This window comes from Aliihoeflea sp. 40Bstr573 (assembly GCF_024105655.1).
GTDB lineage: Bacteria > Pseudomonadota > Alphaproteobacteria > Rhizobiales > Rhizobiaceae > Aliihoeflea.
Map to the genome: position 1 here is coordinate 57,672 of NZ_JAAAMH010000007.1, position 57,671 is coordinate 115,342.

Annotated in this window: 50 protein-coding genes (2 of these 50 cut by a window edge); 28 read left to right on the forward strand and 22 right to left on the reverse strand. The window is 62.5% G+C overall.

The window, feature by feature from the left end; all coding sequences use genetic code 11:
- On the reverse strand, positions 1-458 hold the 5' portion of the coding sequence (locus GTK01_RS10700) for an acetolactate synthase large subunit (RefSeq protein ID WP_252925875.1). Its footprint begins 1,120 nt before the window's first position; 458 of the gene's 1,578 nt are visible here — the first part of the coding sequence; it begins with the start codon at positions 456-458; the stop codon falls past the left edge of the window.
- Positions 459-476: 18 nt separating this feature from the next.
- Entirely contained in the window at positions 477-1,283 is an 807-nt protein-coding gene (locus GTK01_RS10705) for an IclR family transcriptional regulator (RefSeq protein WP_252925876.1), read from the reverse strand.
- Positions 1,284-1,448: 165 nt separating this feature from the next.
- Between GTK01_RS10705 and GTK01_RS10710 the strand changes: the two genes are divergently transcribed.
- The 5 genes from GTK01_RS10710 to GTK01_RS10730 all read left to right on the forward strand — a co-directional run bounded on the left by GTK01_RS10710 (position 1,449) and on the right by GTK01_RS10730 (position 7,797).
- A complete protein-coding gene (locus GTK01_RS10710) occupies positions 1,449-2,999 on the forward strand; it encodes an ABC transporter substrate-binding protein (RefSeq protein WP_371924328.1) in 1,551 nt (516 codons plus the stop codon).
- An 83-nt stretch (positions 3,000-3,082) separates the two neighbouring features.
- A complete protein-coding gene (locus tag GTK01_RS10715; protein WP_252926010.1) occupies positions 3,083-4,054 on the forward strand; it encodes an ABC transporter permease in 972 nt (323 codons plus the stop codon).
- On the forward strand, positions 4,051-4,887 hold the full coding sequence (locus GTK01_RS10720; RefSeq protein ID WP_252925878.1) for an ABC transporter permease: 837 nt from the start codon (positions 4,051-4,053) through the stop codon (positions 4,885-4,887). The genes GTK01_RS10715 and GTK01_RS10720 overlap by 4 nt, the downstream gene beginning before the upstream one ends.
- Positions 4,884-6,497, forward strand: a complete 1,614-nt coding sequence (locus GTK01_RS10725; protein WP_252925879.1) for an ABC transporter ATP-binding protein — start codon at positions 4,884-4,886, stop codon at positions 6,495-6,497. Before GTK01_RS10720 ends, GTK01_RS10725 begins: the two co-directional genes overlap by 4 nt.
- A gap of 13 nt (positions 6,498-6,510) precedes the next feature.
- On the forward strand, positions 6,511-7,797 hold the full coding sequence (locus GTK01_RS10730) for an ArgE/DapE family deacylase (RefSeq protein ID WP_252925880.1): 1,287 nt from the start codon (positions 6,511-6,513) through the stop codon (positions 7,795-7,797).
- A 983-nt stretch (positions 7,798-8,780) separates the two neighbouring features.
- On the opposite strand, the gene GTK01_RS10735 is transcribed toward GTK01_RS10730, so the two are convergent.
- From GTK01_RS10735 to GTK01_RS10745, 3 genes are all read right to left on the reverse strand, one after another.
- Complete coding sequence (locus GTK01_RS10735; protein WP_252925881.1) at positions 8,781-9,254, reverse strand: hypothetical protein; 474 nt, start codon at positions 9,252-9,254, stop codon at positions 8,781-8,783.
- Between the two features lie 154 nt (positions 9,255-9,408).
- Positions 9,409-9,786, reverse strand: coding sequence for a hypothetical protein (locus GTK01_RS10740; protein WP_252925882.1), 378 nt, complete (start codon positions 9,784-9,786; stop codon positions 9,409-9,411).
- Between the two features lie 306 nt (positions 9,787-10,092).
- Complete coding sequence (locus GTK01_RS10745; protein ID WP_252925883.1) at positions 10,093-10,338, reverse strand: hypothetical protein; 246 nt, start codon at positions 10,336-10,338, stop codon at positions 10,093-10,095.
- Between the two features lie 680 nt (positions 10,339-11,018).
- Between GTK01_RS10745 and GTK01_RS10750 the strand changes: the two genes are divergently transcribed.
- From GTK01_RS10750 to GTK01_RS10765, 4 genes are all read left to right on the forward strand, one after another.
- A complete protein-coding gene (locus tag GTK01_RS10750; protein ID WP_252925884.1) occupies positions 11,019-11,234 on the forward strand; it encodes a hypothetical protein in 216 nt (71 codons plus the stop codon).
- Positions 11,234-11,989, forward strand: a complete 756-nt coding sequence (locus tag GTK01_RS10755; protein ID WP_252925885.1) for a hypothetical protein — start codon at positions 11,234-11,236, stop codon at positions 11,987-11,989. The genes GTK01_RS10750 and GTK01_RS10755 overlap by 1 nt, the downstream gene beginning before the upstream one ends.
- A gap of 415 nt (positions 11,990-12,404) precedes the next feature.
- A complete protein-coding gene (locus GTK01_RS10760) occupies positions 12,405-14,519 on the forward strand; it encodes a DNA cytosine methyltransferase (RefSeq protein ID WP_252925886.1) in 2,115 nt (704 codons plus the stop codon).
- A gap of 487 nt (positions 14,520-15,006) precedes the next feature.
- The gene (locus GTK01_RS10765) at positions 15,007-15,360 is read left to right on the forward strand and encodes a hypothetical protein (RefSeq protein ID WP_252925887.1); all 354 of its coding nucleotides are present in this window, start codon (positions 15,007-15,009) and stop codon (positions 15,358-15,360) included.
- Between the two features lie 1,315 nt (positions 15,361-16,675).
- Here the strand turns inward: GTK01_RS10765 and GTK01_RS10770 are convergent.
- The 3 genes from GTK01_RS10770 to GTK01_RS10780 all read right to left on the reverse strand — a co-directional run bounded on the left by GTK01_RS10770 (position 16,676) and on the right by GTK01_RS10780 (position 20,249).
- Positions 16,676-17,413 carry a hypothetical protein gene (locus tag GTK01_RS10770; protein ID WP_252925888.1) on the reverse strand — a complete coding sequence of 246 codons (738 nt, stop codon included), beginning with the start codon at positions 17,411-17,413 and terminating at the stop codon, positions 16,676-16,678.
- A gap of 136 nt (positions 17,414-17,549) precedes the next feature.
- Entirely contained in the window at positions 17,550-17,930 is a 381-nt protein-coding gene (locus GTK01_RS10775; protein ID WP_252925889.1) for a hypothetical protein, read from the reverse strand.
- 252 nt (positions 17,931-18,182) lie between these two features.
- Positions 18,183-20,249: a hypothetical protein gene (locus GTK01_RS10780; protein ID WP_252925890.1), complete on the reverse strand. Its 2,067-nt coding sequence runs from the start codon at positions 20,247-20,249 to the stop codon at positions 18,183-18,185.
- Positions 20,250-21,081: 832 nt separating this feature from the next.
- Here GTK01_RS10780 and GTK01_RS10785 point away from each other — a divergent pair.
- The 5 genes from GTK01_RS10785 to GTK01_RS10805 all read left to right on the forward strand — a co-directional run bounded on the left by GTK01_RS10785 (position 21,082) and on the right by GTK01_RS10805 (position 24,525).
- Positions 21,082-21,912, forward strand: coding sequence for a metallophosphoesterase (locus tag GTK01_RS10785; protein WP_252925891.1), 831 nt, complete (start codon positions 21,082-21,084; stop codon positions 21,910-21,912).
- Positions 21,905-22,507, forward strand: coding sequence for a hypothetical protein (locus GTK01_RS10790; RefSeq protein WP_252925892.1), 603 nt, complete (start codon positions 21,905-21,907; stop codon positions 22,505-22,507). Before GTK01_RS10785 ends, GTK01_RS10790 begins: the two co-directional genes overlap by 8 nt.
- On the forward strand, positions 22,497-22,934 hold the full coding sequence (locus GTK01_RS10795) for a hypothetical protein (protein ID WP_252925893.1): 438 nt from the start codon (positions 22,497-22,499) through the stop codon (positions 22,932-22,934). The genes GTK01_RS10790 and GTK01_RS10795 overlap by 11 nt, the downstream gene beginning before the upstream one ends.
- Positions 22,935-23,004: 70 nt before the next feature.
- Positions 23,005-23,832, forward strand: coding sequence for a hypothetical protein (locus tag GTK01_RS10800; RefSeq protein WP_252925894.1), 828 nt, complete (start codon positions 23,005-23,007; stop codon positions 23,830-23,832).
- 447 nt (positions 23,833-24,279) lie between these two features.
- Complete coding sequence (locus GTK01_RS10805) at positions 24,280-24,525, forward strand: hypothetical protein (RefSeq protein ID WP_252925895.1); 246 nt, start codon at positions 24,280-24,282, stop codon at positions 24,523-24,525.
- Here GTK01_RS10805 and GTK01_RS10810 read toward each other — a convergent pair.
- Positions 24,502-25,647, reverse strand: a complete 1,146-nt coding sequence (locus GTK01_RS10810; protein ID WP_252925896.1) for a DNA cytosine methyltransferase — start codon at positions 25,645-25,647, stop codon at positions 24,502-24,504. The genes GTK01_RS10805 and GTK01_RS10810 overlap by 24 nt on opposite strands.
- Positions 25,648-26,157: 510 nt before the next feature.
- On the opposite strand from GTK01_RS10810, the gene GTK01_RS10815 reads away from it, so the two are divergent.
- A complete protein-coding gene (locus GTK01_RS10815; protein ID WP_252925897.1) occupies positions 26,158-26,493 on the forward strand; it encodes a hypothetical protein in 336 nt (111 codons plus the stop codon).
- Between the two features lie 300 nt (positions 26,494-26,793).
- Here GTK01_RS10815 and GTK01_RS10820 read toward each other — a convergent pair whose 3' ends face one another.
- Entirely contained in the window at positions 26,794-27,405 is a 612-nt protein-coding gene (locus GTK01_RS10820) for a hypothetical protein (RefSeq protein WP_252925898.1), read from the reverse strand.
- Between the two features lie 617 nt (positions 27,406-28,022).
- Here GTK01_RS10820 and GTK01_RS10825 point away from each other — a divergent pair.
- Positions 28,023-28,343 (forward strand): hypothetical protein, encoded by a 321-nt coding sequence (locus GTK01_RS10825; protein WP_252925899.1) that lies wholly within the window; start codon positions 28,023-28,025, stop codon positions 28,341-28,343.
- A 170-nt stretch (positions 28,344-28,513) separates the two neighbouring features.
- On the opposite strand, the gene GTK01_RS10830 is transcribed toward GTK01_RS10825, so the two are convergent.
- Positions 28,514-28,720 carry a hypothetical protein gene (locus tag GTK01_RS10830; protein WP_252925900.1) on the reverse strand — a complete coding sequence of 69 codons (207 nt, stop codon included), beginning with the start codon at positions 28,718-28,720 and terminating at the stop codon, positions 28,514-28,516.
- Between the two features lie 796 nt (positions 28,721-29,516).
- Here GTK01_RS10830 and GTK01_RS10835 point away from each other — a divergent pair.
- The gene (locus GTK01_RS10835; RefSeq protein WP_252925901.1) at positions 29,517-29,672 is read left to right on the forward strand and encodes a hypothetical protein; all 156 of its coding nucleotides are present in this window, start codon (positions 29,517-29,519) and stop codon (positions 29,670-29,672) included.
- Between the two features lie 238 nt (positions 29,673-29,910).
- Here the strand turns inward: GTK01_RS10835 and GTK01_RS10840 are convergent, their stop codons facing one another.
- On the reverse strand, positions 29,911-30,465 hold the full coding sequence (locus GTK01_RS10840; RefSeq protein WP_252925902.1) for a sugar transferase: 555 nt from the start codon (positions 30,463-30,465) through the stop codon (positions 29,911-29,913).
- Positions 30,466-30,637: 172 nt separating this feature from the next.
- Between GTK01_RS10840 and GTK01_RS10845 the strand changes: the two genes are divergently transcribed.
- From GTK01_RS10845 to GTK01_RS10890, 10 genes are all read left to right on the forward strand, one after another.
- On the forward strand, positions 30,638-31,780 hold the full coding sequence (locus tag GTK01_RS10845) for a glycosyltransferase family 1 protein (protein ID WP_252925903.1): 1,143 nt from the start codon (positions 30,638-30,640) through the stop codon (positions 31,778-31,780).
- Positions 31,780-32,910 carry a glycosyltransferase gene (locus GTK01_RS10850; protein WP_252925904.1) on the forward strand — a complete coding sequence of 377 codons (1,131 nt, stop codon included), beginning with the start codon at positions 31,780-31,782 and terminating at the stop codon, positions 32,908-32,910. Before GTK01_RS10845 ends, GTK01_RS10850 begins: the two co-directional genes overlap by 1 nt.
- A 77-nt stretch (positions 32,911-32,987) precedes the next feature.
- Positions 32,988-34,067, forward strand: a complete 1,080-nt coding sequence (rfbG, locus tag GTK01_RS10855; protein ID WP_252925905.1) for a CDP-glucose 4,6-dehydratase — start codon at positions 32,988-32,990, stop codon at positions 34,065-34,067.
- Positions 34,031-34,993 carry an NAD(P)-dependent oxidoreductase gene (locus GTK01_RS10860; RefSeq protein ID WP_252925906.1) on the forward strand — a complete coding sequence of 321 codons (963 nt, stop codon included), beginning with the start codon at positions 34,031-34,033 and terminating at the stop codon, positions 34,991-34,993. The genes rfbG and GTK01_RS10860 overlap by 37 nt, the downstream gene beginning before the upstream one ends.
- Positions 34,990-35,976 (forward strand): glycosyltransferase family 2 protein, encoded by a 987-nt coding sequence (locus GTK01_RS10865; protein WP_252925907.1) that lies wholly within the window; start codon positions 34,990-34,992, stop codon positions 35,974-35,976. Before GTK01_RS10860 ends, GTK01_RS10865 begins: the two co-directional genes overlap by 4 nt.
- Positions 35,977-35,987: 11 nt before the next feature.
- Positions 35,988-36,758, forward strand: coding sequence for a glucose-1-phosphate cytidylyltransferase (gene rfbF, locus GTK01_RS10870; protein WP_252925908.1), 771 nt, complete (start codon positions 35,988-35,990; stop codon positions 36,756-36,758).
- A gap of 12 nt (positions 36,759-36,770) precedes the next feature.
- Entirely contained in the window at positions 36,771-37,829 is a 1,059-nt protein-coding gene (locus GTK01_RS10875; protein WP_252925909.1) for a lysylphosphatidylglycerol synthase transmembrane domain-containing protein, read from the forward strand.
- Positions 37,810-39,147: an NAD(P)/FAD-dependent oxidoreductase gene (locus GTK01_RS10880; protein WP_252925910.1), complete on the forward strand. Its 1,338-nt coding sequence runs from the start codon at positions 37,810-37,812 to the stop codon at positions 39,145-39,147. The genes GTK01_RS10875 and GTK01_RS10880 overlap by 20 nt, the downstream gene beginning before the upstream one ends.
- The gene (locus GTK01_RS10885) at positions 39,140-41,101 is read left to right on the forward strand and encodes a hypothetical protein (RefSeq protein ID WP_252925911.1); all 1,962 of its coding nucleotides are present in this window, start codon (positions 39,140-39,142) and stop codon (positions 41,099-41,101) included. Before GTK01_RS10880 ends, GTK01_RS10885 begins: the two co-directional genes overlap by 8 nt.
- A 71-nt stretch (positions 41,102-41,172) precedes the next feature.
- Complete coding sequence (locus GTK01_RS10890; protein ID WP_252925912.1) at positions 41,173-42,198, forward strand: DUF2793 domain-containing protein; 1,026 nt, start codon at positions 41,173-41,175, stop codon at positions 42,196-42,198.
- Positions 42,199-42,263: 65 nt separating this feature from the next.
- Here GTK01_RS10890 and GTK01_RS10895 read toward each other — a convergent pair whose 3' ends face one another.
- The 9 genes from GTK01_RS10895 to GTK01_RS10935 form a co-directional block, all read right to left on the reverse strand.
- Positions 42,264-46,376, reverse strand: coding sequence for a glycosyltransferase (locus GTK01_RS10895; RefSeq protein WP_252925913.1), 4,113 nt, complete (start codon positions 46,374-46,376; stop codon positions 42,264-42,266).
- 73 nt (positions 46,377-46,449) lie between these two features.
- Complete coding sequence (locus GTK01_RS10900; RefSeq protein WP_252925914.1) at positions 46,450-47,286, reverse strand: hypothetical protein; 837 nt, start codon at positions 47,284-47,286, stop codon at positions 46,450-46,452.
- A gap of 20 nt (positions 47,287-47,306) precedes the next feature.
- Positions 47,307-48,542, reverse strand: a complete 1,236-nt coding sequence (locus tag GTK01_RS10905; RefSeq protein WP_252925915.1) for an ABC transporter ATP-binding protein — start codon at positions 48,540-48,542, stop codon at positions 47,307-47,309.
- A complete protein-coding gene (locus tag GTK01_RS10910) occupies positions 48,542-49,330 on the reverse strand; it encodes an ABC transporter permease (protein WP_252925916.1) in 789 nt (262 codons plus the stop codon). Before GTK01_RS10910 ends, GTK01_RS10905 begins: the two co-directional genes overlap by 1 nt.
- Positions 49,331-49,332: 2 nt before the next feature.
- Complete coding sequence (locus GTK01_RS10915; protein ID WP_252925917.1) at positions 49,333-50,271, reverse strand: GDP-mannose 4,6-dehydratase; 939 nt, start codon at positions 50,269-50,271, stop codon at positions 49,333-49,335.
- 43 nt (positions 50,272-50,314) lie between these two features.
- Entirely contained in the window at positions 50,315-51,286 is a 972-nt protein-coding gene (gene gmd / locus GTK01_RS10920) for a GDP-mannose 4,6-dehydratase (RefSeq protein WP_252925918.1), read from the reverse strand.
- A 61-nt stretch (positions 51,287-51,347) separates the two neighbouring features.
- Positions 51,348-52,763 (reverse strand): mannose-1-phosphate guanylyltransferase/mannose-6-phosphate isomerase, encoded by a 1,416-nt coding sequence (locus GTK01_RS10925; RefSeq protein ID WP_252925919.1) that lies wholly within the window; start codon positions 52,761-52,763, stop codon positions 51,348-51,350.
- Between the two features lie 11 nt (positions 52,764-52,774).
- Positions 52,775-54,190 carry a phosphomannomutase gene (locus tag GTK01_RS10930; RefSeq protein WP_252925920.1) on the reverse strand — a complete coding sequence of 472 codons (1,416 nt, stop codon included), beginning with the start codon at positions 54,188-54,190 and terminating at the stop codon, positions 52,775-52,777.
- A gap of 202 nt (positions 54,191-54,392) precedes the next feature.
- A complete protein-coding gene (locus tag GTK01_RS10935; protein ID WP_252925921.1) occupies positions 54,393-56,339 on the reverse strand; it encodes a nucleoside-diphosphate sugar epimerase/dehydratase in 1,947 nt (648 codons plus the stop codon).
- Between the two features lie 134 nt (positions 56,340-56,473).
- Between GTK01_RS10935 and GTK01_RS10940 the strand changes: the two genes are divergently transcribed.
- On the forward strand, positions 56,474-57,376 hold the full coding sequence (locus tag GTK01_RS10940; RefSeq protein WP_252925922.1) for an NAD-dependent epimerase/dehydratase family protein: 903 nt from the start codon (positions 56,474-56,476) through the stop codon (positions 57,374-57,376).
- Positions 57,377-57,386: 10 nt separating this feature from the next.
- Here the strand turns inward: GTK01_RS10940 and glmS are convergent, their stop codons facing one another.
- Positions 57,387-57,671, reverse strand: the end of a protein-coding gene (gene glmS, locus GTK01_RS10945; RefSeq protein ID WP_252925923.1) for a glutamine--fructose-6-phosphate transaminase (isomerizing). The gene runs 1,539 nt beyond the window's last position; 285 of the gene's 1,824 nt are visible here — the last part of the coding sequence; its start codon lies off the right edge, out of view; its stop codon occupies positions 57,387-57,389.

A 57,671-nucleotide genomic window follows, 5' to 3' on the forward strand; every position in this document is an offset into this window, starting at 1 on the left:
GATGCCTCGATGGCTGCGGCGACGTCGCTGCCAAGCTCGGACGCCGTCATGCTCGTGTGCACCCAGTGCGAGACGGGCCGCGCCAAGCCTTCAATGTCGCTTGACAGGGGTGCGTCGTACTGGCGATGGTAGGTGGCATGGTCGCCGACGATGGAGAGCATCGGCGTGCCAGCTTTGCGGGCATTGTGAAGGTTCGCGATGCCATTGGCGAGGCCCGGCCCGAGATGGAGGAGCGACGCCGCCGGACGTTCGGCCATGCGCGCATAACCGTCGGCCGCGCCCGTCACGACGCCTTCGAAGAGCCCGAGCACGCAACGCATCCGGCTGTAGCGGTCGAGCGCGCCGACGAGGTGCATTTCCGACGTGCCGGGATTGGCGAAGCAGGTGTCGACGCCCGCATCGAGCAGGGTTTCGACGAGGCTTTCGGCGCCGTTGAGCTGGTTCGTCCTGGTGTCCATGGGCGGAGCCTCCCTCATTCAGATGATCTTGCGGCCAATGGTCCGTGCCGCTTCGCGCAGGAGCGCGACGTTGCGGTCGAGTTGCGCCCTGATCGGCTCGGTCAGGCCGGAAATGGAGAGCGAGCCGACAAACCGGCCGTCATGGCCGAAGATCGGTACGCCGAGCCCGGCGAGGCCGAGCACAAAATCGTCGACGGCGAATTCATAGCCCTGTTCGCGCACGCGCTGCGCGACCACGCGCAATTCCTCGGGATCGGTAACGCTCACCGGCGTCCGCTTGGGCAGCGGCTGGGCGAGCGCGTGTTCCCGGTCTTCCGGCGACATGTAGGCGAGGAGCACGCGCGGACCGCCGCCGCAGTTCAGCGCGGTGCGCGTGCCGACCGTAAACCAGGGCGCATCGACATTGGGGATCGCCGCGCGCACCCGCTCGACGCAGAGCCCCATGCCCTCATGGGGTATCCACAGGAAGGATGTCGCACCGATCCGGTCGGCGAGATCCCCCAGATAGGGCGCCGCGACCTCGCGCAGCTCGCGGCCGGTATCGACTGCCGACGCGATCTCGAGCAGGCCGACCGTCAGCGCGTAAAGCCCGCTGCGGGTATCGTGCTCGACAATACCGGTGACCTGGAGCGTGTGCAGGAGACGACGCGTCGTGCCCTTGTCGAGCTCGGCGGCACGGGCAAGTTCGGTCAGGGTCTGCCTCGGCTGCGCGGCGGAGAACGCCCGCATTAGCGCGATGCCGCGCTCCAGCGCGCGCACGACCGGAACTCCCGGCTTTGCGGCCGGTCCTGTCACCATGATTTCGTTGCCGGCGCGGTCAGTCATGGGCGTTCGCGAAGTCGAAATGTCACTAGATGACACTAGATATCATCTATTGACACCCCTGTCCAGCGTTGGTCTACTCCCCAACGTCAGGCTGACAAGACCGGAAAACGGCGACCGGCCGACTGGGAACAATCGCGATCAAGTCCGATGGAGAGTCCGATGAGAATGCGTACTTACCTTGCAGCCGGCGTAGCCGCGCTCGTCTTTGCCGTGACCTCGGCAGTACATGCGCAGGTCGAGGGCGGCAGCGTCAGCGTCGTCGTCACGCCAGAGCCGCCGATGCTGATGCAGGCGCTCAACCAGAACGGCCCGACGAACATGATCGCGGGCAACATCTACGAATCCCTGCTGCGCTTCAACGAAGCGCTGGAGCCGCAGCCGTCCCTCGCCCAGAGCTGGGAAATCTCGGAAGACGGCAAGGTCTACACCTTCAAGCTGCAGGAAGGCGTGACCTGGCACGACGGCGAGCCTTTCTCGGCCGACGACGTCGTCTTCTCGCTCGACGTCTTCCTGCGCGAGGTTCATCCGCGCTGGCGGCCGATCGTCAACAACCAGGTCGAGACCATCGAGAAGGTCGATGACAACACCGTGCGCCTAACGCTGAAGCAGCCGTTCGGTCCGCTGCTGCTGGCGATGGAGACGGCGTCCGCGCCGATCGTACCCGAGCACATCTACGAGGGTACGGACTACGCCTCCAACCCAATGAACAACACGCCGATCGGCACTGGTCCGTTCAAGTTCGAGGAGTGGAACCGGGGGTCCTACGTCCATCTCGTCAAGAACGAGGACTACTGGATGGATGGCCGGCCCTATCTCGACGAGATCTACTGGCGCTTCATTCCTGATGCCGCCGCGCGCGCGGTGGCCTATGAGACCGGCGAGGTCGACGTGCTGACCGGCGGTGCCGTCGACATCTTCGACGTGCCCCGGCTTTCGGAGCTCGACAACTCCTGCGTGACCAGCAAGGGCTGGGAGATGTTCGCCCCGCATGCGTGGATCACGATCAACCACCGCAACGGCATCCTGGGCAACCAGCAGTTCCGGCAGGGACTGATGCATGCGATCGACCGCGAGTTCGGCCGCGACGTGGTCTGGAACGGCTTCGGCGAACTGCCGACCGGCCCGATCTCGTCGAAGACGCGCTTCTACGACGCCGACGTGCCGACCTATGAATACGACCCGGAAAAGGCGCGCGAGCTGATCGAGGCTTCGGGCTATGACGGCGAGCCGATCGAGTTCCTCGCCTTGCCCTATGGCGAGACCTGGACGCGCTGGGCCGAGGCGATCCGCCAGAACTTCGCCGATGTCGGCGTCGACCTGCAGATCGTCACCACCGACGTTCCCGGCTGGACCCAGCGCACCAGCGAGTGGAACTTCGACATGACGTTCAACTTCCTCTACCAGCTCGGCGACCCCGCCATCGGCGTCGCCCGCAGCTACATCTCGTCGAACATCATCAAGGGCAGCCCCTTCGCCAATGTCGGCGGCTATTCGAACGAGGAGGCGGACAAGCTGTTCGCGGCGGCGGCCAGCACGCCGAGCGACGAAGAACGACAGGAACTCTACTCGCAGCTCCAGGCGCTTCTCGCCGAAGACCTGCCGGTGCTGTGGCTGCTCGAACTCGACTACCCGACGATCCACCGCTGCAACATCAAGAACCTCGTGACGACCGCGATCGGCGTCAATGACGGGTTCCGCGACGCCTGGAAGGAATAGGCGTCCTTCCGATCATCGCCACCCGGCTCCGACAAGGGTCGGATGGCAATCGCGGCGGATGAGAGGAATGGCTTGAAATGGATTTGATGCGCTTCGTCGCGATGCGGCTCGGCAAGGGCGTGATCGTGCTCTTTGCGATCGCAGTCCTGAACTTCTTCCTTGTGCGCGCTGCCCCTGGGGATCCGGCCCAGGTGATGGCCGGAGAAGCTGGTGCGGGCGATGAAGTGTTCCTCGAACAGCTCCGCCAGCAATTCGGTCTCGACCGCCCGCTCTACGAACAGTTGTGGACCTATCTCTCCAACTACGCCACGCTCGATCTCGGCTTCAGCTATCGACAGCAGCAGCCGGTGCTCGACCTGATCCTCGACCGCCTGCCTGCCACGCTTCTCCTGACTGGGGCAGCCTTCTTCATCTCGCTCGCGCTCGGCGTCGTTCTCGGCGCGCTTGCGGCAAGGCGCGTCGGCAATTGGTCCGACAGCGCGATCACAACGCTGGCGCTCGTCTTCTATGCGACGCCGCTGTTCTGGATCGCGCTAATGAGCCAGATCGTCTTCTCGCTGAAGCTGGGCTGGCTGCCCAATGTCGGCTTCGAAACCATCGGAGGCGGCTATACCGGACTTGAACGCGCACTCGACATCGGCCGCCACCTCGTCATGCCTGCGCTGACGCTCGGCCTCTTCTTCACCGCCATCTACGCCCGCATGATGCGCGCCTCCATGCTGGAGGTGGCCGGCGCCGACTTCGTCAAGACCGCTTATGCCAAGGGCCTGTCGCCTTCGGTCATCACGCGCCGCCACGTCGCGCGCAACGCCATCCTGCCGGTCGTCACGCTCGCCGGGCTGCAGGCGGGGCAACTCGTCGGCGGGGCGATCCTGACGGAGACGGTCTTCGCCTGGCCGGGCATCGGCCGACTGATGTTCGAGGCACTCGCCCAACGCGACTATTCGGTCCTGCTCGGCGTCTTCTTCGTCTCGTCGGCAATGGTGGTCGTCTTCAATCTCATCACCGACATCATCTATCGCCTGGTCGACCCCCGCATCGAGGCTTCGACATGAACGCGTTCTCCCGCTTTGCCGCCAATCGGGGCGCCCTGATCGGTTTGGCGCTCCTCGTCGTGCTCGTCGCCATCGTGGTACTCGCGCCGATGCTCTACCCGCAATCGCCATGGCGCATGGTCGGCCGGCCGATGGGTGCGCCGCTCGACGGCGACTTCCTGCTCGGCACGGACACACTCGGCCGAGACGTCGCGGCTGGCATCGTTCACGGCGCGCGGGTGTCGCTCCTGATCGGCATCGTCTCGACCGTCGCCGCGCTTTTGATCGGCGTGCCGCTCGGCGCGGTCGCCGGCTATTTCGGCGGGATGATCGACGATGCGGTCATGCGTTTCACCGAATTCTTCCAGACCATCCCGAGCTTCGCGCTCGCGATCGTGCTGGTGGCGATCCTGCAGCCGTCCCTGCCCTCGATCGTGCTCGCCATCGCCATCGTTTCCTGGCCGCCCGTCACGCGGCTCATTCGCGGCGAGGTGTTGTCGCTGAGAACCCGCGAATACGTCCAGGCGGCGATCACCGTCGGCCAGTCGACGCCGCGCATCATCTTCACGCAGATCCTGCCGAACACGCTCGCGCCCATCATCGTCATGGCGTCGCTGATGATCGCGACCGCGATCCTGCTCGAATCCTCCCTCTCCTTCCTTGGGCTCGGCGATCCGAACCTTATGACCTGGGGCTATATGGTCGGTGCCGGCCGCTCGCGCATCATCGACGCGTGGTGGATCAGCTTCTTTCCGGGCCTTGCGATCTTCCTCACCGTGCTGGCGCTCAACCTCGTCGGCGAAGGGATCAACGACGCCCTCAATCCGCGCCTGCGCAAGGAGCTCCGCAAATGAGCGAACCGATCCTCAAGGTCGAACGGCTTTCGCTCTCCCTGCCGAGCGTCGCCGACCGCCCCTTCGCATTGAAGAACGCCTCGTTCGATATCGCCGCCGGCGAAACGCTGTGCGTCGTCGGCGAATCGGGCTCGGGCAAATCGATGATGGCCCATGCGGTGATGGGCCTCTTGCCACCCGCGGTGAACGTGGCGGGCGGCAGCATCAAGCTCGCTGGACGCGAGCTTTTGACGCTCGGCGACCGCGAGATGCGTCGGGTGCGCGGGCGCGAGATCGGCATGATCTTCCAGGAGCCGATGACCTCGCTCAACCCGCTGATGCGTATCGGCGACCAAATCCGCGAGATGTTCGAGGCGCATGGCGCGCTCGATGCGGCGGCGCGCCAGAAGCGCGCGCTCGACCTCATCGAAGAGGTCGGGCTGCCCGATCCGGCGCGCATCGTGCGCGTCTATCCGCACCAGCTTTCCGGCGGCCAGCGCCAGCGCGTGATGATCGCCATGGCGCTCGCGCTCGAGCCCAAGCTCCTCATCGCCGACGAGCCGACGACCGCGCTCGACGTCACCACGCAGGCCCAGATCCTCAACCTGGTCGACCGCCTGCGCAGCGACCACGGCACGGCCGTGCTCTTCATCACCCATGATTTCGGCGTCGTTGCCGAGATCGCCGACCGCATCGTCGTCCTCCAGAACGGCGAAATCTGCGAGACGGGAAAGACGGCCGAAGTTCTGCGCGCACCCTCCGACGACTATACGCGCAAGCTGATCGAAGCGGTGCCGTCGATCACGCCGCCGCCGCCGCGCGTCGTCGAGACCGCACCTGCCGCCCTGACGGTCGCGGGACTGGCGAAGACGTACAGGAGCGGCGGCTTTTTCACCAAAGGGCGCGAGGTCAAGGCGGTCGATGATGTCGCCTTTGAAATCAGGCCGGGAGAAACGCTCGGGCTCGTCGGCGAATCCGGGTCCGGCAAGTCGACCGTCGGCCGCTGCTGCCTGCGACTGATCGAGCCAGACAACGGCACGATCCTGCTGGAGACAATCGAAATTCAGGGCATGACGCAGCGCGCGCTGCGACCCCACCGCTCGCGCATTCAGATGATCTTCCAGGACCCCTACGCCTCCCTGAACCCACGCCGGTCGGTCGGGCGGATCATCGCCGAAGGCCCGGTCGCACAGGGCGTCGACAAGAAGGCGGCGATGGCGCGCGCGCGCGAACTGCTCGATCTCGTCGGCCTGACGCCCGGCGCCGTCGATCGCTACCCGCATGAATTTTCCGGCGGGCAGCGCCAGCGCATCGGCATCGCACGCGCACTCGCGCTCGACCCAAAGGTGCTGATCGCCGACGAGGCGGTGTCGGCCCTCGACGTCTCGGTGCAGGCGCAGATCCTCGACCTGATCCGCGACATCCAGAACCGCCTCGGCGTGGCCATCCTCTTCGTCACACACGATCTGCGTGTCGCAGCCCAGATCTGCGACCGGATCGCGGTCATGCAGCGCGGTCGCATCGTCGAACTTGCGGCCACGGCCAAACTCTTTGCCAACCCGTCCCACGACTATACACGCAAGCTGCTCGCAGCCGTGCCCGGCCGCGACGCCTTCGCCCACGCCAACTGAACGGAGACCATCCATGCCCCTCGCATCCGACCTGCGCGACAGGATCATTGCCGCCGTGGAGGCCGGGTTCGACGACCAGATCGGCTTGACGCAGGAGATGATCCGCTTCCCCTCGCTACGCGGCGAGGAACACGCGATCCAGGACCATGTGTTCCGGCTGTTGCGCGACCGCGGTTACGCGATGGAGCGCTTCGAGATGGACGAAGACGCGATTTCGCGCCATCCGGGCGGCGCGCCGTTCACGCCCGAGCATTCCAAAGCGCCGATCGTCGTCGGCATTCACCGGCCGCGCGAGGAAAAGGGCCGCTCGCTGATCCTGCAGGCGCATGTCGACGTGGTGCCGCCCGGCCCCGCGAAGATGTGGACGCGCCCGGCCTTCGAGCCGGTGATCGAGGGCGACTGGCTCTACGGCCGCGGCGGCGCGGACATGAAGGCCGGCCACATCGCCAACATCGCGGCGCTCGACGCGCTGCGCAACATCGGTCTCCAGCCGGCGGCAACCGTCTACGTCCAGTCAGTGGTCGAAGAGGAATCGACCGGCAATGGCGCGTTGATGACGCACCTGCGCGGCTATAGGGCCGACGCCGTACTGATCCCCGAGCCAGAAGAAGAGATGCTGGTGCGCGCCAATACCGGCGTCTTGTGGTTCCAGGTCGAACTGCGCGGGCTTCCCGTCCACGTGCGCGAGATGGCATCCGGCTCGAACGCCATCGACGCGGCCTACCGGGTGATCGCGTCGCTGCGCGAACTCGAAGCGAAGTTGAACGCGCGCAAGGGTGACCACGAGCATTTCAAGGACGAGGCACATCCGATCAACCTCAACATCGGGAAGATCGAGGGCGGCGACTGGGCGTCGTCCGTCCCGGCCTGGTGCCGCATCGACTGCCGCATCTCGCTCTATCCCGGCACCACCGCCGAGGAGGCGGCGAAGGAAATCGAGGATCATCTACAGGCAGCCGCGCGCGCCGACAGCTTCCTCGCCAACAACCCGCCGCAGGTCACCTTCAATGGCTTTTACTCGGAAGGCTACGTGCTCGAGCCGGGCTCGGAGGCAGAGGCGGTTCTCGGCCGCGCACACGAGGCCGCGACCGGCGCGCCGTTGAAGACCTTCATGACGCCCGGCTATCTCGATACCCGCGTCTATGCGCTCTACGACCGCATTCCGGCCCTCTGCTACGGTCCGATTTCGGAAAACATCCACGGCTTTGACGAGCGCGTTAGCCTGGCTTCGCTAAAGCGCATCACCACGGCCATGGCCCTTTTCGTCGCCGAATGGTGCGGCGTTGAGAAGTTGAATTAGCTTTGGTATCGATGAGCGCCATGGCAAAACCGCTCGCCACGTCGGTCGAGGTGACCCGCAGATGTCAGGGCCGCCGCTGCCTTCAGAGAAGGAAAACAATGCGGTACCGGCCGACTTCCCGGTTGAGCAGCACGCCGGTCCGCGATCCACCCGACTTGCGATGCTGTGTAAAGCCCTTGCCGGCCAGACAACAGTGCCGCGCGTGGCATCGGAGCCATCGCGAGACCGCATCTTCGAGAAATGCATCGAGATGCTCGACGCGATCGTATCGAAAAGCAAGCTCGGCGCAGGCAACGTTGATCAACGCGGCCCATCAAGGCTTCGCGCCTCCGAGCGGCCTCGGTACAGCGGAAATGGCTCCCACGCCCAAGAACCGACCAATGAACCCCGCCAAATTGCTATTCGCACGTTGTCGACTGATGCAACGAGGAAACGGACTATACGCGGCCGTTGCTACATCATCGGCAGGGAGTACGGACCGTCCAGCAGCGCCACCGCGAGGCGATTGCTTCCTCTCAAGGAGGCGTCAAGGTCATGTCTCTGCGTGCTCTCGGCAGGGCTCTTGTGGATCTCGGCTGATGCGAATCCGGTCGCGCGAGCTCAGGCAGGAACGCTGCGACGCTTACGTCATACTCCGGGGGTATTCGCCTTCAGCGCCGCCATCAGCATCGGCCCGACTGAAAATTCCCCTTGCCTCGCCTACCCGGGCACGGGTACTGGGCCGCCAAGTGGCGACCGGTCCGCCCGCCTCGATCTATGCCGAACGTACAAGAAACGCGACCCATCGAAGATTTTCTATCGATCAGCTTTGACTGAGGTACGTCAGACGCTGGCAATCCTCGCGGCAACACGTTTCACGCCCTCCGGAATGCTAGACGCAGCAATGGATGAACAGGCCATGCGGAAATAGCGGCACCAAGTGACAGTTGACGCTGCTGACGGCGCTTCGGGTCGAGAACGCGATGCAGATGCACGCGCGAATGTCACCACTGCGAATTCACCAAGCGCTCGGTCTCTGCCTGCGCTTCGTACTTCTCTTCGAGTACCGTCATCGAGGTCAGGTCCCATTCGTGCCGCGCATCCTTGATGTCAGCTATCAATGCCTGACTTCGATTGAGCGCGTAGCCGATGTCGGAAAGAAGGGTCCGATCCGCCAATCCGGCGCGCTCATACTCGTTTTGCGCACGAACGAGATCGCCGACCGTGTCATTGACCCTTGTGACCATTGCAGCAAACGCCGCTTCGCCATCGACGACATAACACTCGCACGGTAGTCTGTCCGCACGATGCGTGTATCCCCCCTCAAGCACCACGTTCGGCTGATCTATGAGTTCGTCGATCGTACCGAGTACTCCCGCTAGACGAAGGTACACTTCTCTACGCAGAGCAGATAGATCCTGTTGGTCGCTCATTTTACTGCCTTTATATCGATCGATATGCGAGATAAAAACGCTCACGCACATATTTAATTACTGAAACACTTTATATATTATTGATTTTTTACAATATTATATCTACTATCATTGTATAATCAAGCTGTTATTACCTACTTTATTTAATTTATATTTAGTAGTATCTCCATAATATGTGAAAAAGTTCGTTTTCCTCCATTCAATTGCATTGCCGAGCATTTTCACCAACACAGTCGCTCGCCGTTCGTAATTCCCGGTACGGAAAGCTGCCGAGCGCATCTAAAGCGCGTACAGCAGTGATCGTTTCTGGCTGTCGCGCCGCCTCTTCGAACGCCTTCGTTAACGGGACACCGAAGAAATCTCTCTGATTTTGATCGAGAAACAATTGCTTATTTTGGTCTTGGTTTTGCCTACGTACGGGCAGGTTGTCCCAGACTTGGAGACCATCGACCTCCGCGAGCATGATCTTGGCACCCGCGCCGGTATCTTCGACCGCTGTCAGCACGAACTGCGCGACATCGCCAAAGGGGTTTACAATCGCCTTTCGAAATCCATTGCTTATGCGGATCATCGTCATGTTTCGCTTCCTGATGGGCCCTTGAGGACTTGAAGGCGTCACTCAATGTCGAGCGACCTGATAGGGTCGCTCATGTCGACGAACACGATCCGAGCGCATAGGACAAGCTGAGGTATCACCAACCTTGGCGACGGCATCGGCATCTTGATGTGCTCTGTCCAAGAGCACACTTGCCTGAAGGTTCGACACGTTCGGACTCCGGGGGGAGCCAATTCGAGCAGCTCCCCCGTGATGAGGCCTTAAGTCGATCGCTGCGTCACCTTTCGATGAAGACGCCGGATCGTTTCAAGTTTTGTGCAACTGATCCTAGTTGCAGCTACCGTATTGCTGAAGCGTGCGGGTCTGCTCGCGCATTCCCTTGAAAATTTTCAGCATGTCGTCGAGGTACAGGTACTGGCCCCGAAACATCACTTTCTCGGGGAATGCGTGATCCGTAAATACATCCTCTAGCATGCTCACATCGAGCCATAGTGTGTCGAGCCGGCGAAGAACTTCGTCGATGAGTTCATCGCTTGGATTCGGCTTGGTCTTCTCTATTGCTTCGTCTCTCATTGGGATATCTGCCCACCTCTGCATGATGCTCTGACGAATGCTCCGTGCATCCGTCTTCCTTTATGAGGCCGCGCAAATTTCGCATCGGTCAACGGGGTTCTAGGGTTTTCTCCCATGTTGCCCGATGACGAAAGGTCAACTGCGTCGTCGTCGGGCGACCTCCTCGTCAGACCGTGCTCGCGTGCCGATAGCAGCTGCCGGGCAGCTGAACCGCCGGCGGACGGCGTCCCTTTCAGGCACGATCTGAGAATCCGTGCTCCCGTTACTCCCTGAGTGCGAATCGGCGAAATCGAAGCTGGAATCGGAAGATTGGCGGCCGCACCCCTAGAAGCGAATTTTGAACCGAGGGCCTATCCCATGCCCGGAACATGCCGTGATCGAAAGGTCCTCCTCCCGATGCTGGGCCTTCTCGCCGCTCACAAACGGCGTGAGCAGCTGAATCGGAAAAATGAAATCCGGAATCGCATGACCGCAAATTGTCCTGATGCATTTCGCATTTATGCAACGTGCCGGCACCGGGTTTCGCTGTGCGGCGCATCGCGCGTTCCGGCACACTACGCGATGGCCACCAGTCGCAGCGTAAACCTCGCGAGGCTTCGAAGCGCGTTGACGGACGGCCGGATCGGCAACAGCATTTTTCCAAGGGCCCGGTGTGACGAGCCATGAGTTGGAGAAATCAAATGTCGATACCGCTTTATCCGGACATTCATGTTTGCATGGAGGAACGGGATGCCACCGCAATCAAGATGATCAACAAGGTTTCAGCGAGCATGCACGAACACGGGCTTGGGCGAACCGAGATCACACAGTTTATGTCCGAAGCCCTGTCCGGATCTTATGCAAACGTGAAGACGGTTTGTCATCGCTTTGTGAATTTTCAGGAAGGCCCGCGCTGATGCTGATGACGCCCTGCCCCGACCAGAATCTCAAGGCCAATTCCTCGCTCTCCGGCGTCGTCCAACGTGGTTCCTACGGAGAGATTTTGCGTGGAACTTTGGCCGACGGTGCATCCATCGACGTCACCGGCATCCTTGCTTGCTTCGCGTCGGTCTTGCCGGAGAAATTTGTCGAGTTCGACAACAAGCAACGCGGTGATGCCCTGAACCTGGAACTCTATGGCTACGACTACTCCCAAGGTGTCGCCATCGTCCAAATCCGCCATGCATTTCGCCGCTACCGCAACGGCTATCTGAACGTGCACAAAGACTATGTGCTTGTCGGGCAAAATGAGGAGACACGCGAATTCTTCCGGCATCCCGTATCGGCCCACGCCGTGCACGCTGCGATCCGCAAGGACGATCTCGACCCGATTGCGCCGGTGCGCGGCGCGCAGCGATGGATGTGGAGTGTAACTGACAAGCAGCTTTCGCAGGGCATCCGGCAAGGCGATATCCTGATTGTCCCTGCCAAGAGCCGCCCTCCCCTGGCGGAACCCATCGACGCCACGTCGGTGATGGTTGGTCGGACCCATGAGATCCATGCCTCCGCGTTCTGTCGCGACAAGAAAGGGATCGTGTGGGCTTTCGCCCCGACTGTCCGGCACACGAAGGGCCAACACATGAAGGCGTATGGCGATCGCGACTGCTGGCATTCGGTTCGCGTCGGCCGGGAAGCGCCGACATGGGAATGGGGCGCGCGACTCGGCGACTGAGGGAGACGGCCATTGGACCTTCGCCGCCGTGATCCCGGCGCAACCAATGATCGACGCGCCGGCAGTCGGGGCGTCGCGAGCGATGGTGAAGTACGTGGTTGAAGCCGTGTGCGGGTTTTTGCTGTGCTAGCCAACGGCTTGTTGCGCCGCGTTGTAGGTCATGCTGCCAGCAAACGTCCGCAATTCGCAAATCCCCTGAAGAGGTGGCGGCGAAATGTGCGGCCCTCAACGTGATCCAGATTTGACTGAAGTTGATGAGGTGGCTGGCCGGACCGGCGCGGTCGATGCGCGAAACCGAATAGTCGATCAAATACCGTTCAATTTGCTCACCTGATTACAGGAACCGCGCCTCTAAACCGGCTTTAGCTAAAGCCGGAGGGGCGTCGTGAGACTACAAGACTACACAGACGGGGAAATGCCGATTGAAGACGGTGACGCAACTGCTCCTGAAAAGGGGCTCGGTCACCGCTTGCAGGAGATCAGCAAGGTCGTTGCGAACGATCGACGGCGGGCGCTGAGAAGCCTGTTCCAGGTGGCGCAACGGTGCGAAGCCATCAGGCAGGAGGTTTCGGCTCGCGAATACAAGGTGTTCATGACCGACATTTGCGGCATCACCAAGAGCGACGTCGCTTCGTACCTCGCTTTGATGGAAACGCTCGGAGAACACCAAGAACTCCTGATCGCGAACGCGGTTTCACCGGCGCTTGCCCTCAAACTTGTCCGCGCGCGCCCCGATGTACGTGACGAGGCTCTGCGCATGATCCGCAGCGGTCGGAACGTGCAGCCAAGCGAACTTCCCGCTCTCAAGCGCGACATCGATCATGTCAAACTGCTCGTCGAGGATAGCGTCGACTTGAAGCGGCCGGCCCTCTTGCGCCAGGCCGCCGCCCGCAAGGGACGACGTCTTGCCGACGGCCTGCTCAATGATTTCGAGCAGTTCGCAAGCCAGTTGCTGATCTGGATCGAAAAGCCGGCCTTCAACCCGTTCATCGGTCCGGAAGCAGGCGAGCTGGCCGAGCTCGGCCGCAACGCGGCAGCGCTTGCCGCTCGGGTCCGGCAGGTTGTCGACCAGAGCGATCTGGCTGTGGCAAAAGGTGGGTTCGTTTGGTCAGATGCGTTGCACGCTCTCGACCAGATCGCGGCCGGTGAAGTTTCGGAAGAACCCTGGGACAGGGCCGAAGAGGAAATGTTCGAGGTTGAGGCACGGCGCGAGATTATCTTCAATATCCGACTACTCGAAGATGTCGCCGGGGCATTTGGACATCGATTTGAAGCAGGCGGGCCACGTCAACGACGCATCATGAACGATATGGGGCGGATCGTTCTGTCCGACGATCGACAGCACGCCCAATTGCAGCAGCTCACCGTTCTGGAGATCTGCGCCGGAGGCGGCGGCCAGGCAATCGGCCTGCATGCGGCCGGTTTTCACCATGTCGGTCTCATTGAACGGCTGGAACCCGCATGCGCAACGCTTAAGCTCAACCGGCCTGACTGGCCGATCATTAAAGCTGACGTCGCCGATATCGACTTTGAGCAGTATCGCGGTGTCGACCTCCTTGCCGGCGGCGTACCCTGCCAGCCGTTCTCATTTGCCGGAGAGGGTCTTGGGAAGGATGACCCGCGCGACCTGTTCAGACGTGCCGTCGAGATCACCGGCATCGTCCAGCCCAAGGCCATCATGTTTGAGAACGTGATGGGCCTGCTGGGTCCCAAGCACCTCGATTATCGACTGTTCATCCTGAGCGAGCTGGACCGCCTCGGCTATGAAGCCGAATGGCGCGCAATTGAGGCCCCGAGTTTTGGAATGGCGCAAAAACGAGAGCGGGCAATTCTTGTTGGCTTCAAGAAGGGGCTGATGCACCGCTTTCGGTGGCCCGAGCCCTTGGAGATCGCACCGAAAACGATCGGCGAAACTCTTCTCGACCTCATGGCATCGAATGGCTGGCCGCATGCCGAGGATTGGGCCGCCAAGGCTACCGGGCACTGCATGACGATCATCGGCGGGAGTGAGAGAAAGACCAGCTTCGACCTGGCGATGGAAAAAGGCCGCGAGCACTGGTTTGCGCAAGGCATCAATCCATCCCGCCGCGCCGATAATGCACCAGACGCCAGTGCCGGTCCCGTCGGAGAATTGGGATCAAAGGATCAAATTGACACTTATCCGAAGTTGACCATCCGAATGGTCGCGCGACTTCAGGGGTTCCCCGACGAATGGCGTTTCGCGCCGCACGCGAAATGGACACCCGAAACGGGGTACGACCTACGCGGCGATATTCCGCTCGGAAGCCCGATGCCCAAACTGCGTCAGATCGCCAACGCGTTTCCACCGCCTCTCGCCCGCGTTCTTGGCATCCGGATCAAGCGGGCGCTGACCGGATATGGTGAAAGCATTCCCGATGCTGTCGATCAGCCTTTCCGCAGCACGCTCGGCCCGATGGCGCGCCTGAATCTTTCGGATCAGTCATGGACAGCACGCATGGAGCAGGAGGACCAGGAGTACGACCACTTCTTTCACAAGCGGTACGGCTGACCTTGCCACCCTCCCCCGGGATCATTCCGGGGGAGGCAGGCTCTGCCAAAACTTTATTCCGCGACACTGCGTGATCTTGCCACGCGCAAGTGGGCTGTGGAAACACCTGGGGCGAGTTGATGCGATGCTGGGGCGATGATCGGTCGTTGCGCTGCACGTGGTGACGTCATCGTTCGTGAAGACGGCGTGTCGAGAGAACGTCGGCATTCGTGGACCTGTTTCCATGCCGATCGGCGAGTAGGTTGACCCGCCGGCCAAAGACGAATTGCCACGCAATCCATAGTCGCTGGATCTTGCATCCAAGACGTGGCCGCTCGGGAACTTCGTGTAAGCTGTGGGCGTCTCAGCAAGGACAGGCAAAATAGGCCAGCCTGTCTCCCGATTGCGCGCCCAGCCAGTTGCGACAGGTGGAGACTTGACCAGACAAGCGCAGACGTCATGTCTACAATGAAAGCAGGAACACGCGGGACGGAAAAATAGGTGCTGCATGCAGATCACGAACTACGCTTCCGGCTTCGTGTCGGAATTGATCCGCGCCGGCAATGAGACGGAACAGCTCAGGACGGCCGAATGTGCGCGCCTCCTGCAGCGGGCGGCCTGCACCATCCGAGACTACCGCGACGAAATCGATGTCCCGGATGCGATGGCTTTCGACGGCACGCCGGACGACATCGTCTATTGCCTCGAAAACATGGCAGAACGCGTCGAGGAATTCGCCGTTCATGAAATCGCAGAGGCTTTGCTCGAGGCTGCCGAGGCCGTCAAGGTTGGGCACATCCTCGCCGACGCAAAGCAGGAAATGGAAGCGCGCGGCATCGTTACTTTACGCTCGGCACCGTAACGGCTGTCCGATTCAACTGCGTCCACCTCGACGATTCTAGGCACGTCGGCGGTGCGCAGCGGCGGCTTCTCACTACAGCCAGCGCCGGTGGCCGCCCCCAGTTCCATCGCCGTCAGCCGCAACGTCGATCTTGCCAATCGCGCGGGCACCCACAAAAAAGAAAAGTGGCATTGGCTATCTCATCTGCGGTTGGTCGGCCGGCGTCGCCGTCCATCAGTTTCGGTCGACGGCTATAGCAATCACTCTGACGGATACCAAAAGAAAAGGCGGCATTGCTGCCGCCCTTTCATCCGCCTGTTCGGCGGCCAACTTGACCAAGAACTTGTCCAGAGCCACCTGCGCGGCGGCGAACAGCCTTTTACGGTCACATATTTCAGAGCCGCTTGTGCTTTCAGAGCCGCTTGTGCAGCGGAGAACTGAACGTGCATGGGAGTATTCCCACATCCGGTATAGGCGAAGGTCAAATCGCTTCCACCTCTTGAGGATTGCCCGGACAGACCGCTCCGTCAACACGAATTTTCCGCCTCTGCGCATTTTATTGGGCCGTTGTCGAAGGTCTTTCCCAGACCCATGCGCGTGGTCGGTCGACGTTAGTGAGCGCGCCGGCGGACGGTTCGTGTCCGAGAAAGGACGTTCTGTTGCAGCACCGCGCCGAGCAGCGGGAATAAAAGAAAGGCGGCATCGCTGCCGCCCTTCCGTCCGCCTGTTCGGCGGCAAAACCGACCTAAAGTCGACTCTATTCCGTCCGCCTGTGCGGCGGCACCCTCAGTCACCTGAGAAATCGTAGGCCCTGCGATTTGGGAAGTCGGCAGGGAAACCACGGCTTCAGCGACCTTGATCGCGTCTACCCTTTGAGGATTATCCGGAGCGACCACTCCGTCAACATCGATCGTCCCCGCGATACCTACTTTTTTTTTGGTCTCCTGTCGCAAGTCTTTGCCCAGCCCCATGCGCGTGGTCGGTCGGCATGACCAAACGCGCCGGAGTGGACAATGCTTGTCCAGGGAAGGACGTCCTGTTGCAGCACCGCACCGGCCAGCGGGCAAAAAGAAAGGCGGCATCGCTGCCGCCCTTCTGTCCGCCTGTTCGGCGGCAATCTCAGTCACCTGAGAAAAGCGCGGTCCTGCGATTTCGGGAAGTCGGCAGGGGAACCACGGCATCAGCGAGATCATTCGCTTTTACCCTTTGACGATGTGCCGGATCCGGCGCTCGGTCAGCAACGTTATCTGAACTGGATACAAGCCAGCCGAGGACGGCGCACAGCACCTCGAACGGCGGGACATCCAATGTGGGCGTTCAGCGTCAGTCCGCGAGGCTAGTGCCGCAGCCGTGGCGCGGGCACCGTGTATTCCTCATCATCGTGCGGAACTTCGCCTAGAATTTCCCGCAGCTCATCCGCTGTCACGCCGAGCGCCGTCGCGCACTCGTCGGCATCCATATCCGGGTCCGACAAATGCAGATACGGCAGCGCAAAAGCCGCTTGCTCAAGTCGATGTCGACGGGTCGCAGAACTGCGGTTCTCTATGTGCTGTTTGGCTGCCTGCATTCGTTGCCGGCGGCTTTGGTGACGCACTTCGCGTTCACGCGCCTCGACGTCAAAATCCGGCTCGTCCTCGTCAGGTAAGGCTCCTGGCTCGGGCATCGAATGACCGTTCATCCGGCCGGCAACATAAACGAAAGCCTGTTCCGCATGCTCGGCCGACAGACCGGCAGGCACACTGCCGGATTTCATGGCTTCATAGGCATCCACCGAAATCCCGAGCATGCGCGCGACGTCCGTGTCGGCAAGGCCCGCGAACCGAGCCAGACCAGCGATCTTGCGGGCGTAGATTTCGGTCTTGAGCCGTTGGCTTGCGGCTCTTTCTGCGGCCGTGCGCTCTCGTAGAAGGGGTGCGTTTGCAAGGGCCTTCGCGACGTCCTCGGGAGCAACGCGATGGACTTCGCGGCCGCGGGGCAGTCTCCACACCGTATGAAAGGCGCGTAGCGCGCTAATCGGAGCTTCCTCTCCCACAAGGGTGTACTCGCGTCCGGACACCGTGACTGCGACGCCCAAGCTGGGCTCGTACGAAACGACAGGGGTCGATACCCAGGACGTTCCGAATTCGTCGTCTCCAGCAATCAAGGGTGCCTGGTCGGAGTCTTCGGGCCGCACAAACCCCCATGTTACCAGCGTTCTGGTTCTCGTCATTTCAGTGTCTCCAGGCGGCAGTGGGCACTTCCGGGGCCGGAACTGCGGCCGCCAGTTCGTCCAGCGAAGCTAGGTCGACGAGTTCGTGCGGAATTCCGTGATTGCGGCAATACTGGCGAACCATGGGCCAGGTGTCCGGATGGGGATCCGAAAGCCGCTCGTCGCCGACGAGACGGTAGACGCGACCCGAAAGCGTGACAGCGGTGCGCTCAGCTCGGTCATAGGATTGCACGTCCGTCGACATCCGCATTCGACCCGATTCAACCGGGATCCCGACAAGAGCGAAGAATTTTTGTCCGATACAGTCTGGGCCAACGCGAGCCACGACCCAGTGCTCGATGTGGACTTCGGGCTGTGCTTCAACCGGCGGCGCTTTCGACATTAGATGTTCTCCTCTGCGACCTTTAGATTGCTGCCGCCGGCGGCAATCGACAACGACGATCGAGGTGTAGCCGGTGGGTAGCGGTCTGGGAGCCCCAAAATCAAAACCGCTCGTAAGTGGCCGAAAAGGCCACTTACGAGCGTTATTGAGAGCGAAAAACCCAACGAATTCAGTAAAACCGGGTGTGGCCAGCAACCGGGACGCGCGCATGGTACGCAGCCGAATGGCACGACGGATCCACCGTTGAGCAGATCAGAACGGCCGCGGCGGGGCGTTCTTTTTCTTCGGTCTGGGATCAATCACGGTGCCGTCAGCCAGGAACGTGCCGAAATTCCAGGTCGCCCACGGGGCGGGAACGAGGGGATGCGGTGCCCGCGCAGGTTTGACGTAATGCGGATTGATCCGGTTCGTCACTGGCGGGCGTTTTGGGGTCGCGATGGGGGCGAGGTCGACTTTTCCATTTTCGCCTGCCAGCGGGCCGTTTTCGCGGCTACGTTCACGCGTGGTGGCTTCAGGCCCGCGGAGACCGCTGCCGGCCTCTGACGGACTCGATCGGTTTGGCTTGATCATCGGGATCCATGCTTTATCGGACTTCGGCGTCGGTCGTGTCGACGTCGGAGGGAATGGAGGCCCTATCTTTCTGACGGCCGTTGGTTTCTCGGATGCGGTCATGTCGTGATCCGGTATGTCTGAGGACTTGAACGAGGTCGTGCGATCAATGGGTTTCCCGTGGCCCTGGCAGGCTTCGGATAGACCAGGCGTGTTCGGGACCCCATATTCGGATTCCACCTCCCTATGGGGCGTCTTCGGCACGCTGTGAGAGATCACCGGAAAGAACGTGTCTTCCAGGTTCATTCCTCTATTTCCGGATACTATCGCTACCGCCCCTTTGAGGTCGCCTGGAAAGGAGTCACGGTTCCTATTCTGGAATCCGGATTCGAAGACCGAATCTCCGAGGTCTGAATCGAGAGGGGCGGAGGGGGATAGGCCAGGTCCTGAGAGGGTATGTAGGGAAAAACTGCCGGGAAACGGGACGACCGTACCATCGTCACCCGACACGTCGGCAGGACGGTTGTCCCGGCACCAACGGTCGAACGCGACGTCCATCGTCTCCTTCAGAACGTTCCGGTACTCGGCTCGCACTATGAAGCTGTCGTGGATCGGCAAGCACACGACATTCTTGCTGATCATCGTGTCCATAACCATGGTGGCCACATCGCTGTCATGACGCTGAAGACGGACCCCGATCCCGGTGTGGAAGTAGGCAGAGATGTCTGGATGCGCCGCTTTGACCGCCATAATGATCTTTCGGGCCTCGGCCTTGTGCGTTTTGGTCTCCACCACCTCGCGTGAGGCCGCCAGCTTGACCGAGAGGGCTGCCGTAGCCGATGACAATGTGTCCGCGTTGATGACGATCTGCCAGCCGAGCTTGGCGTCCTCACGCGCGATGCCGGGAATCGTATAGGCGTCGCCGTCTAGCTTCTTGCCCGCCAGGACGTAAAGCATTCGCGGATGGATCTGAGAATAGTCGAGTTCGACCGTTGCGCCGCCGTCGATAGTGACCGACGTCCCGCGTAACTCGGACGGTAGCGATTGCCACCAGCCTCCGTAGTACCGGCCGCCCTTGTCGAAGTTGCCGTCGGTGAAGATGCGCGTCAGACAGACCGCCTGCGTGTTGATAGACTGCCCCTTCGGCGAACGCGCCAGAGACCCGTCGCGGGTCCAGTCGTCCGGAAGCGCGACCTCGATACGCGACGACATTATGATCGCGTTCCACACATCGACGTTGGCTTCCATACGCTCGGCCTTGGCCGCTTCGCCCTCCGGGACGAGCGCGAAGCCGCCAATGCCACCGCGCACGACGAGGGCACGGCCCGGCTGGTGAACGCTGGTTAAACTGGCGTGCGCCGACAAGGCGGGATTCGGCGTCATCGTCGACTGCCAGCCCGTGCCGCCCGGAGCCGAAGGCGCGATCCAGTGATCTTCGATCGCGTCCGTGCAGACGAGGATGACGTCGACCGCAGCGCGCACGAGATGATAGGAGCAGTCAGGGCCAAGATAAGCGCGCGAGACCGCGTACCAGTCCTTGGAGCGCGAATAGGAGACTTTACGACCCGGGTGCATCCATGCCGCGTAAGCGAGGAAGGACAGGATCGCGTCGATGACACGGGCCTGCTTCGCCGACGGAAGGTCCTTCTCGGCCGGAAGCGACGGGAAGATGGCGCGCCACTCGACGTAGCCGAGCGAATGCAGGAAGCCGAGCGCCAAATCACGCTCGGCGACGTCCATCCTTGGCTGCGGGATTTTGGCAAAATCCATTGGGTCCGGGTCCATCTTGTTCGACGGCCCGTCCTGAGTTCATGCGCCGCTCACCAATGATCCGTCGACACCATGCGACCGGCAAAGAGATTCTGCGGAAAGATGGGCGTCACCCTGCACGCCATGGATTCCAAGGGATCCGGTTTGTGGCGCGCAGTTTGCCGGACGCGTGATCCGCCGGCGGCCGTTGGGCCCGAGCGGCTGCAAGCGACGATCATCACGTCCCCATCGGAGATTGCATCCCAGCAGGGACCGTCACGTTGAATGGATTTTGCAGGGTCAGCAAAGCCGACGGACCGGTCGGTCAGAAGGCTTTCGGGCTCGAAACGACGAAGCAACCGGCGGGCCTGATTACTGGCCATCGCACTTGCAGACGCAGTGATATGAAAGCTGTTCGAAATCCATTTAAGACCATGACCGCTTCCGGCCCCCCTCCCAGGCTAACATCGAAGACGGAAATCCACGCGACTGCGTCCGCCCGGCCGAACGTCATGCGCGCGACCGGACGCACATGATGTCGGGCTCTTTCGGCACCGCTGCTCTCGAGGTGGGCCACACCTTAAGGCATCAGTCCGGCGGCGACCCCTGCCCCGTCAATTATCGGCCGGATGAATGCGCTCCCGACGTCGGGAGCCAGTGAGAGAAAGTGCCACCAGAACTGATGCGCGGCAGAACTGAAGCTCCGGTCTGCCATTAGACGGCTGCCGATCGCACTCCCTTAACCCTGCCGGCGCACAACCAAAATTTGGGGGCTCACAACTTTACCGCGTGCGCCTATATCGGGTTCAAGCGTCGATCCTGTTTGACGCGTCAAACACGGAAGGGCGGCGGTATGCGGTTATGGATCTGGTCGGACCTGCACCTCGAGATGCAGAATGTACGGATTCCAAACGATGCCCCCGCCGGCGTCGACGTCATCGTCATCGCCGGCGACCTAGCACATGCGGACGAGCTGAGAAGCGAACTCGAATACATTTCCGACCGCTACGAGTTGCCCATCGTGTTCGTTCCCGGCAATCACGAGTTCTATGTCGGCCTGGGTCAGAGCGGACTTCGCCGCGGCGTTGAAGCAGACCGCCGGCGCATGGGCTTGATCACTGTCAAGAGTCACCTGATGTCGAACCGCGTTTACGTCCTCGACGACAGCTCGGTGATCATCGACGGCGTTCGGTTCCTCGGTTCGACACTATGGACGGATTTCGCCTTCGATCGAGCCGGCGAAGCCGAAGGGCATTCTCCGGACGAGATCGCCGCGGAGAACATGCGTTTCGCACATATGTCGATGATGGACTACCGCCGCATCCCCGGTCTCGACGCCGCCGCTGTCCTGGCCATGCATCGGACGTCGCGTGACTATTTGTGCCGGGAACTGGCACAGGAGTTCGCGGGACCGACTGTCGTGGTGTCGCACCACGTTCCGCATCCGGCGGGCGAGCCGCCGATCTATCGAAACGAGCCTGGAAACTGCTATTTCACGAACTCGGCCGGGGCGTTCGGTAAGATCCTCGAAAGCGTCACGGGGCCGGATCTATGGATTTACGGCCATACCCATTACCCCGTCGATGTCGAGATCGGCCGCACGCGGCTGCTTTGCAATCCGCATGGGTATCGAGGGCGCGAGGACGGAAACGGGTTCAACTGGGGGGTGACCGTCGATGTCTGACGAGACACCCGTTTGGGACCCGGACGGCGTCCTGCCGGAGCACGAGCGTATCGGCCTCCTGCTCCATATTGAAGACAACTACGGGCGAAGGCGAGACGACTTCCGCGTGATCGCATACACGCAAGTGCTTTGGTCCGGCTGGGAATGCGATCACGGCATCGTACTGATCGAGATCGACGGCCGGCGGGAGGTTCAGATGATCGCGGGCGTTTTCCATCCCAATGATAGGGGCGCGGCTACAATGCTTCGCGAGCGGCTGCACGCCTATCGCGATGCGATCGCCGATACCGAGTTCTTCCTCTCCAGGCTCGAAGGCGACGTCGCAGACGCAAGGGTCGGAAGCGGCGATTTCCTCCACGATCGCAAGTACCCGGACCCTGGCGAGACCAGGCGGAGGTTCGCGCTCGCAAATAAGATCGCGCTGCATATCGAGAAGCAGGGCCTGACGGCGGAAGGTGCTGCCGGCATCGCCGGGATTTCCGCAAGCGAGATGGCGCAGATTACGATGAGTGGTGCGGCGTTCACGACTGATGCCCTGGCAGAGATTCTCCGCAGACTCGGCGGGGCTTTCGACGAGAGCGATGATGGTGCGTAGAGAACCGGATCTCGGAGAGAACCTGACGGCGAAGTTTGCGTGGCTCGCGGAACAGAAATTCGCATGGGGCTGGGATTGCGGGATCGGCTGGGAGAAGATCCTCACGGATTTCCTGACGACGGTTGAGCAGGAATGCCCGGGCGGCAAGGGGTTCGAGATTCGTCAGGTCAAGGAGAAGCTCGGCACAGTCCGGTTTTACTTCGCGCTCAAAAATGTTGACGAAGCGGCCGCACGGCGCATCTACGACGCTGAAACCCTTCTCGATGCGCGCTCGCTCCACACATGCGAGATTTGCGGCGAGCGCGGTCGGCTGCGCAGCGCGGAAGGCTATCGCTTTGTCGCGTGCGACGAACATGCGGCGTTCGAAGGCAGGATCGTCACGACCTTCGGGCCGGAGACCCGATACCGGTTTCTCGGCGCAACGTAGCGTTGGTACGACCCTGACAAGGACGCCTTCGTCCAAGACGTGCCGCCGCAATCAGATGAGGAGAACTGCGATGGCTGAGATCGACGACTTCTTCGAAGCGCAAGATGAGATTCAGGCTCATTTGGAAGGACGCTTCCCGTGGCTCGCAACGCAACGCCTCGACTGGGGGTTCGAGATCGGCCGCGGATGGCTCAAGATCCTCGAGGACTTTTTTGCCGAGGTCGATACCGCCCTTCACGGCGGTGAAGGCTTCACATTGCGGCAGGCGAAGGAAAAAATGGGCGGGTTGCGGCTGGCTTTTCTGGTCTCCGATGACGTCTCAGCGGCAGCTGCCGCCCGCATCTCCATCGCGCATCAACTCGCTTACGCGCGAGCTTATTACACGTGCGAAGTCTGCGGTGCGCCCGGGTCGCTTTATTCCATCGGCGGCTGGTGGACCACTGCGTGTGCTGAACACGCCGGAGCGAAGGCGACGGGCAGGAAAGCAAAGCCGTTCCAGCGCATCACCGATCATGTCGGCACCATCGCCGCAGGCCTGCTCGTCCGTTACCTGCCCAGGGAGGACCGGCTGACAATCGAGCGCGAGCACGGCGATCGAACGCGTACGCCTGTTACGGCGGAAGAGGACGCGCGCGCGATACTCACGGAAGCCACACGCCTCGTCGAGATGTCCCGCGCGGCCGAGCGGCTGGCGGCGGCTCAGTCCGCGATCGCGGCCGAAGGCAAAATGTCCGACCTCGGAGCCGACGCGACGGAAATCGACGTCGCGGAGGAAGCGACGCGGCTGCAAAAGGAAGCGCGCGAAGAACTGCGCAAGGAAAGGTCCGAAGACACCTCCAAGCCCGAAAATGTACGCCCGCTCGATGGAACGACGCCGCCGCGAAAGAGGCCGCGATGACGGCCCGGGCATACTGGTGCCTGGGCTGCGGCTCGCGAGGACCTATCGCAGACTTAAAGGACAACTCCTGTCCGTCGTGCGGGAAAATCGACCGCTCGCGCTGGCTGTGCTGCCAGTGCGACACCGAAGGAACCGGACCTCGTCCGGACGCATGCCCGACCTGCGGCTGCCAAGATTCGTGGTTTCAGACCGGATCGGGCGACCCCGAACCGATGCGCGAAATCTTCGAGCGCGTGATGCGCGCGGCACTGGGGAGGCTGCATTGACCAAAACCCGTTGGCTGTGCGGAGCGTGCAGAAATGAGGGCGACGGCGCGACGCCCGATGAGTGTTCGGCGTGCGGCGAGACCCATTTCTGGTGTTTTGCGGTCGAGCCCCATATGTCGCTGTCCGCGCTATATGATCAATTCAGGCGTCGGATGGCTGACCGCTTGCGGAGAACACTGCATTGAGCGATCTCGAGAAAATCCGACCTCGCCCGATTGGCGGCGAACCCAGCCGTTCACACAGGATTATCGACCGAATTCCGGAAAGGAAGCCGGATCTCGATGGTGGGCTTTTCGACCTACCCGCCTGCGAAATTGATATCGCACAAGCACGCGGGGACCCTTGGTGGGTCATCCCCGCAGCTTTGATAATGTGGGCGCTCGTCGCGGCAGGTGTCGTGATGTTAATGATGGCGCTGGTCGTCTGACGCCTGGCCACGCCGATGTCGGGCTTGCCGGATGCCATTCGTCAAGCCCTCTTCATGGCGAGCACGGCGACGCGAAACGGAATTGCGTCTCGCCATATCCGGGACCTCAAGACCGGCGACCTTCCACAATGCTATGGCTTGAGCTTCGGATATCTCGATTGTGGCAACAACCAGCTGGTAAATCGCCTGGCGAGCCGGCGCACGGTCCAGCGAAACCACCCATGCATCGAGAAATTCCCGCAAAGCCGCGCCGACGGTGGCGGCCAGTTCGACCGGCACCGCATTGCCCAGCATTTGGTCGAGCGCCACCTTTGGCGCTCCCGACGGCCATTGGTAGTCCGGAGGAAACGTTTGAATGCGCGCCCGCTCGGCATGCCCGAGAACGGTGACGCCGCTGGATGGGCAGGCGGCGTCCCGGGGATGTCGCCGGTACGTCGAAGGCATCGGACGGCTGGTGCCGCGCACCGTTGGCGACGGGTCGTCCACGGAAAAAATTGCGCGCCGCGAATAGGAGCGCGGATGGCGGTAATAATGTTCGAAGTCGAGCGCTTCCCCGAAATACTCGCGCACTGACATCCGCGTCGTCGATGCGCGCTGCTGAAGCGGAGCTTCCAGAAAACCGTCATCCGCGCCCAGGACGCCGACCGTGAACAGTCGCTTGCGCTTCTGGGGCACACCGAACAGCGAGGCATCGAGCACGATCTGGGTAATCCCGTAACCGGCCTGGCGGAACCTGCGGATCGCTTCGGCCTGGGCGGCGCTTCGCGCGGCGCGATCCACATTTTCCATAATGAATGCCAACGGCCGTACTTCCACGACGGTGTCGGCGAACGTCACAGTGAGATCTGCTTGGACCCCTTCATGCCGCCGGCCAGCTGTCGAAAAATCCTGGCATGGCGGACCGCCAGCGACGATATCGGGTCCATAGGCCCGGATGGCATCAGCGGCCGCCCGGGCATCCGAAAGATCGAGCAAATGCGCCTGGTGAGCATGATTAAGTTGGTATGTCTTCAGCGCGATCCCCCAACCATCAAAGCCGGCGACGACTTGGAGGCCGCCCTTCGCCAAGCCCGCCGAGAGCCCCCCACATCCGCAAAACAGGTCAACCGCTGTGTATTTCATATCGTCCCCGCTCATTTCACTTCACTCAGTGTTTGGCGAAGACGACCGCGCCACAAGTCGCCGGCGGCTTACCATGCGGCATCAACCGCCTACCGACGGCGAGGGCAGGGACAGTACCCGCATCTTCGAACGGTGGAGAATCTGATCGTTCGCGAGGGATCGGTGTCCAGCGACATCCTTGAGCGCTGGGGACCATTCTCAGGCATCCATTAGCGATCGACTGGGATTCGACTTTTCGTGTTGGGATCTCGTGCTACAAGATTGAACGGTGGGACCTTTGGCTCGCAGCGGCCGGTGCGAGCCGTCCGGATCCCCCAAGGCTTCACGCCGGCCGCTACGGCCAGCGGCACCGGGCCTCTATCTGCCCCGGCAGTCTAGCATCCGGAAATGGGCTTCCCCGCAAAGTATGCCGATCGCGCTTTGTTAACTTCGTCCGCGTCCTCGGCGGGCCGAGGGGCTCTCAAGCCGCCCCGTGCCCCCTATCTGTTGTTCCCAGCAATGGAGGTCGCAATGTCTTCTCTATATAACAGCCGCAATCCCGCCGGCGTCGCAGTCGGCCAGCTCGGTCTGCTTACCACGGTACTCGCATCCGGCGTGATGGATTGCCACACACGCGGCATCGCCGCGATGCAGGCTGCGCGCCAGGCACGAGAGGAGCACGATACTCATGCCGCGCTCCATCACCTCCACCGGGCCAACGAGGAACTCGGAATTCTGGCGCAGCGCGCCTTGGAGGAAGTCGCGCGGCTGACCCGCGCGAACGCCGATCTTCAAGCCGAGGTGCGTGTCCGGCAGGAGCACATCAACACGCTGCGGGTGCAACGCACCGCGGCAAATGCCGCCTGAACCCATCTCCGACGCCGATTGGAGGTGGCTAAGGACAATTATGGCGACTTCGTCTTGGAAGAGCCGGCCTACGCGGCAAAGCTTCTGGCTCTACGTGATAGGTGGTCGGAGACGAACAAACCATCCGGAACGCTCTCGTCGATCTCGGTATCATTCATGAACCAGGCGCAGGCGGGGGGGTATCATCAAAATCGGGCAATTTACTCCGGGAAAGGGGTAGCCGCCGACATAGCGCACACAAAAATCCCGGAAACGCTGGGTTCCTGGGAGCAAGATGGCGAAATCGTTACGTAACGGATCTCATACAGGCTTCATCGATCTGGAGTTGAGGTTTTCTCGCACGCGCTCGAGCATGTCCGATGTCGATGCCCCGCCGGCGAATTCAACTGCACGGCAGCTCGATAGCCCAGGCTTGCCCGCCGCCAACGCCGCAAACGTCGGCGGCAGGGCAATGCCCACGACGCCACACTTCTTACCTTCGCTCGCCCTTGCGCAGGCACCCGGACCGGCGACCGCCAGGCGGCGGAGGTCGCTTTCAGGCAAGTCCAGGAGCCATTTTCGGACATGGGCCGGCACACCAGCGAGCGGAATCTGGGCCCGGTCCCCGGGCTTCGCCGAAGCATACGCATAAACGGTATCGCCGACGGACGTCGAGCGCGGTCCACGCTTTCCTTCGGCTTGCGGGGCTGAGATCGCTAGGCTCCGCTTCTGCACTGCCTCAAGCGCGGCGGAGGCCACGCTGTGGGCATCAGCGGCCGGATGGCGCGAATTTGCGGGGTTGACGTGGTCTGCGCCATTCCCGAAAATCATACTCAATCCGTAGTCGAGTATGTGGAACGGAATCTTCAGGCAGTCGATCCCGAATTTGCTTATGATCCTAATGATCCGACCAATGATACCCAGAACTCTCAACGCACTTTCCTCCGGCAGCACCGACGTCGCTGTAGGAGAATTTGCCGCCGGCTTGCATGCCGCAACGCGCGCGGGAAAAGTTTCGGCCAGAGCCCACCGGTCGGTATCTCCTATGGAGAACGACAATGGCGAAATAGCGAATGCAAACTGATCACGGAAGGGGAAGACGACGAGCGGCTCTTCTAGCCGTCAAGAAGCATGCGGGCATTAGGCCGGAAGCAGGCAAGATGCTGGGCAAGCGCGAAGGGACTATGTATGGTTACGGAGCTTTCCTGCGGGTTGATTTGAGATCGAGTGGGTGCAACGGTGGCGCTGAACATCCTCAACGGCGCAGTCTTCGCCGCGCACCGCAATGCCAGGATGTCGTCCTGTCTGAATGTCAGAAAATCAACCTCGTCGGTTTCGGACGAAGGCCTAACGCGGTCGCGTGTGTAGCGCGCATTATCAATACTGCCATTCCGAGGGAGCGTTGCCCAAGCAAGAGCCCCCGCCTTCGGATTTTGACCTTCTCAGATACTGATCATGAAGTTGTATGGGTTCCCGCGATCTAGTGTCCGTGATTGAAGATTTGAAAAGTTGCAGGCTGTGCCGCGCGTGTTGGCGGCGATGAGGATCTTATGCGGGCGATTATGGGTCTAGTCTTTGTGGCCATCCTTACCGGGTGCGCCACGCCGTCGAAGGAGATGAGCACTGCTGTTGGCGTGAAAGGCGACTACAAGCAGCTGGCCTCCTGCCTACAAGAAAAAACGAAGGACACTGCTCCTTGGAACGTCTCCGAGATCGATGAGCGACGCGTCGACGTCCGCCTTGGTAATGCGCCGGGCGACGTGTCGCGGATCGAGTTTCATCGGATTGATGATGCCGATACCGACGTTCGGTTCTTCATTCCTCATCCGGAGAGCTACATCGCTGTCGTGCTTACATGTGGCGGTTCATGATCTCCACGCGCCGTTTCTGCCGCGGAGATACGCCGAGAAAAGCCACACCGAAGCGGGGCTGTTATCGAGGCCGAAGCTACCATTAAGAGCTCTTTAGCCATGTTCGAACAAGTCTTCGGGGGGGGGTGACTCGCGCCGCAATACGCGGTGACTATCGGTGCCGGAAGATACTAGGCAGTGTGGACGAATTTGATCAAGCATAGGCCGGCCGCGAAACTGACGAGGGATCGGTAGTTCCGTGGGTCTTTTCGCAGCAGGGCGACGCGCTTGAAGCGCTTGAGCCGCCCGAAGCCCTGTTCGATGCGGGCGCGGGCCTTGTAGAGCGCCCTGGCGAAGAAGGCTGGCGTGTTCTTCTCGTTGGCCTTGTGAGGGATCACCGGGGCAATGCCACGAGCCCGCGCGGGCGGCGCGATTGGCCTTGCTGGAATAGCCTTTGTCGCCCAGCGCAACGCGTGGGGTGATGTCCGGCCCTATGTCGAGCAGTGTCTCGAAGCGGGTCAAAGCACGCCAGCGCACATTCTCCACCGCAAAGCAGTGCATCGCTTCCAAAAATAGCCGGTCGTCCGCGGCCTTGCGGCCCCGCGGGAGCAGGCAGGCGCGGAAAACCTCCAGCGCGTTCACCCGACCCGTATCCGTTATCTTCGTGGACATCGCCGACCTCTCAAATCAGTCGACAACCTCTGAATCAAGCCGGATTCATCCGCGGAACCCCAAAAACTGTACCTGAGTCAATTCGTCCACACATCCTAGTCTAGGATGTCGGGGGCAGCGGTATCGCTCCGATAGTCTCGGCGAGCCAATCACGGGCAAGTCCAGCAGGACCTTCGGGATGCGGCGGGCGGACGACTACCGCAACATCCGCGTGGTGGAGTGCAATTTCGCAGGCCCCGACAAGTCGGCCATCGACGCCAATCTCGACGGTTAAGACGGCCGTCTCGGCTTCGTGAATCCGGGCAATGTCGAGCACAAGCTCGTAGGCCAGAAGCCGTTCGAAAAGCTCGCGCTGCGACTGGTGCTGACCAAACGCCCAGGTGGGCCAAGACTGAAATGCGATATCAATAACGTCTTCGTGATCAACGGCCGGTGGGACCGGTACGAGTAAGTGAGAAATGCCTGCGGGTGAAAGATGAAGCGCAATGTCCGACATGCAGCGACGCTGCATGTTGGAGATGCATGGAACAACAGCACGATGTCCAAAGGATAGCGATCACCAGGGATTGGTCGACGGCGATGACAGAGCAGATCGTTTGGAAGACGCTGGCGGCGCAGATCACGTTGACGGAGGGCCGCGTCTCCACCATTTTGCGTAAGACGTTCTTGCGCGGCTAATGATCACATGCCCGCGCGCCGAAGCTACTCGTCGGTATTTGCTCTTGTTATGGTGACCCGTCCAACAGCAAGGATAGCATCTCAGCTACACGGCCAGCTGTGAGTTCTCTCGCCTGTGGCGACGGCTTTTCGGTTCACTGCGCCGCGACCGAAGAATGGCAGCGTCGGACGTCCTTTTCCACTAAGGAAAGACCGTCAGAACCGTATCTCCATCTCACAGCGAAGCGATCAGGTCATCTCATCCTCTTTTTTCCTGCCCAAACCGCTCAATTATAGTGCGCATTAATATGATGCAGTCCAACTTAACCGACTGATTCAGAACATAGTCCTTATCTTTGGTTGCCAGACGCTCTGGCTCGGACATATCGATCCCCTCGATCTGCGCCAAGCCAGTAATTCCAGGCCGAACTGCGAAAACACCGCGCCTTCGCCGTTCCTGGATCAGTCTGGTCTGGTTCGGGAGACAAGGTCGCGGTCCAACCAGGCTCATGTCGCCTCTGGTAACATTCCAGAGTTGCGGCAACTCGTCGAGCTTGGTGCGCCTCAGCATCGCGCCGATGCGGGTGGTGTGGGCTGGGAGGGCAAGATGCGTGGCGACGTTGGGCGCATCGAGCCGCATAGTGCGAATCTTGTAGCAAACGAACGGCCTTTCATCGCGCCCGACCCGGAGCTGGCGGAAAAGCCCGGGACCGGGTGAATCGAATCGCGCCAGGACGATGAGGACGGCGATGACCGGCAGGGCAACGACAAGCCCCAGGCCGGCGATCGTGATATCGAGGAAGCGCTTCGCCAAGACTTTCCATTCCTTGTCATGCCGGTCCTTGTCATGCCGGCGAAATCGACCGCCAGCCGTTTCTCCCTAACCAGCCGGTTTCGAAACTGCAAACGATCGCGCGGGACTTTGCTCAGGTGGATTGTGCTGAGCCGGCCGATCAGTTAACCGGAGCCGCCACCCCTCACATGTCATGAAGGCCAAGATCTTGCACAAGCGGCTACGCATAGGTGTGGATGCACGTAACCTGACCTCGCACATGACGGGGATCGGGCGCTATGTGCACGAACTGAGCCGGGAACTGATCGCCGGCGGCCACGACCTCATCCTCTACCTGCCCGAAAAACCCAACGCGCAGGTCGCCGCGCTCAACGGCGCCAGGCTGCGCCTCGCGCGAATGCCGGGACCGATCCTGCGCCAGATCTGGGGGCATGCCATCCTGCCGGTCCAGTTGAGGCGCGACGCGCTCGACGTGTTCTGGGGGCCTGCCCATCGGCTGCCGCCGTTCCTCCCCGCTGATCTTGCACGGGTGGTGACGATCCACGATCTCGTCTGGCTCCACGCGCCAGAGACGATGCGCACCCGCACGCGCCTCGGCGAGCAGGTGTTCATGCGCCAATCGCTTGCGCGGGCCGACATCGTCGTCGCCGATTCCGAGGCGACCGGGCGCGACATTTCGGCGGCCTTTCCCGATCTCGGCCGCGAAATCGTCACCATTCATGCCGGCGTCAGCGGACGTCCGCCCGTCGGCGTGCCGCCGCCCCTGCCTTGCGGCATCGATCGTCCCTATGTCCTGTTTGTCGGAACACTCGAGCCGCGCAAGAACCTCAAGCGATTGCTCGATGCCTGGCGGCTGCTTCCCGAGGAACGACGCCGGGACTGGCTGCTCGTCATCGCAGGCGGCAAAGGCTGGGGCATCGACGACATGGCCGGCGAGATCGCCGCACGCAGCCTCGACGGCTCCGTCAGGCTGACCGGGTTCGTGAGCGAGGATGAGCTCGACGCGCTCTATGTCAACGCTATGCTTCTGGCCATGCCGTCGCTGTATGAAGGTTTTGGCCTGCCCATTGTGGAGGCGAACGCGCGGGGCGTTCCCGCGCTGACATCGAACCTGTCCTGCCTGCCGGAAATCGCCGGTCCCGGTGCGATCCTGGTCGACCCGACGTCTCCAGCGTCGATCGCAGCCGGGCTCGACAGCGTCTTGTCGGGGCAACGCGACTGGAAGACGCTGTCGCGCGCGGCGAGGGCCAACGCTGCGCGATTCGATTGGTCCACCGCGGCAAGGCAGTTGCTCAACGTGTTCGAAACCGCGATCGCGACGAGAAGAGCCGCCTGATGCGCGTCCTTCATGTGTTCAAGACCTATTGGCCCGAGACCTATGGCGGCATCGAGCGGGCGATCAACTCGATCGCGGAAGGCACGGCCGATCTCGGCGCCTCTAGCACGGTCTTCACCCTCGCATCACACACGGCCGACCTGCCGGAGACGTTGGGAAGACAGCGCATCGTGCGCGCCAAGCGCACGTTCGAGGTCGCATCGACGGGCCTGTCGCTCAACGCCATCGGCGGTTTCCGTCAGTCGGTCGCCGAGGCCGATCTCGTCCATTACCATTTCCCCTGGCCGTTCATGGACGTGCTCCATTTCGCCGGCCGGGTGCGCAAGCCCGCGGTGCTTTCCTACCACTCCGACATCGTCAAGCAGCGCAGAATGCTGCAGGTCTATCGACCGCTGATGAACCGCTTCCTGTCGCGGATGGACGCGATCGTGGCGACCTCTCCCGACTATGCCGCCACGAGCCCGACGCTGAGCGCGTTCATCAACCAGCTGCACATTATCCCGCTCGGTCTCGAACGTCGGGACCACCCCCCCGCCGCACCGGAGCTCCTCGCCAGCTGGCGGCAGCGCTTCCCGCGCCCGTTTTTCCTGTTCACCGGCGTCTTCCGTTACTACAAGGGGCTGCACATCCTGATCGAAGCCGCAAAGGCCGTCGACGCTGACATCGTTTTGGTCGGCGCGGGACCCGAAGAAGGCGCTCTGCGCGCGCAGGCGCTTGGCCTTGGCGCCGCCAATGTCCATTTCGTCGGTGCGGTCGAAGACGCGGACAAGAATGCGTTGCTCGAACTGTGCCGCGGATTCGTGTTCCCCTCCCATCTTCGCTCCGAAGCTTATGGCCTGTCGCTCGTCGAGGCCGCGATGATGGGAAAACCGATGATCTCCTGCGAGATCGGCTCGGGGATGAGCTTCATCAATCGCGACGGCGAGACGGGCATCGTGGTCCCGCCGCGCGATCCGCGCGCGCTCGGCGCAGCCATGCGGGTTCTCGTCGAAGACCCCGCCGAGTCCCGGCGCATGGGCGAGGCGGCGCAAGAACGTTATCGCGAGCAATTCACGGCCAAGCGCATGGCGGCGTCGTATTTCGCGCTTTATCAAGACGTGCTCTCGCGAGGCAAATCGCGCCGTCCCTAGCGTCTGCGCTCTACTTGTAACTTCACGGATCGTGTCCTAGAAGCGCCCAGTATTCTACAAATATCAGAAAATGGTCCATGCTCGATTTTGAAAAGGCCCTGGCTGGCAAATCCGTTTTCGTCACCGGTCATTCCGGCTTCACGGGGAGCTGGCTTTGCGCCTGGTTTGCCAAGGCCGGGATCAATGTCAGCGGCTTTTCGCTCGCGCCGGAACCGCACGAGGCGCTGTTTTCGCTACTTGGCCTGGACGATGACGTATCGAGCGTCACCGGCGACATCCTGGACCTGGGACGGCTGCAGCGCGCGATGAAAGACGCGCAGCCTGAGATCGTCATTCATCTCGCCGCCCAGCCGCTGGTGCGCAAGTCCTACCGCGAGCCCTTGCGGACCTTCGCGGTCAACGCGCAGGGCACGGCGAACGTGCTCGAGGCGGCACGCCTGACGCCGTCTGTACGCGGCATCGTCGCCATCACCACCGATAAGGTCTATGACAATCGCGAATGGGCCTGGGCCTACCGCGAAAACGATCCGATCGGCGGCAAGGATCCCTACAGCGCGTCCAAGGCGGCCGCGGAAATGGTCATCAAGGGCTATCGAAGCCTGCCCGGCGGCGAAGGCGGGATGCCGCTTATCGCCACCGCGCGCGGTGGCAACATCATCGGCGGCGGCGATTTCTCGGAGGACAGGCTGATCCCCGATTTCGTGCGCGCGGTCGGGACCGGCAATCCGCTGACCCTGCGCTTTCCCGACGCGACGCGCCCTTGGCAGCACGTGCTTGCGCTGGTGCAGGGCTATGGAACGCTGGCAGCGGGACTTCTATCGGATGCACCAGAGAAGGTCGCCCGGGCCTGGAACCTCGGCCCGAACGATCCCGGCCAGTACACCGTCCGCTCCGTGCTCGAGACGATGTCGGGCGTGTGGACCCGACCCGACCTTCGCTACCTCGACGAACCTCTGCCGGAGGCCGGGGCCCTCCAGCTCGACAGCCGCCTCGCCTATAACGAGATCAACTGGCGCCAGCCCTGGAGCGTGCCGCGCATGGTAGAGGAGACGGCGCTTTGGTATCGTGAACACGCACGCAGCGGCGACATGCGCGCCTTCACCGGCGCCCAGATCGACGCATGGCGCCGCGGTCTTGCGGCCCTGGCCGCGAGCTGATGCGCATCCTCGTCACAGGCGCGGGAGGCTTCCTCGGGCAACGCCTGACGCGACACCTGCGCGCGGCGGGCCATGAGCCGGTCGCGACCACGCGCAACCGCGAAATGGCGGCCTCGGGGGACGTGCATCATCTCGCCGACGCGCTCGACGCCGGCGCCTATGGCCGCCTGATCGCCGCGCAGGACATCGAGGCCGTCGTCAACCTCGTGGCAGCCGGCGTCGATCCGTCCGATCGCGACATCCCGCGATTGGTTCGGGCAAATTCAAGCTTTCCCGCCGAACTGGCCGTGGCCGCGAAGGCGGCAGGGGTTCGCAGCTTCGTCCATGCCGGATCGAGCGCCGAATATGCGCCGGCGGTCCGGGCGAGCGGGATGCGCGAGGACGATGCGCCGACGCGTGACAAGATCTACGGCGCGACCAAGGCGGCCGGCTCGCTTCTCCTGGAAGCGACGGCGCGCGAGATCGGCCTTCGCTGTGCCATCGTGCGACTGTTCAACATTTTCGGCCCTGGCGAAAAATCCTACCGACTCTTTCCGTCCCTCGTCGACCGATTGTCGCGCGGCGAGGAGGTCGCGCTTTCGGCCGGAACGCAGATGCGCGACTTCCTGTTTGTCGACGACGCTTGCCGCGCAATTCTCGAAGTGCTAGTCGCGCTGGACGCGCAACCGGGCGTCGGCGGCACCTACAATCTGGCAAGCGGCAAAGGGCTGGCGGTCCGCGACTTCGCCTTGGCGATCGCCGCGGAAATGGCAGCCGATCCGCATCTGCTGAAGTTCGGACAATTGCCGATGCGGCCCGACGATTTGCCTTATGTGGTTGCCGATACCAGCCGTCTCGACGATCTGATCGGCCCGGCGGCCACCACCCGCCTGGCAGATGCGATCGCAGCGACACTGGCGGAAACGAAACGATGCGAGGCCCCATGAACGGACCCGAGCGCAGGCCGCGCGAGAGCCAGATGCCACTGATCTCCATCGCCATCCCGGTCTACAACGAAGCGCTCAACATGGACGCGCTTTACAGGCGGCTGACCGGCGTCGCCGAGCGCATGTCGGACCGCTGCCGCATGGAATTCGTTTTCTCCGACAACAATTCCACCGACGACACCTGGAGCCGGATCGAGGCGTTCGCCGCGAGCGATGCACGCGTCCGCGCGATCCGCTTTTCCAAGAATGTCGGCTTCCAGCGGTCGATTATGGCGAACTACCTGCACACGCGCGGCGACGCGGTGATGCAGATCGACGCCGATCTGCAGGACCCGCCGGAGATGCTCGAGCAGTTCTTCGAGGTTTGGCAAAAGGGTTTCGACGTCGTATACGGTGTCCGGCGCAAGCGCCGCGAGGCCGCATGGATGAACCAGTTCCGCCGCTTCGGCTACTGGATGATCAACGCGATCAGCGAACACGACATCCCGCGCGACGTCGGCGATTTCCGGCTCGTCGACCGCAAGGTCATCCGCGCCCTGTCGCAGATGCGCACGCCCAATCCCTATCTGCGGGGCATGATCGCCGGCCTCGGCTTCCGGCAGACGGGCCTGGAATACGAGCGCGATGCGCGTGTAGCGGGCGAAAGCAAGTTCGGGCTGTCGCGCCTCCTGCGCCTCGGGCTGACGGCGGTGTTCAACCATTCGTCGGTGCCGCTGCGCATGGCCTCGATCCTCGGCATCATGATGATCGCGGTGTCGGCCATGGGAACGATCTACTTCGTGTTGCTGAAAATACTGCAGCCGGAACTGCCTCAGGGCCTTGCCAGCATGCATGTTCTCGTGCTTTTCGGCATCGGCCTCCAGTCATTACTTCTGGGAATCATCGGCGAGTACATCTTGCGCATCTATCTCATGCTGCGCGCCGAACCGCTCGCCATCGTCGACAGCTCGATCAACATCGAGCCTGCGGAACTCGTACTCTAGGAACTCAACCCATGAAACTGGTCATTCTCGCAGGCGGCCTGGGCACGCGCATCGCCGAGGAATCCGAGACCAAGCCGAAGCCAATGGTCGAAGTCGGCGGGCGGCCCCTCCTGTGGCACATCATGAAGACCTATGCCCACCATGGGGTCAGCGAGTTCGTCATCTGCCTCGGCTACAAGGGCTACGTGATCAAGGAGTTCTTCATGAACTACCAGCGTCACCTGTCCAATCTCGAGATCAACCTCAAGGACGGCAGCACCACCGTCCTCGAAAGCTCCGCCGAAGACTGGAAGGTCACGCTGATCGAGACCGGCGAGAGCACGATGACCGGTGGGCGCCTGAAGCGCGTCGCCCCCTATCTCGGCAACGAAACCTTCTGCATGACCTATGGCGACGGCCTGTCGAATATCGACATCACGGCGGAACTCGCCTTCCACAGGAAGCACGGCAAGCTCGCGACGGTCGCCGCCGTCCAGCCGCCCGGCCGTTTCGGCGTCCTTGCGGTCGAGGACGACGGCACGGTCTCTTCCTTCCAGGAAAAGCCGAGCGACGAGATCGGCTGGATCAATGGCGGGTTCTTCGTCCTCGAGCCGAAGGCCATCGACTACACCGCCGGCGACGAGACGTCGTTCGAGCAGGAGCCGCTGAAGACCCTTGCGCGCGACGGCCAGTTGGCCGCCTTCGAGCATCACGGCTTCTGGCAGCCTTGCGACACGCTTCGCGACAAGCGCGAGTTGGAAAAGCACTGGGCCGAAGGCCGTGCACCCTGGCGTGTCTGGTAAGCGCCGCGGTCCATGAGCCAAACCCCGTCCGTGCAACTTGGCAAGACCCGCATCCACGTCCGCTCGATCGTCGGGTGGGCAGTGTCGATCCTGTGCCTGGGGCTGATCGCCTGGAACGTCGATCTGGCCGGCGCTGCGGCGGCCATGCGCGATTTCGCCTGGCCGTTCGTCCTGCTCGCGCTCGTCGGGTTGTCGTTCGGCTATGCCATGCGCATCATCCGGTGGGCCGTGATGCTGCGCGCGACGGAGACGGCTGTGCGGACCGGCGATTGCGCGGCGCCGTTCCTCGGTTCGATCGCGCTCAACAACGTGCTGCCGCTGCGCGCGGGCGACATCGTGCGCGGTACGGTCTTTCCGGCCGCGATCGGCGTGCCGCGCACGACCGCGATCAGTTCGATCGTCATGGAGCGGCTGCTCGATCTGTTGACGCTTGTTCTTTTCCTGACCGTCGGCACCTCGGTGCTGCGCGGTGCGCGCCTGCCGGACTGGCTGGTCGAAGGCACGATCGTGCTCGCGATCATCGGCGCGATCTCGCTGCTCGCGATCTTCCTTTTCAGCGGAGCGATCGCGCGGATGCTGCTCGGCCAAGCGGGACGACGCCCCGAGGGCGACATCGTCGGCAAGGGGCTGCGGGTGGCCGCCGAATTCCTCGACGGCTTTCGACACATGTCGGCCCCGCGCGCGCTCGGCGCGGTCTTCGCATTGTCGATACTGGTCTGGCTCGGCGAGTCGGCCGCCTTCTACTTCGTGATGGCCGGCTTCGGCATCGAACAGCCGCCCATCGCCGCACTGCTCGTCATGGCTTTCGTCACGCTTTCCACCCTCGTCCCGTCCTCACCCGGCTATGTGGGCCCGTTCCACCTGGCCGCGTTCTCGGTGATGATTCTATTGGGGGTGAGCGAGGAAGTCGCGACCAGCTTCGCGGTTTTGTCACATTTGATGGTATGGGTGCCCACGACCGTGGCCGGGGGCATCGCCATGCTTGCACGCCCGGAGATTTTCCGCACCGCCCGATCGGTGCAGGCCCGCGCTGCCCAGGAGAGAGATACGCATGACATCCCAACCGTATGACGTCGCCATCGTCGGCGCTGGCTTCACAGGGCTGGCCGCCGCCTACGACATGGCAAAGAAGGGCCTCAAGGTGCGCGTCGTCGAAGCCGATGTCGACGCCGGCGGCCTTGCCGGGACATTCGAATTTTCCGACGGGATGCGGATCGAAAAGTTCTACCATCACTGGTTCAACAACGACCTCTACGTGCCCAAGCTGGTGCGCGAGCTCGGCCACGAGGACGACATCGTCGTCCATCCCTCGCGCAACGGCATGTATTTCAACGGCCGCCACTGGCGCCTGACCACGCCGCTCGATCTCCTGCGCTTCACCGCCCTGCCCTTCTGGGACCGCATCCGTCTCGGGCTGATGGTGTTCCGCGTGCGCGGCGTGAAGGACTGGAAGCAGATCGAGAACCTGTCGGTTCGCGAGTGGCTCGAGCCGATCGTCGGGCCGAACGTCTACCGGGTGGTTTGGGAGCCGCTGATCAAGTCGAAGTTCTCGGTCCATGCCGAGGACATCAACGCCGTCTGGTTCTGGAAGAAGCTCGTCCTGCGCGGCAGCACACGGGACAAGACGGGCGGCGAGGAACTTGCCTATTTCCGCGGCGGCTTCGGACGGCTCGCCGAAATCATGGTGGACGCCATTCGCGCCAAGGGCGGCGAAGTGTCGTTTAGCACGCCCGTCACCGGAATTCGTACCGAGGGCCGCCGCATCATCGCTCTGGAAACGGCCGAAGGGCCGGTCGAGGCACGCCAGTTCCTGTTCACGCCGGCTTTTCCGATCATCGCCGACATCTTCGAAGGCAAGGTCGAGGCCGACTATCTCGCTAGCCTGCGGCGCGTCCGATATCTCGGCAACATGTGCCTCGTGCTGCGTCTCAACCGCAGCCTCTCCGATACGTACTGGCTGAACGTGAACGATCCCGGCTTTCCCTTCGTCGGCGTCATCGAACACACGAATTTCGACCCGCCGGAAAACTACAAGGGATCGCACATCGCGTTTCTGTCGAAGTATCTGTCCGTCGACGATCCGGTCTGGAACTACTCCGAGGACGAGTATGCGGATTTCGCGCTCGAGCACCTGAAGCGCATGTTCCCCGACCTCGACAGGTCGTGGATCAAGGAATACCGCATGTGGCGTTCGCCCTATGCGCAGCCCGTCACCGAGCGCGGCTATTCGCAATACGTGCCCGGCCGCGCGACGCCGTTCGACAACGCCTTCATCTCCACGATGGCGCAGGTCTATCCCGAGGATCGCGGCACGAACTACGCCATCCGCGAAGCGCTCGAGGTTTCCGAAGAGATGCAGGCAAAGATGGCCGCCCGGGCCGATGGCTGACGCGGACGCATCGCAGCGCTGGGTTCATCATCCGGCACGAGGCGGCTTTGCGTTCGGCGCCTGGGGGCTGGCCGTTGCCGGGCTTATGGTGCTGGGCATGGTCGCGGCGCTTCTGCTTCCCGTCGCGCGCGTGGGCGACGGGATGGAGTATTACGGCCTCTTCTACGCGTGGTCGCAAACGCTGCGGCCATGGATGAACGAGACGAGCTTCGCGCTCTACCAGCAGCTTCACGAAAGCGGCCTGATCGTTGGCACGCTCGATCGCAGCTACCTCGAAGGCGCGTTCCCGGCCCTGCGCCTTGGCGAGACCGCGGATTTCAACCATTTCTGGTTCTACAGCCTGCTGGCGGCTGTGGTGAACGCGCCTTTCGCCCTTATCGGCCTGCCGCTCGGGCCGCATGGCAGCTTTCTCGCGCTTCACGCAGTCCTGTTCGTCGGATTGCTGTCGGTGGCGACGCTCGGCCACGGCTGGCGCGGCTTCTGGACCATCGTCGCCATGACGCTCGGCTCGCCGATCGTATGGTACTTCAACAAGGTCCATACCGAGTTCTTCACGTACTGCGTCACACTTGGCGGCATTGTCCTGGCAATGCGCAACCAGCTTGTGGCTTCGGCGGTCCTCATGGCGGCAGCCGCGACCCAGAACCCGGGCCTCTCCTTCGTGCCGGTCCTCCTCGTCGCCCTGCGCGGACTTTCGGACTGGAGCGTGCCCTATTCGCGCTGGGAAGTGATCGGAGTGGTCGCAACCGTGCTTCTGCTCGCGCTTCACCCCGCCTATTACTTCCTGCGCTACGAGGTGGTGACGCCGCAATTGCTGGCGGGTGGTGCTGCGCCTGGGGCAGGACTGTCCTACGCCTACATCTGGCTCGTCGACCCCGATGTCGGGCTGTTCCCGAACTGGCCTGTGGGCCTGGCACTTCTCCTCGGCGGGGCGCTCTTGTGGCGAAGGGCCATGCGCAATCCGACATTGCGGCCCGTGCGTCCGCTTCACCTTTGGAGCGTCATCGCTCTGTTCTTCGTCGCCTCGATGTACAGCCACGCCTCGACCGAGAATCTCAACTCCGGCGCGACGCCCGGTCTGGCACGCTACGCGCTCTGGTACATCCCCCTCATCTACCCCGCAGCGCTTGCCGTCGTGGCCACCATGTACGGCTTATCGGGCGTGCGCAGGGCGACATGGGGCACGGTCTTGTGGGCCGGCGTCATCGTCACGATGGTCGTCAACCTGTCGATCAAGTGGGAATCCTACACGGCGCCGTCATTTGCCTCCGGGTTTGTGCAAACCCACGTCCCCTGGCTCTATACCCCGCCAGCAGAGATCTTCGGCGAGCGCTATTCGGGGCTGGGCGATTCGCTCTATGCATCATCCGCCGTCGTCGGCCCCGACTGCCGCAAGACGCTGCTTCTGCCTGCGCCCGCGAACGAGGCCGTCATCAGTGTGTCCGACGATTGCGCGTTCGATGGCGAGCAAATCAGGTCGTGGGTGGTGTCGGCCCGCGAGGGCCTCGAGCGACCGACATTCGTTCAGCTCGACGCCGACGATCCTTCCATCGTCGTGCCGCCAGCGCCGATGGCGCTCGGCCAGGCACTCGCGCACGACGCGACCGGCACGCAAGTGAGCCTGTCCGGCTGGTCCGGCGCGGAACCGACGCATCGCTGGAGCGATGCGGCGCAGAGCAGTTTGCGCTTCACGCTGCCGGAACATGCGGGCGATGACCGCTGCCTGCTGATCGACGGTTTCACCTATGGGCCGCAGACCATCGCCGCGTCCCTGGACGACGAACAGGTGTTCGAACAGGCTTTCGACGGTGACGCGCGCCTTGTCGTTCCGCTCGGCGAGCGCTCCGGCGCAACGCGGGTCGATCTGACCTATTCCGACCCGAAACGGCCGCCGGGCGATTCGCGCCTCATCGCATTCGGCCTGCGCTCGTTCGTCATCGATTCCTGTCCCTGAAGGGCGAACTTATACTCCTCCCCACGGGCGGAGCTATCCTTGGGCCCTCATCCATTCCCAAGGACAGCCGCATGGATACGACACCGCGACACGACTTTCCGCTCATCATGCCCTCGCAGGCGCAAAAGCACGTCACGCACAACGAAGCGCTGTCGATGATCGACGCGCGGCTCAACGCGCATGCCAGTTCGCGCGGCCTAACAGCGCCGCCGGCGGACGCTTTGCCCGGCGACACCTATGTGGTTGGCGCACCGGCATCCGGCGCATGGGCCGGGCGTGAACATGCGATTGCGGTGGCGACCGGCGCCGGCTGGTCGTTCGATACGCCGCGAGCAGGCAGCCTGATCCACATCGCCGACGAGAACGCGCTCCTCGTTTTCGATGGCACGCAGTGGCAGGTCCAGGGCCAACGCGGCACGATCGACCGCCTCGCGTTCAACGCCTTGCCGGATGACGAGAACCGACTTTCCGTACGGGCGCCCACGTCGCTCTTCGACGGCGACGAGGCGGACGGCGGGCACCGTCTCAAGATCAACAAGACGGCGCCTGCCGAAACGGCATCTGTCGTGTTCCAGACGGGGTATCACGGCCGGGCCGAGCTCGGCCTGACCGGGTCCGACGCATTTTCCATCAAGACGTCGCAGGATGGCGAGACGTGGCGCGCGGTCGCGATCTTCGATCCGGCGACCGGCTTTCTCGGCCTCGGTTCGGCCGCTGCGCCCGATTGTGCGCTCGACGTGCGCGGACATCTCGCGCGCGTCTCAGCGCCCAGCTTCGCCGCCTTCGCCGTCGCAGCGACGGGCGCGGGCGGGCGGGAATACCGGTTTGCGGCGACGGACGACAGCAACGGTCTTGGCGGCGGCCGCTTCGTGCTGTTCGACCAGAATGCGGGGACGATGCGGATCGCAATATCGCCGCAGGCCTTCGAGACGACGCTGCCGCTGAAGCTGAAGACCACCGCCCTCGCCGCGCTGCCCGACGCAGCGACCAGCGGCGCCGGAGCGGTCGTCTACGTTCCGAACATGACGGGCGGCCCCGGCCTCGCCTTCAGCGACGGATCGGTGTGGAGGCGCGTCGGGGATGGTGCTGCCCTTTAGCAGCATCCATCCGATGGGGCACCTGGTCAGGGCGGCGATCGAAATGGACCGTTGCCCATGCCGCGTCAGGCGACGTTCCGCTGGGCATCGGCCTCATCGGGCTCGGCATTTGCCGATCTGACGGAGGGCGCGCCTGCGCTTGCCGGCGTGACGAGGGCCTTCATGAGCAGTTCGGCGCTTTCCTGCCAGGTCACCCAGCCGATGGACCTCGATCGAGGATGATCGTTCGCCTCGTGGAGCTGCTTCCACTCGTCGACGGCGGCCGCAAGTTCCGTGCCGTTGGAGGCCTTGAAATAAAAGGCGTCATTGCCCGCCACTTCACGGAATACGGGTATGTCGCGGGCGATGATCGGCAGACCAGCCTGCGCGGCTTCGATCAAGGGAAGTCCAAAACCTTCGCCTTCCGAGGCCGCGATCAGTGCATCGCCGGCCCCGTAGATCTTTTCAAGGAACTCGTCGCTCGCCCGCTCGAGCCATATGAGCCGCTTGCCGTTTTCCGGGTGGTTTCGCAGGCGCGAGACGAGACTGGGCAACGACCTTGCCTGGCTGGGAGGGACGCCTTTCCAGCCCTCACCGCCGATCAGCACCAGAACGTCCTTCGAACCGGCCGCCCAACGTTCTTCGAATGCGTCGACCACTTGCGCATGACCCTTGCGCGGCTCGATCGTTCCGACCATCAGGAAAACGCATTCGCGCTCGAGCCGCTCGAGGAGTTCGGGACCTTCAGCCGGAATGCCAAGCGTCGGAGACGACGCGCCGATGTCTGCGCCCAGCGGCCACGCGACGATGTCGATCTCGCCGGCGCGCGGATGGCCCGTCCGAGCAAGCCACGCCGCGACGTCGTCGGCAACCGCCTGCGAGATACAGATCAGCTTGTCGGCAACGTTGCATATCGCCTGCAGCCACAATTCGTGAACGGTGCCCGATTCCTCGGGAAAATTATGCGGCATCGTGACGGGCAGGATGTCGTAGACGACGAATGCGATCTGCGCCCCGCGCTGCTTCCACTCCTCGTAGACGCCGGTGTGTGAGGCACCGATCGCACCATGCGCGAAGAAATCGAGCGCCAGGAAGATGTCGCCTTCACCCACGTCGACGGGCTGCTCCGTCAGATCCGCACGAGGCGATCCGAGGAACTCCATGGTGTACCGCCGGGCGTAGTGGTAGCGCCACTCGCCATAATCCTTGTTCATCCAGACCGGCTCGACGCGGTACTCGTTCCGGTTGCTGGCAAGGAAATCGCCGAGGACCGAGCGTACGACCCGCTGAATGCCCGTGCGAAGATCGAAATTTCGCAAGGCGGAGATATCGACCAGAATCTGCTTTGCCGGCCGGGGCAGATTGGGGATCAATGTCAGCCCGCGCGCCATTTCGAGCTTGGCCTGCATGTCGCCATCCGGGAGCATGCGGGCACATTCGATGAGCTTCTGGTGGTCGTAGAGCGTCTCGCTGCCCATGTAGAATTTCTCAAGGGCTGCGTGATACCGCTCCGCCGCATAGGCGACCGTGTGGTTCTCGCCAACGTATGCCGCTGCCCGCGCACCCAATCTCTGGCGCTTGGCTTCGTCCTGCTGCAGGTCCACGAGTGCGGTGACCAGATCGGCCTCGCTGAACTCGTCCTCCAACAGGATCAGGCAATCGTCCGGCAGCTCTGCCATCGATCCGTTCGAATTGGCGATGGTCGCGATGCCGTAGGCCATGCAATCGAGGACGGCAGCAGACGTCTCACCGCGGGAATTGCTACGCAGTTGGACCCCGATGTCAGCCGCTTTCAGGTAGCGCTGGTACTCTTCGGGCGAGGCAAATCCGGACACAGATACGCGTCCCTGTCCATGCTCGGCGATCCTCCGGAGGAGTTGATCGCTATAGGCGTCCTTGTGCGCCGCGCCGACATAGACGAGCTTGCAGTTCTCGTCGGCGGCCAGGGGCGACGCGATCCATGCGTCGAGCAGACGATCATTGAGTTTGGTCGAACCCAGAAATCCGAAGGTGCAGACGAGAATCTCGTTGGCCTTCAACCCAAGCGCCGCGCGTGCATCCTCCCGCTTCGAGACATCGGGCGCGATCCGCGGCAGCGGCACGACCTCCCAAGCGCGCGTCGAGTATGCCGGATAGAATTCGGTGGCGAGCGACACGGGGTGCTTGCTGTGGACGATGACGCCGGCCGCCTGCGCGAGAATGGCGAAATTCGCAGGGTAATTGTCGATCGCGCGGCGGAAGGTCTTCACGTCGTTGCGCTCGGCCAGCGCTGCATGACCGTGCGAATATGCGAGCGATTCCGTCCAGATCGTTCCCCATTCGCCGTGCAGCTCCAGATAGGCGATCATGCTGCTGAGGAAAAAATCATGCAGCACCACGACGCCCGGCACCTCCCGCAGAAGCGGGATCATGTGACTGTGGAAAAGCGAGTTTCCGAAGTGATACATGACCCGGTCGAAGTCGCCGGCGTTCTCACGGAACCACTCGGCGCTCCTGACGGGGACGTTGTCGCGCAACCAGTCATCGGCGATCTGCGACTGTTCGGAAATCAACGTGATGTCGTAGTACCGGCACAGTTCCGGTAGGAGCTGGGCACTGTAATCGGCGATCCCGGTCCGCTCGGGGGGCAGCGGCGAAAAATATGCGAGCTTCGGCAGAGCATTATCCTGCCCACGATCGTGCTGCGATGCGCGTGCCGTCAGCGCCTTTGCGAAATCCAGCCGGTCGCACGCAAGGCGTACGCTCGTCGAATCGACAAACCCGTCGAAAGCGACGCCGGTCGTCTTGGGAAAGATCGCGTCGCTCAGATGACTGGGCACCGTGAAGCGGCGAACGCGTTGCTGCAGGCGCGGCGACCGGTCGAGCATCCATCGAGCCAGGCGATAGGATGATGGATAGCGCCTGACGATGCCATGCGCGCGCGCAATCCCGCTGCGGACGACGCGATCCGGGCGCGACTGCGGCTTGAAGGTCAGCCAGGCGTGAACTCCATGAGCGAACTTGCGCAGGACGCCCCTTGCGATACGCACCGGTTTCGTCAGGCGCCAGGATCTGCTCAGGCGCAGCAAATTCAGCTCGTGATCCGTCCACGCCAAGCGGGCGGTCAAATCCCTGATCGCCGCGTCGCGCTGCTGCAGTTCAGCTTCCAGTTCCTGCAGGGCTATCCGGGCGGCATCCCGCTCGCTGCGGCCGACATCGACGACCGACACGATCTCCCGATCCTCGCTCGCATCCTGTCGTTCCGAATCCATACCGCGCAATCCTGCCTGCAATTGAAGATTGCGCACAGATAACATAGCACGGACTTTATCATTATACTTTTTAAGTCTCAGGATTTTTTTTTTGAAAACCTCGGCATGATTGCGAAGGTTTTCGATAGTTTTTTCGAGTTCACTAATATTGCTTCGGAGCCCATCATTCTCCGAGGCGACGTGGCTACTCTTCCGCTCACTTTCTGCCAGTCGATCCTGCAGAAGCGAAATCTGTTGCCTTATCGGCTCGAGGTCCACCAGACCTGAAGCATGGACGAGAGCGAACCCATCGAACACGTTCGGTCCCGGGCCGAAATGCTGCTTCAATTCCTCATGTTCGCGCGAGACGTAAAAACGGCTGAGACCGTCGAAATAGACGAACTCGTATCCGCGCTCGATCAGTTCGTGCTCCCACTGCTGATGCGTCAGGGTCTGGGAATTCGGCCAGGTACTCTCGACGCACAGGATCCAGGGCCGGCGGGGGCTGTCGCCCCAGCTTGCCAGGACGTCGGCCTCCATGCCTTCGACGTCGACCTTGAGCCAGTGGATGTCGGGCCCCTCCACGGCGTCCAAAAGGCTTGCGAGCGACATGACGGGGACGAGCGCTTCGGAGACTTCGAAGCCCGAAGCCGCATATTTGCGCGCAAGGCCCTCGTCGCTCGTGCTCAAACCCGTATCGGTGACGGCAAAAAAACGCATCGGCTCCGTGCCGTTGCCGATAATGGCCTCCACCACCTTTTCGTCCTGGCGCGCCTCGCGCAGACGTCGGGCGTAGGACGCACTTGCATCAGCGTGGATGCCGCGCCACCCCTTCTCATAGAAGCCGAGGGACACCGAGTCGATCGTCGGGTCCTGCGCGCCCACATCGACATACACGCCCTTTTCGACATGTTTCAGAGCACGCCACAAAATGACGTCCTCGAAATTCTGCGCATATGATTTGAACATGAGATCGCTTCGCCAAAAGAGCGCCGTGGCACGGGAACATCCCGTATCCGGCAGCGCCGTGCAAGCCGCCTGATCAGAGGCTCGGGAACAGCGACTTGCCGGGTTCGTTGCGGGAAATCAAGGGCAGGTCGATCACTTCATCTTCGCCAAGAAAACTCGCCACGATCAGGCCGTCGCCGCTGAAGGATTCCTGCACGCTGTGCTCAACCAGGACGTGCGCGCCGAGACTGCGAAGTGCGGCGACGCAGTCCACATGCGTCGTCGGTGATCCGGAGATGCTGGAATGATGCGTGGAGACGACCAGGAAGCGGGGCCTTTGGGCGGCCGGCACCTCTGCGATCGACCGCAGGAAGCCGAGTTCGGCGCCCTGGACGTCCATATGCACCATTTCGATCGGTTGCCCGCCGGTCAGCGACGACACCGCCTGCATGTTCATCAAGGGCAACGTCCTGGCGACATTGTCGGATTCGCAGACGGCCGTCAGTTCCGTCGTCGCGCCGTCCCCGACCCAGGCCTGCCGATAGACCATCCGGTCGGCCATCGCATTCAGCCCGGCGTTGAACTGGCCGACGGCGAGGCTCGCCGGATCCGGCTCGATGCAAAAGGCGCGCGAGCCCGGAATTTCCGTGAGATACCAAAGCGAGTAGTAGGACCAGAAAGCGCCCAGTTCCATGATCAGGCTGTTGTGGCGGACATAGCGCATCAAATCCGCGAAGATCAGTTCCTCCTGCGGCTCGTGATGGCCGCGCAGCGCGCGGATGATCTGCGCCATCCAGTCGCCGTGATAACCGCCCGCCTTGACGCGCAAGCCGTTGTGCATGATCTGAACGCGCCCCTCCGGCGCATCGACGATGCGTCCGGCATCGGCGACTTTCGGCAGAGCGTCGCTGTCGCGACAGCCGATCGTCATCAGGGTTCGCTGCAGAGCGTTCAATCCAGGTCCTTCGTTATGGTGAAATCGGCATCCAGTTCGCTCGTGCCGATGAAGTAAGGCCGGTCGGCGTTCACGACGTCGAACACGATGGCGTTGTCCTGCCATTCGTAGTTTTTTTCAAGATGCGTGTCGGAGGCCGAAAGCGCCACGGCGAGGCCGTAGGAGCCGGGGCCGAGCGTGCAGGTGAAGGCGACGTTCACCTCCACGCGCCCGCCGGCGCGCACGTCAACTATATGGTCGCCTGTATGCCAGGTATTGGTTCCCCACACGACATGGCCCGTCCGGTCGCGCAGCATGACCCCGACGACGAGCCGGGGAACGTCCTCGTTCGCGGTGGCGCGGATCTTGAGAGCGAGCTTTTGCCCCACCGTCGCCGTTGCGACCGGCTGGCGGCTCTCCCGGTCGAGCAAGTCGAGCGTCTCGGTCACGATCTCGTAGCTGCCCGAGCGCGAATGCAGCCAGCCGCCCTTGGTTCGCCGCTGCTCGATCGTCAGCTTCGCGTTTTCCCGTTCGGCGATCAGCGCGTTGTAATAGTCGACCACCTCGTCGGGCGGTCCATCCTTCAACACCGCGCCCTTGTCGAGGAGGATCACACGGTCGCAGAGGGCGCGCACGTCGGCAAGTCCGTGCGTGACCAGAATGATGGCCGTGCCCGCTTCCTTGAACGCGCGCACGCGATCGAAGCTCTTGTGCTGAAAATAGCTGTCGCCGACCGAAAGCACCTCGTCGATGATCAGGATGTCAGGGCGGGTGGCCGTGGCGAGCGCGAAGGCCAGCCGGGCCATCATTCCGCTCGAATAGGTGCGCACGGGCTGGTCGAAATGCTCGCCGACCTCCGCAAAATCCTCGATCTGCGGCGCCAGGCGCTCCAGTTCGGCCTGCGAATGGCCCATAAGGCCGCCGGCATGGAATATGTTCTGCCTGCCGGTCAGCTCCAGATTGAACCCGACCCCCAGTTCAAGGATTGCGCTGACGCGGCCATGCGCGGCGACGCGGCCTGACGAAGGCCGAACCGTGCCGGTGATCATCTTGAGCAGCGTGCTCTTGCCGGCCCCGTTCTGGCCGATCAGCGCGAGCGCCTCGCCCGGCGCGACGTCAAACGATATCTCGCGGTTCGCCCAGAACTCGCTGACGGGCATCACCGACGCGCCGAACCAGCTGCCGATGCGGGAGACCAGGCTGCCATATATGGCGTAGCGCTTGGAGACGCGGTCGACGGACAGGAGCGCCATCACAGGGCGTCCACAAGGTCGGCGCTGGCCCGGCGGAAAACCACGAAGGACAGGGCGACGGCGACGACGCCGATCGTCGCCGGCACGATCAGCGCGCGGGGGTCCGGCCAAGCGCCGTACAGCATTGCATCCTGATAGATCGTCACCAGCGGAACCATGGGGTTCAGATCGATGATGGCCTGGTAGCCTTCCGGCACGATCGAACGCGGATAGACGATCGGCGTAATCCAGAACCAGAGCTGGACAACAACGGTCATCACCTGCGCCACGTCGCGGCTGAAGACGTTGAGCACGCCCAGGAAGACGCCGAGCCCGAAGGCCAGCATGGAAATCAGCGCCATGCCAAGCGGAATGGCCAGCCATGCGGCATTGGGATACTGGCCGAACATCACCGCGAAAATCACGAGGATCGCCGCCAGAAGCAACAGATGGTTCACCATCGCGCTTCCCCAGACGATGATGGGAAGGGACAGCCGCGGGAAGGTGATCTTTTTCAGGACGCTCGCCTGTTCGATGAAGATGCCCACGCTGCGCGTGAGGATTTCGCTGAACAGCGTCCATGCCGCGAGGCCCGACAGGAGGTAGATCGGATAGGCCGCTTCGATCTCGACGCCTTCGAGGCGCGCCCCGAGCACCTCGGCGAGCACGATCGAGAAGATCAGCGCCTGGGCGAGCGGATGCAGGATGAACCACATCGCACCCAGTCGCGAGCGGGCGAAGCGATTGCGCATGTCCGCACGGATCGAGGACATGATGAAATGCCGGAACGTCCACAGGCTTTTGAACATCGTCACTTCCGATCGGCCAGCCGCATCTTCCAGTCCTCGAGCACGTCGCGCAGCGTCGTCGCGATATCGATGCGCGGCCGCCAGCCGAGGTGGACGCCGACAGCCTCGTTCGCGCCGGCGGCGCTCGGCAGGTCGTTCGGCCGCATCCGGTCGGGATCGAGTTCGATGGCGATCGGGCGGCCGGCGGCGGCGATCAACGCGTCGAGCAGGGAACGGATCGAGCGGGGCGTTCCGGTGGACAGGTTGAACACGAGCCCCGGCCTCCATTCGCCGGCACCGAGCGCTGCATCCACATAGGCCCGCACGACGTCCCGAACGTCGAGAAAATCACGCTTGCCGTCGAGATTGCCGACGCGGATGACCGGCTCGGCACCGTTGACAACGATGTCGGCGATCTGGCGGGCGAAGGCCGGGACGACGAAAGCATCCGCCTGCCCTGGACCGGTGTGGTTGAACGGGCGAAAGCGGATCGCTCGCAGGCCGTCATGCGACATCTGGCCGATCATCATGTCCGCTGCCGCCTTGGTCGCGCCGTAGGTGTTGACCGGGTTCAGCGCCGCGTCCTCGGTGATCGGACGCTCCGCGCACGCAGCGAAGGACGCACCGTAGGCCTCCGACGAGCCGACATGGATGAACCGGGCTTGCGGTGCGTGACGCATCACCGCTTCGGCCAAGTTCATCGTGCCCGTCAAGTTCACATCCCAAGCCCGGCGCGGGTCGGCATGGGCCTGTCGAGGGGCGGCGATCGCGGCCAGATGGATGACCGCCGAAGGCTTCAGCTCGGCAACCGCCCAGGCTGTCGCCTGCCTGTCGGTCAGGTCGAAGCCGCCTTCGCTCGAGGCGGCATGGACGACGAGGGGGCTCGTCTTCGCGCGCTCGGCCAAAAGTGCGCGCACGTGAGCGCCGACGAACCCACTCGCACCCGTGACCAGGACCGACATGCCTTGCGTTGCCAATACCTCGGCGCTCCCTTGCGACAAAAAATCAGCCAAGACGCTTCAGATCGGCGTCGACCATTTCCGTGATCATCTCCTCGAGCGAGGTCTTGGCCTGCCAGCCAAGCTTTTCCTTCGCCTTTGTCGGATTGCCAAGCAGGACGTCGACCTCGGCCGGGCGGAACAGGTCCGGATCGATGACCAAGTGATCGTCCATGGCAAGTCCGACATGCTCGAACGCGATGCGGCACATGTCGCGAACGGTTGTCGTCAGGCCGGTCGCGACGACGTAGTCGTCGGCCTCATCCTGCTGGAGCATGAGCCACATGGCCTCGACGTAGTCCTTCGAGTGACCCCAGTCACGCTTGGCATCGATGTTGCCGAGGCGCAGCTCGTTGGCGATGCCGAGCTTGATGCGGGCGACGCTGTCGGTGACCTTGCGGGTGACGAATTCGATGCCGCGCAGCGGCGATTCATGGTTGAAGAGGATGCCGCTCGACGCGTGAAGGCCGAAGCTTTCGCGGTAGTTCACGGTCAGCCAATGACCGTAGAGCTTGGCGACCGCGTAGGGCGAACGCGGATAGAAGGGGGTCGTCTCCGACTGCATGTCTTCCTGGATCAGGCCGTACATCTCCGACGACGACGCCTGGTAGAAGCGCGCGTCCGGCTTTTCAAGGCGGACGGCCTCGAGAATGTTGGTCACCCCGAGGGCCGTGACTTCACCCGTCAGGATCGGCTGCTGCCAAGACGACTTCACGAAGGACTGTGCTGCAAGGTTGTAGACCTCGTCCGGCTTTACGTCGCGCATCGTGCGGATCAGGCCGGACAGATCGAGCAGATTGCCGTCGACGATGCGCACGTCCTTCTCGATCCCGAGCCAATTGAGCCTTGTCAGGTTGACGTCGGAGGTGCTCGAACGCCGGGCCAGGCCATGAACCTCGTAGCCCTTCGACAGCAGCAACTGCGCGAGATAGGCACCATCCTGCCCGGTGATGCCGGTGACGAGGGCTTTTTTGCTCACGTTTAATTCTCCAGTTCGAATGATTGAATCGGTTGTCGGCGGATCGCCGCCGCGTAATGCGTCAGGCGCGGCCGTAGATGTCCTCGTAGCGGACGATGTCGTCCTCGCCGAGATAATCGCCGGTCTGCACCTCGATCAGCGCGACATTTTCGGTGCCCTGGTTCTCGAGCCGATGCTTCGCGCCGCAGGGAATGTAGACGGATTCATTCGGCGACAGAACGAGGGTCTGATCGTCATTGACCACCGTCGCCTTGCCGGCGACAACCACCCAATGCTCGGACCGGTGCGTGTGCGACTGCAGGCTCAGCCGTCCGCCCGGCACAACCTCGATCCGCTTGACCTTGAACCGCTCGCCCTCGTCGAGAATGGTGTAGGAGCCCCACGGCCGATGCACCGTGGTGTGGATGCTGTACTCTTGGCGACCGGTCTGCTTGAGCCGCTCGTAGATCTTCTTGACCGACTGCGCCTGGTTCTTGTCGGCGACCAGCAGCGCGTCCGGCGTGTCGACCACGATCATGTCGCGCAGCCCGACCGCGGCGACGAGGCGCCCCTGGGCGCGGATCAGCGAGCAGCTGCTGTCCTCGACGAGAACGTCGCCGATGAGATGGTTGCCCGCACCGTCCGGCTCATGGAGGTCGGCAAAGGCGTTCCACGAACCGACATCCGTCCAGCCCATGTCGCAGGGCACGACCGCGATGTCGGCGGCCTTTTCGAGGACGGCATAGTCGATCGATATTTTGCGCGTGCGAGCGAAGGCGTCCGCCTCGAGGCTGACGGTCTCGCCCTCGTCGCCGGCGACCCTGCGGGCGGCATCGACGCTGTCGCGGCATGTCGCGAGGATGTCGGGGCAATGCTCTTCAAGAAGCGCGATCATCGTGTCGGCGCGGAAGCAGAACATGCCTGCGTTCCAGAGGAAGCGGCCCGACGAGACGTACCTGCGCGCCGTCTCGCGATCCGGCTTCTCGACGAAACGTATGACGTTCTCGCCCTCTGCTTCGATGTAGCCGTAGGCCGTCTCGGGATAACGCGGTGTGATGCCGAACGTCACTAGGCGTCCATCCGTTGCAAGCTCGATGGCGCGTCCCGACGCCTCGACGAAAGCGGAAATGTCGGAGATCATGTGATCGGCGGGCAGCACCACGAGAACGGCATCGCCCGCATGCGCGCGGGCCACCTCCAGGGCCGCGACCGCGATCGCGGCGGCCGTGTCGCGTCCTTCCGGCTCGAGGACGAACCGGTGGTGCAGATCGAGGCCCGCCTCGGCGAATTCGGACTGCGTCTTCCAGTGATGTTCCCGATTGGTGATCGTGACGATTTCCTCGACGCCCGGCAAAGCCGCCGCCCGCTCATGGGCCTTCTGGAGCAGGGACATTCCCTCGTCGATCCGCAGGAGAGGCTTGGGAAAGGTCTCGCGCGAGGCTGGCCAGAGCCGTGCGCCCGCGCCGCCGCTGATGATGACTGGAACTGTCGTGACCACGTCGTTCTTCCTTAATTCTTGAATTGCTCGACACGCTGCAGGCACAGTCGCAGCATCTCATCGGACTGCGCGGCCGACGGGCTTTCGATGTAGCACCGCAGTTCGGGGGCGTTTCCCGAAGGCCTTAAATGGACAATGCAGCCATCGGCCAATGACATCCTGAGTCCGTCCGTCTTATCGATTGAGGCCAGCGGCGCAAAACCGGCAAGAAACCGCGCGCAATGCTCCCCGCCCGACTGCAGGATATCGACGAGCTCGGCGCTCGTCTCCGGCGCGATGTCCTGAAGCCGATCACTGGCATTGACGGGCAAGTCCAGCGCCGCCACGACGTCCGCGACGGTCGTCCCGGCGCGCTTTGCTGCAGCCAGCGTCGCCAGGATCGGGACGATGCAATCGCGGGTTTCCAGTGCGGCGAGCGGGCGATCTTCAACCATGAAGCCCCGACCGACAAGGACCCCGCCATTGGCCTCGAACCCCAGGACGGGAAGCTTCGCGTTCTCCATGCCCGCAATCACGAACGGCGAGCCGACGCGCGTGCGCATCACCTCCCAGTCGCCGGCGCGCTCGACGCCCGAATTCGACGTGACGGGCGTGACGAGCGTTGCTGCGCCGAGCATGCGTGCCGACAAGATGCCCAGCACATCGCCGCGCACGATTTCGCCGCGTGAATCGGCCAGGAGCGGCCTGTCCCCGTCGCCGTCCGTCGAAACGATCGCATCGAATTCGCGCCCGGCTGCCCAGGCCCGCAACTGCCCGATCGTTTCAGGGCTGACGGCTTCGGTATCGACGGGGGTGAAATGGCCCGACCGCTCCAGCGCAACCGTGTCGGCACCGTAGCCGCGTAGGACGTCGTGCAGAATGTCCCGCGCGACCGAACTGTGCTCGTAGACGCCGACGGTCATGCCCGCGAGCGCGCCCGGTGGAAGAAGATTGGCGCAGCGCTCGAGATATGCCGCCACGACGCGCGAGCGCTCGTTCGACCAGTCGGCGTCCGGCGTTGCGGCAGCTTCCGCTGCAACGCGCGGGTGCGAGACTGCCCGCGCGTGGATCGCCACTTCATCCACTTTGCCAATCTCGCCGTCCGCCCGGTAGAATTTGATGCCGTTGCGGTCGGCGGGAATGTGCGAGCCGGTGATCATCATGGCGGGACGCCCGCGCTGCAAAGCGGCAAGCGCAAGCGCAGGCGTCGGCACCTCACCACAAAACACGGCGCTCAGACCCGCATCCTCCACACAGACCCGGCAGACTTCGGCGATCCGGGGGCTGCTTTCGCGAAGATCCCATCCGATCAAGACGGAACCACCCGATGCGACCTGGCCGGTTGCGACCAGATGGGCCGCAAATGCCGATGCATAGGCGTGGGCGTCGCCGGCCAAAAGAGAAGTGACCAACCCGCGGACGCCGCTGGTACCGAACTTCGTCGTCATTGAGCTCTTCTGTTGAAACTGTGTTAGATGGCGGCACCGGTATCGCATCGAAAAGCACGCGACAACCAAAAATTGGATGCAACTGGAAATTCGTTCGCGGTGGCCTCGATAAGGCTACGAATTCTGCGGGTAACTTTACCACAAATGTCACTATATTGGTCGCATACCGGTGCGATCGTTGCCCAATACTTGGGCTGATTCTTCAGCCCGCCTCACCCTCGCGGACCACGGTCAGAAGGGGCGTGACGCTCGAGGGGCGGCGATATTCGGGCACGATGCGCCGAACGAGTTCGACGGCGCGCCCCGTGTTCTCCGCTTCCACGGCGATCTTCAGTTCCCCGACCGACTGCAGCAGCCGCGCCTTGTCCATCACGCGCGGTGCGGCGATGACATAGCCATCGAGCGGGCTGGTCGACTGGATTTCCGATGGGTCGAACAGTTCCTCGAACAGCTTTTCGCCAGGGCGGAGTCCCGTGAAAGCGATCTCGATGTCCACGCCCGGCTTCAGGCCAGCCATCTGGATCATGCGCTCGGCCAAGTCGACGATGCGAACGGGGCTGCCCATGTCGAGAACCATAATCTCCCCCCGTCCGCCCTCGTCACGGTCGACGGCCTGTGCGGAGGCATTCAGCACAAGGCGCACGGCCTCGGGAATGGTCATAAAGTAGCGCACCACGTTCGGGTGGGTTACGGTGACCGGACCTCCCGCCAGGATCTGCTCGCTGAAACGGGGAACCACGGACCCGTTGGAGCCGAGGACGTTGCCAAAACGGACCGTTTTGAACCGCGTGCGAATAGAACCCACGTCCATCGCCTGGCAGTAGGCTTCCGCAGCACGCTTGGTTGCGCCCATGACGTTCGTCGGATTCACGGCCTTGTCGGTAGAGATCATGATGAAGGTCGCCACATCCGTGGCAACCGCTGCATCGACGACATTGCAGGTGCCAAGCACGTTTGTCTTGATCGCCTCAAGCGGATTCTCCTCCATCATCGGCACGTGCTTGAGCGCGGCGGCGTGGAAGACGATCTCGGGGCGGTATTCGAGGAACAGTGCATTGAGCCGCCGTGCGTCGCGCACGCTGACGAGACGCGTTACGATGTCGAGTTCCGGATATCGCTCGCGCATCTCGGTATCGAGAAGGTAGGCGTTGTGTTCAGAGTGATCCGTCAAGATGATCCTCGACGGTCCGAACTGCGCGATCTGGCGAATCAGTTCCGATCCGATCGACCCACCCGCACCGGTTGCCAGAACCACCCGACCTTTGATGAAGCGACCCACGCGAGCGACATCGGAAACGACCTCTTCCCTGCCCAGGAGATCGCGCAACTCGACCGGGCGCGGCTCGAGGGTGGAGGCGTTGTCGAGAGATGTCGGCTCAGCGATATCTGGAATGCGCGTGGTTCGCAGACCGCAGGCCGTTGCGATCTGCACGATATCGCTCAGTCGCTTGCGGCCCGGCGAAACCTCGGCGACGACAAGTTCCGTCACTTCGATATCGTCCTGGCGCAGCCGCTTCAGCACGGATTCCAAATCTTCCAGACGGCCTAGGACACTGATGCCTTGCACCCGCTCCGATCGTGACGACGAGGCCGAGTCGAGAATGCCCGCGATCTGAAACCCGCTTCCCCCGGTCCGCCGCCAGGCGCGCACGAAACTTTCTGCGCTCGAGGTCAACCCGAGTACGAGAACCGTTCGATCCGAACGAGGCGCCCGGAACCGGCGTAGAGCGAATGGACCATGTCCTTCAACGGCCAGCCGGTAGAGCATGCGCGGCGTAATCAGGCCGGCCATCAACATCAGCGCGCTCAGAACGACGACGCTTCGTGGAACGTTGTCACCGCGTGACACCAGAAATGCGCCGATCGTATAGACCATCACGGTGGCGAGCGCCGCCTTGAGAAGGCTGTAAATCTCGGGAAGCGAGATGTAGCGCCATGACCCCTTGTGGACGGAAAACGCGAACAGCATCAGAATCGCGATCGCAACAAATGCAGCCGTCTTTTCGAAGATGCCTGGGATATATCGATAGAACGACGCGTCATAGACAATCGCGTAGGCGCACAAGAAAACCGCGCACGCGATCGAGGCATCGAGGACGATGCTTGCGGGTCGCAAGAGCTTCTTGAATCTGGTGCGCCAGAGAGGCATATGGCAAGCCTATTGATGTGCGCTGCGGCGTGCTCTTATGATCGGGTTGCCAGCATGTTGCAACAAGCAAACTCAATTGGGCTATGTTGCGGCGAGGCCGTCGATTGCGACCTCTTTTCCGTGCCGGAGACGTGATGATCCCTGAGCGCATCCTCGTGACCGGCGCGACCGGATTTGTTGGCCGCGCCTTGGTTAGAGGCTTGGCGCAGCATGGTTTCGATTTTCGTCTTGCCGTGCGCGCATCCGGGGCCGCCAGTTCGCATCCGGCCATTGAGGTGGGTAACATCGACGAAGCAACCAACTGGGCTACGGCTTTGGAGGGTGTAGGAACGGTCCTCCATCTCGCTGGTGCAACGCCAGGTGCCCACTCCGAAACCGAATTTGCCGCAGTCAATTCGCATGGTACCCGCCGCCTTGTGGATCAGGCAAAGCTCTCAGGCGCGCGCCGCTTCGTCTTCCTGTCATCGTCGCACGCAGCGCTTGATAAGGCTGGGTCAGGCTATGCAATTTCTAAACGCGCTGCAGAGGACCATGTCGCTACCTTTTCCGGCGATGGCAGGCAGGCGATCTCGCTGCGCGTGCCGCTGATCTATGGTGCAGAGGCGAAGGGCAAGTGGCGCCGGCTCCAACAGATCGCGGCTATGCCGGTTCCACTGCCTTTCGGCAGGCTCCAGGCCCGGCGCTCGCTAATGGGGCGTGAGAATCTTGTAGACGCGCTCGTTCATCTCGCTGCGATGCCAGACTGGCGCCGTGAAGGAACGTTCGAGATCGCGGACGAGCAGACCATCGACCTGGGCGGAATTATCCGTCATCTGCGTGAGGGTATGGGGCGCGCGGCGCTGCTTTTCAATTGCCCGCCAGGCCTTGTTGAAACCGCCGCGCGTCTTACGCTGGGGCAGGCCGGCGCCGACCGGCTTCTCACCGGAACGCTACATGACCCGCGACCGTTTGCCGATGCTTTCGGCTGGTCGCCGTCCGAGGCGTTGCCGGACGCCATCCGGCGCTCCGGACGCGAGTTCATTGCCTCCAACGACTGAAAGACGGGCACTATTCGACGGTAACCGACTTCGCCAGGTTGCGCGGCTGATCGACATCCGTGCCCTTCAGGACCGCCGTGTGATAGGCAAGCATCTGCAGCGGCACCGCGAACACCAGCGGTGCGAGAAGCTCGGGCGCAGTCGGCACGACGATGGTTTCCAGCGTCTCGATGCCGGCCTTGTCGGCGCCCTTCTCGTCGGTGATCAGGATGATCCTGCCGCCCCGCGCCGCCACTTCCTGCATGTTCGAGACGGTCTTGTCGAAGACGCGGTCATGCGGCGCGACGACGATGAC

Bases quoted from the DNA above. Each gene is read 5' to 3' on its own strand.
- GTK01_RS10900 (WP_252925914.1), bottom strand. From the start codon at position 47,286: ATGACGATCGGCTGTCGCGACAGCGACGCTCTGCCGAAAGTCGCCGAT.
- GTK01_RS10710 (WP_371924328.1), top strand. From the start codon at position 1,449: ATGCGTACTTACCTTGCAGCCGGCGTAGCCGCGCTCGTCTTTGCCGTG.
- GTK01_RS10720 (WP_252925878.1), top strand. From the start codon at position 4,051: ATGAACGCGTTCTCCCGCTTTGCCGCCAATCGGGGCGCCCTGATCGGT.
- GTK01_RS10815 (WP_252925897.1), top strand. From the start codon at position 26,158: ATGTCTTCTCTATATAACAGCCGCAATCCCGCCGGCGTCGCAGTCGGC.
- GTK01_RS10890 (WP_252925912.1), top strand. From the start codon at position 41,173: ATGGATACGACACCGCGACACGACTTTCCGCTCATCATGCCCTCGCAG.
- GTK01_RS10905 (WP_252925915.1), bottom strand. From the start codon at position 48,542: ATGGCGCTCCTGTCCGTCGACCGCGTCTCCAAGCGCTACGCCATATAT.
- GTK01_RS10850 (WP_252925904.1), top strand. From the start codon at position 31,780: ATGCGCGTCCTTCATGTGTTCAAGACCTATTGGCCCGAGACCTATGGC.
- GTK01_RS10765 (WP_252925887.1), top strand. From the start codon at position 15,007: ATGCAGATCACGAACTACGCTTCCGGCTTCGTGTCGGAATTGATCCGC.
- GTK01_RS10780 (WP_252925890.1), bottom strand. From the start codon at position 20,249: ATGGATTTTGCCAAAATCCCGCAGCCAAGGATGGACGTCGCCGAGCGT.
- GTK01_RS10745 (WP_252925883.1), bottom strand. From the start codon at position 10,338: ATGAGAGACGAAGCAATAGAGAAGACCAAGCCGAATCCAAGCGATGAA.
- GTK01_RS10785 (WP_252925891.1), top strand. From the start codon at position 21,082: ATGCGGTTATGGATCTGGTCGGACCTGCACCTCGAGATGCAGAATGTA.
- GTK01_RS10810 (WP_252925896.1), bottom strand. From the start codon at position 25,647: ATGAAATACACAGCGGTTGACCTGTTTTGCGGATGTGGGGGGCTCTCG.
- GTK01_RS10755 (WP_252925885.1), top strand. From the start codon at position 11,234: ATGCTGATGACGCCCTGCCCCGACCAGAATCTCAAGGCCAATTCCTCG.
- GTK01_RS10835 (WP_252925901.1), top strand. From the start codon at position 29,517: ATGGAACAACAGCACGATGTCCAAAGGATAGCGATCACCAGGGATTGG.
- GTK01_RS10895 (WP_252925913.1), bottom strand. From the start codon at position 46,376: ATGTTCAAATCATATGCGCAGAATTTCGAGGACGTCATTTTGTGGCGT.
- GTK01_RS10705 (WP_252925876.1), bottom strand. From the start codon at position 1,283: ATGACTGACCGCGCCGGCAACGAAATCATGGTGACAGGACCGGCCGCA.
- GTK01_RS10775 (WP_252925889.1), bottom strand. From the start codon at position 17,930: ATGTCGAAAGCGCCGCCGGTTGAAGCACAGCCCGAAGTCCACATCGAG.
- GTK01_RS10915 (WP_252925917.1), bottom strand. From the start codon at position 50,271: ATGTCGGTCCTGGTCACGGGTGCGAGTGGGTTCGTCGGCGCTCACGTG.
- GTK01_RS10860 (WP_252925906.1), top strand. From the start codon at position 34,031: ATGGCGCCGCGGTCTTGCGGCCCTGGCCGCGAGCTGATGCGCATCCTC.
- GTK01_RS10935 (WP_252925921.1), bottom strand. From the start codon at position 56,339: ATGCCTCTCTGGCGCACCAGATTCAAGAAGCTCTTGCGACCCGCAAGC.
- GTK01_RS10865 (WP_252925907.1), top strand. From the start codon at position 34,990: ATGAACGGACCCGAGCGCAGGCCGCGCGAGAGCCAGATGCCACTGATC.
- GTK01_RS10760 (WP_252925886.1), top strand. From the start codon at position 12,405: ATGCCGATTGAAGACGGTGACGCAACTGCTCCTGAAAAGGGGCTCGGT.
- GTK01_RS10825 (WP_252925899.1), top strand. From the start codon at position 28,023: ATGCGGGCGATTATGGGTCTAGTCTTTGTGGCCATCCTTACCGGGTGC.
- GTK01_RS10910 (WP_252925916.1), bottom strand. From the start codon at position 49,330: ATGTTCAAAAGCCTGTGGACGTTCCGGCATTTCATCATGTCCTCGATC.
- GTK01_RS10845 (WP_252925903.1), top strand. From the start codon at position 30,638: ATGAAGGCCAAGATCTTGCACAAGCGGCTACGCATAGGTGTGGATGCA.
- GTK01_RS10940 (WP_252925922.1), top strand. From the start codon at position 56,474: ATGATCCCTGAGCGCATCCTCGTGACCGGCGCGACCGGATTTGTTGGC.
- GTK01_RS10930 (WP_252925920.1), bottom strand. From the start codon at position 54,190: ATGACGACGAAGTTCGGTACCAGCGGCGTCCGCGGGTTGGTCACTTCT.
- GTK01_RS10750 (WP_252925884.1), top strand. From the start codon at position 11,019: ATGTCGATACCGCTTTATCCGGACATTCATGTTTGCATGGAGGAACGG.
- GTK01_RS10880 (WP_252925910.1), top strand. From the start codon at position 37,810: ATGACATCCCAACCGTATGACGTCGCCATCGTCGGCGCTGGCTTCACA.
- GTK01_RS10800 (WP_252925894.1), top strand. From the start codon at position 23,005: ATGGCTGAGATCGACGACTTCTTCGAAGCGCAAGATGAGATTCAGGCT.
- GTK01_RS10885 (WP_252925911.1), top strand. From the start codon at position 39,140: ATGGCTGACGCGGACGCATCGCAGCGCTGGGTTCATCATCCGGCACGA.
- GTK01_RS10725 (WP_252925879.1), top strand. From the start codon at position 4,884: ATGAGCGAACCGATCCTCAAGGTCGAACGGCTTTCGCTCTCCCTGCCG.
- GTK01_RS10875 (WP_252925909.1), top strand. From the start codon at position 36,771: ATGAGCCAAACCCCGTCCGTGCAACTTGGCAAGACCCGCATCCACGTC.
- GTK01_RS10795 (WP_252925893.1), top strand. From the start codon at position 22,497: ATGGTGCGTAGAGAACCGGATCTCGGAGAGAACCTGACGGCGAAGTTT.
- rfbF (WP_252925908.1), top strand. From the start codon at position 35,988: ATGAAACTGGTCATTCTCGCAGGCGGCCTGGGCACGCGCATCGCCGAG.
- GTK01_RS10740 (WP_252925882.1), bottom strand. From the start codon at position 9,786: ATGACGATGATCCGCATAAGCAATGGATTTCGAAAGGCGATTGTAAAC.
- GTK01_RS10730 (WP_252925880.1), top strand. From the start codon at position 6,511: ATGCCCCTCGCATCCGACCTGCGCGACAGGATCATTGCCGCCGTGGAG.
- GTK01_RS10790 (WP_252925892.1), top strand. From the start codon at position 21,905: ATGTCTGACGAGACACCCGTTTGGGACCCGGACGGCGTCCTGCCGGAG.
- rfbG (WP_252925905.1), top strand. From the start codon at position 32,988: ATGCTCGATTTTGAAAAGGCCCTGGCTGGCAAATCCGTTTTCGTCACC.